Here is a 57,671-nt window from a genome sequence, read left to right on the forward strand (position 1 = left end):
GAACGGCCACACCTGTCCCTGAAATACAAAACGCCCGATGCGGTGCATCGGGCGGTTTGAGACTGAAACAGGTGTAAACCTATTTCAGGACTAGACACGCAGTTCAGACCTTGAAGTGGCGGATTTGCTCATGCACATGCAGCGCCAGCGCATTGCCGGTATCGCACATCAGGTACAGATGCTGCGCGGGTAGAGGTGGCAGTTCTGACATGTGGATCAGCCCTTCGCCCATACGGCTTTGCTCCATCAGGCCAACCGCCACGCCACTGCGTACACAGGCTTCGACCGCAGACGAGTTGGGGCTTTCCAGCAGTAGCCGGTGGTAGACCCCATGATCCTTCAACGACTGCAGCGCTGCGGCGCGATAGGGGCAGCCAGTGATGGGCACAGTGATGGGTAATGGCACGTTCGGCGGCGAGTTGAAGCCTTCGGTCGCCACCCACAGCGGCTGCACGGCCCCCAGGCGTTCACCTTGTGCGAGCGGGTGCGCGCTGACGGTGATCGCCAAGTCCAGTTGGTTGGCCGTGAATAAGTCCAGTAACTCACCGCTGGTGCGCGCTTCGATCTCCAGTTCCAGCAGGGGGTTGTCAGCGATCAGTCGCGGTAAAAATTCCTGGATGAAGGCGGGCGCGTAGGTATCCGGCACCCCCAGGCGTATCTTGCCCTGCATGCGCTGGGGCATCAGCGAAATCAGCAGGCGGTCATGGCTCTTGAGAAATTCGGTGGTTTCGCCGAGCAGTTTCTGGCCGTACAGCGTCAATTCCACGCCCTGGTTACTGCGGCTGAACAGACGCTGTCCGACCTGGTCCTCCAGCTTCTGGATTTGCGTGGTGACGGTGGACGCACTGCGGTGCACATGCTCGGCCGCGTCGTTAAAGCGCCGAAAGCGCGCTACGGCGTGAAAGGTGCGCAACAGCTCGATGTTCAGTTGTTTAGGCATAATTCGGATTTTTCGGATTTGTTGTTCGTGTAATTCAAATATACGCAAGCATGTGCAGCCTTTAGCCTTTGAGTCAAATCACAGCGATGGGAGGCGATATGAAGCGATCTACCTTAGGGTTGCTGCTGTTGCAGGCGGTTTTCGTTTTGTCGTGGAGTTCAGGCTTTATCGGCGCCAAGCTCGGCACCCAGGGTGGTGGGGCGTTCAATCTGCTGTTCTGGCGTTTCCTGCTGGTCTCGCTGTGCCTGGCGCTGTTCCTGAACAAGCGGTTGCTGGAGGTGACCTGGCAGCAGATCCGCCATCACGCGGTTGTCGGTTTCCTGTCGCAGTTCCTTTATTTGAGCTGCGTTTATGTCGCCATCCAGAATGGCCTGCCCCCCGGGATCGCGGCGATCATTGCGGCGCTGCAGCCGTTGATGACAGCGGCATTGTCGACGGGCATGGCGTCCGAGCGCAGTGGCGGCTGGCAATGGGTGGGGTTGGTGATCGGCTTTGTCGGTGTGTCGATTGTGATTGCCGGGCAGTACGGTGGCGGCGGGCAGGATATCGGGCTGGTCATGTACCTATTACCCCTGGTATCGGCACTGGGGCTGACACTGGCGACCTTGTACGAGCGTAGCTCGGTGCAGACCCAGGACAGCGGGTTGGTGTTGCCTCTGTTTATCCAGTCGCTGTTGACCTTGATAGGTTTTACCGCGGCCGTGATCTACACCGACACCCTGAGTATTCCCCATGACACCAACGTACTGATCTCGATTGTCTGGTTGACTCTGTTCTCCACCTTCATCGCCTATTTGAGCCTGTGGATGCTGCTGCGGGTGATGACGGCCACCCATGTGGCGGCGCTGGTGTACCTGGAGCCGCCGGTGACGTTGGTGTGGGCGGCGTTGATGTTTGGCGATGTGATCCACGCATCGACCTACGCGGGCATTGCCGTGGTCGTGGCGGGGTTGGTGCTGGTGCGCCTGAAGCGACCGACTGTCGCCTGTACTTACTGAGGCTGGCAGGTTCAGCAACCCGACAGACACCGCCTGTTAAAAAGTACCCAGGGCCAAGCAGGAGCGTGGCTGAAACAAGGGGGATTTTTACCAGTGCAGGTGTTGGGCGTTCGCGCCCGAGGGTTTTGTATGTTGCTACGTTATGCAGCATTGGCCGCCATGGTGGTCGCCGCTTCCGGGTGTGTGCAAGAGCGTGTTGTGCATGAGCGCAGGCCGGTACAACACGAGTACGTTGATGTGGTGGCGCCGCAACCGCCGCCGGTGCAGGTGATCGAAGTCGAGCCGGCGGTGCGCGAAGGTTATATCTGGTCACGCGGTTACTGGCGTTGGGAAGGCGGGCGTTATGTAGCAGTGCACGGCCATTGGGAACCGGTGCGTCAGGGTTATCGTTACGTACACCCGCACTGGGTGCAGCGCAATGATGGCTACCATTGGCAGATCGGTGGCTGGGTCCGCTGACCCAACGCCATCTTCCATTGTAGGAGCGAGCTCGCTCGCGAAAAAACCACAGGCACCGCGTGCTCCCTGAGTGCTCGCGTAATCGTTGGCGTTTTTCGCGAGCAAGCTCGCTCCTACAAAAAAGCCGGCCTAGCCGATCCGTTTCATCCCCGCTGCCTTGGCCGCGTTCAGATCAAACGTTGCGGTGTACTCGCAACCGGCCGCGTGGCCACAGCGTTCGATCAGGCAGTCGGCAAAGTCCGCTTTGCTTGCGGTGAACTTGCGCAGGGCCTGCCAGATGATATCGGCGTGTTCGACGGTCAGTTCCCGTGTGTACAGCAAGGTTTCCAGCACCGTCACCACGTCGCTTTTGGTCGATTGGTAGCAGGACTGCAACACCCACACCAGCTCCGTAAGCGTCACCAGGCTGACAAAACCGGGTGAGGCGGCGGTGAGCGATTCGATCAGTTGGGACGCCTTGGCCGATTGCGCAGGGTCATCCTGGGTCACATAACGCACCAGCACGTTGGTATCCAGGCCAATCATCCAGCGGTTGCTCCCTGGGCCGCGATGGCACGGTTCATGTCCTCGATAGACACGGTGTGAGCGGGTTTGCGGATCAACCCCTTGAGGTCCTTGACGGTTTTGCTGGCGGCGATCATGGAAAACTTGCCGTCTTCCATCTCGACGAATTCCACCCGGTCGCCTGTTTCCAGGCCCAAGGCTGTCCTGACCTGGACAGGGATGGTGATTTGCCCTTTTGAAGTGAGTGTGGCGGTAGCCATAGTGAAGATCTCCATCGTGATATTCCTTACCTTAGGGTAAGGAATGACAGAGGACAATATCCGTTGGTCCATAGGTCGCTCGCAGGTGTGAGTCAGTCGGTAGTAAAACCCTAGTCCGAATGCTCGATCCTCACACCGTTGGCTACGCCCCAAACAGATACAAACTATGACCGACCGCCGCTACCTCACTGCACCACGCGATAGCACGGCACATACGCCGCGCCGCCCGGCAGTTTCATGCGGTGCTGGGCCACGAATGCCTTCAATAGCTCATCCAGCGGTTTCATGATCGCCGGGTCGCCGTGGATCTCATACGGGCCGTTCTCTTCGATCAGGCGAATGCCCTTGTCCTTGACGTTACCCGCCACGATCCCCGAAAACGCCCGGCGCAGGTTGGCCGCCAGTTCGTGGGGGGGCAGGCTGTGGTTCAGTTGCAGGCTGGCCATGTTTTCGTGGGTGGGGTCGAACGGGCGCTGGAAGCCTTCGTCGATCTTCAGCAGCCAGTTGAAGTGAAACGCGTCGTTACGCTCGCGGCGGAATTGCTTCACGTCCTTGAGCCCGGTGGTCATCTGGCGAGCCACTTCGGCCGGGTCGTCGATGATGATCTGGTAGTGCTGCTGCGCCGCTTCGCCCAGGGTGGCGCCGACGAACGCATGCAATTGTTCCAGGTAGGGTGCGGCGTGTTTCGGCCCGGTGAGAACCACCGGAAACGGCAGGTCGCGATTGTCCGGGTGCATCAGGATGCCCAGCAGGTACAGGAACTCTTCGGCGGTGCCGGCGCCGCCCGGGAAGATGATGATGCCGTGGCCGACGCGTACGAAGGCTTCCAGGCGTTTCTCGATGTCCGGCAGGATCACCAGCTCATTGACGATGGGGTTCGGCGCTTCGGCGGCGATGATGCCCGGCTCGGTCAAGCCCAGGTAACGGCCATTGGTGATGCGTTGTTTGGCGTGGGAAATGGTCGCGCCCTTCATCGGGCCTTTCATTACGCCGGGGCCGCAGCCGGTGCATACGTCAAGGCTGCGCAGGCCCAGTTCGTGCCCGACTTTCTTGGTGTATTTGTATTCTTCGGTGTTGATCGAGTGCCCGCCCCAGCACACCACGATCTTAGGCTCCACACCCGGGCGCAGCGTGCGGGCGTTGCGCAGCAGGTGGAACACGTAGTCGGTGATGCCCTGGGAGTTGCTCAGGTCGATGCGCTGGCTGTCCAGCTCATTCTCGGTGTAGACGATGTCGCGCAGGGCGCTGAACAACATCTCGCGGGTGCTGGCGATCATTTCGCCATCGACGAAGGCATCGGCCGGCGCGTTGAGCAGTTCCAGGCGCACGCCGCGGTCCTGCTGGTGAATGCGCACTTCGAAGTCTTTGTAGGCGTCGAGGATGGTCTTGGCGTTATCGATGTGGGCGCCGGTGTTGAGAATGGCCAGGGCGCACTGGCGGAACAGGGTGTAGATGCTGCCGCTGCCGGCTTCACTCAGTTGCTGGACTTCACGTTGTGACAGGGTTTCGAGGCTGCCCTTGGGGCTGACGGAGGCGTTGATGACTTGACGTTGGGGCATTCTGATTCCTTGAAAGCATAGCCACCGCGCTCACTGAGTTGCGATGGCCTGAGAATGGTGGGCGCCGTTTACGGTCGCACGAGACGGTTATTTACCTCAGGCCAGAGGTCAAGCGCAAACACCGTCCAGCACCATCATGCCGCAGAACTTACTCAATCAGCTTCCAGTTTTTGTAGAAAACCCGACGCAGGGTAAAGACCAGGCCGGCAAAGCCCGCGATCACGGCGTTGAGCACCGAGGGCAGCGGGGTCGGCCGCACGATGTCGATGAACAGGCAGTAGCGTTTGGCGTCGTTCTTGTTGAAGGATGCGTGCATCAAGGTGTCATCGAAGATAAACAAAGGGTCGTCGTGCCAGTAGTGCTTGTGCTCGCCCACCTGGATATACACCCCCTCGTGATGCGGCGCCGGCGCCATGTTGTAGAGCACGCGGAACATCATGCGCAGGGGGCCGAAGTGGAAGGAGGTGGACCGGTTTTCGTTGAACACCGAGACACCGATGGTCTTCACGAAGGGCAATTTCTTGCGCAGCTGCGGAATATCCAGGGTGGTCTCGATCGGGCGGCCGTACCACTGGAAAAACAACATGCCGCGTTTTTTCTCGGCCATGCGCTCGTCCAGGTAGCCGATGATTTCATCCTTGTGAGCCATGGCGTCGTCGATCACGTGTTGCAGGTCTTCGCGCCAGGCGGGTGGCAGGTCATGCATCGTGTAGACATGGCGGTTGCGGCTGCTCAGCAGGTCGAGCAGGGTGTTGAAGGGGGCGAGCACCCAGGTATTGCGGCCGTTGCCGATGAAGTATTTCTTGAGGGTGGCGCGGTCATAGAGGCCGTTGCGCAGGAAATCATAAATACCGCACAGCACCACCAGCAGCAGGAATACCAGGCAGGTACGCGGGAAACAGTCGATCAACAGCAGAACGCCGAGTACCCAGGCCAGGGACACCAGCTTTTTGCCGACAGCACTTTTGCTCATGGAACACGGCTCCAGCTTTGAAACATAATGAAACAATATCGTCATCATAAGGGTTTATAGAGCCGCGAGGGGTTATTAAATAGGGCGAAATTGTGAAGCCCTTGCACAATTTGTAACCGTTGCCGCGCACCCTCCTAAGGTTTGTGGATTGAATTTTGAGAACAGAAGATTTGCGACTATCGTGACGCTTCGGTTTTTTGGACGTCATAGACCGGTACGATTGAAGTTGAATGGCCACCATTGGCCTTCGGCACCTTGGAAGAGGCAGAAATTTTTATGATCATCAAACCGCGGGTTCGTGGCTTTATCTGTGTGACCGCCCACCCTGTTGGCTGTGAAGCGAACGTCAAAGAGCAGATCGACTACGTAACCAAGAATGGCGTAATCGAAGGCGGCCCCAAGAAAGTGCTGGTGCTCGGTGCCTCCACCGGTTACGGCCTGGCCGCGCGCATCAGTGCCGCGTTTGGCTGCGGCGCCGATACCCTGGGCGTGTTTTTTGAGAAAGAAGGCGAAGAAGGCAAGCTGAGCTCCGCCGGCTGGTACAACAGCGCGGCGTTCGAGAAGTTTGCCGTGGAAAAAGGCCTGTACGCCAAGAGCATCAACGGCGACGCGTTCTCCGACGAGATCAAGCGCCTGACCATCGACACCATCAAGAAAGACCTGGGCAAGATCGACCTGGTGGTCTACAGCCTGGCCGCGCCACGCCGTACCGACCCGCAAGGCGTGGTGCACAACTCCACCCTCAAGCCAATCGGCAAGGCCGTGACCCTGCGCGGTATCAACACCGACAAGGGCGTGGTGGTAGACACCACTCTTGAGCCTGCAACCCAGGAAGAAATCGACGGCACCGTGAAGGTCATGGGCGGCGAAGACTGGCAGCTGTGGATCGACGCCCTGCGTGACGCTGATGTGTTGGCCGAAGGCGCCAAGACCACCGCGTTCACCTACCTCGGCGAGAAGCTGACCCAGGATATCTACTGGAACGGTTCCATCGGCGAAGCCAAGAAAGACCTGGATAAAAAAGTCCTGACCCTGCGCGAAAACCTCGCGGCGCTCAAGGGCGATGCCCGTGTGTCGGTGCTCAAGGCCGTGGTCACCCAGGCCAGCTCGGCGATCCCGATCATGCCGCTGTACCTGTCGTTGCTGTTCAAGGTGATGAAAGAGCAGGGCACCCACGAAGGCTGCATCGAGCAGGTCTACGGCCTGTTCAAGGACAGCCTGTACGGTAAAGAGCCTAAGCTCGACGCCGATGGCCGCCTGCGCGCCGACCTCGCTGAGCTGGAACCGAAGGTGCAGGACGCCGTGGCTGCGCTGTGGAACCAGGTTACCGACGACAACGTCAACGAGATCAGCGATTTTGCCGGTTACAAGGCTGAGTTCCTGCGCTTGTTCGGCTTTGAAGTCGATGGCGTGGATTACGACGCGGACGTGAACCCGACCGTCAAGATCAACGGCCTGGTCCAAGCTTAAGGTCTGATCCAGACCAAAATGTGGGAGGGGGCTTGCTCCCGATGGCGGTGTATCAGTCACTATCTTCAGTGGCTGACACTCTGCTATCGGGAGCAAGCCCCCTCCCACATTTGATCCGAGTCTTTTCAGACACTTCTTACGCCCCGGCGCGCGCCTCTCTCTTCCAGATCTGCCAGACTCCAGCTGCTATCAAGCCACACTAACGGAGGATCTGATGACGATTCGTGCAGTAGTTTTTGATTTCGGCGGTGTCCTGTTCGACTGGAGCCCGCAGCACCTGTACCGCAAGCTGATTGCCGACGATGCCGAACGGCAGTGGTTCCTCGACAACATCTGCACCCAGGCCTGGAACACCGAGCAAGATGCCGGTCGTACCCTGGCTGAAGCCACCCGTACCCTGATTGACCAACACCCCGATCACCACACCTTGATCCAGGCTTATTACGAGCGCTGGCACGAGATGCTGCGCGGTGAGTTGCCCGAAGGCGTGGCGATTCTCAAGGCGCTGCACCAGGCCAATGTACCGTTGTTCGGGCTCACCAACTGGTCGGCTGAAACGTTCCCTTATGCCCGGGCCAATTACCCGTTCCTGCAGCGTTTTCGCAATATCGTCGTGTCCGGCGAATTGAAGTTGATCAAGCCTGACCCGGCGATCTACCACGCCAGTCTTGAGCAGGTTCGTGCCCATCTGCCGGATATCCAGCCGAGTGAAGTGGTGTTTATCGATGATGTCGAAGGCAATATCGACGCGGCTGTCGCCTTGGGCTGGCAGGGTATCCACCATGTGTCGGCCGATCGTACCGCTGCGCGTTTGCGCGAGTTGGGCGTGGCCTTCTAGGGCGCCCATTTCTCCATGGCGAAGTCGACGAACGCCCGCAGCTTGGGCAGGCGATAGCGGTCCTGGCGATACAGCAGGTGCATGGGGCGGCTGGGTAGCTTATAGGTGGTTAGCAAGGCCACCAGCTTGCCGTTCTCCAGGTCCGGTTGCACCAGGGCATCGGCCAGCATGATGATGCCCATGCCGTTGATGGCCGCCTGGCGCAAGCCTTGCGAGCTGTTGATGGTCAATGAGCCGCCAACCGGGACTTCCACTTGGCCTTCGTCCCCGGTCATGCGCCAGAGTTTATCGGTATCGCGCCAGTTATCGTTCGCGGGGTAGGCGAACGCCAGGCAATCGTGCTGCTGCAGGTCATCTGGTGTCTGCGGCGTACCCCGGCGCGCCAGGTACGCAGGTGACGCGCACAGCGTCAGGGTGTAGGGCTGCATGGGCCTGGCGATCACGCTGGATGTTGCCAGTTCACCCAGGCGGATTGCCACGTCGAAGCCGCTGTCTACGAGGTCCATTCGCTCATTGCTCAGCACCACGTACAGGTCGATAAGCGGGTAGCGCTGGGAAAACTCGCTTAGGGCCGGCACCAGGCGTTCAGTGCCGAACACGGGCGGCGCAGTGATACGCAGGCTGCCTTTGGGAGTGTCGCTGTGGATCTGCTCGGCCAGTAGCTCGGAGTCGGCCACCAGCCCCAATACTTCCAGGCAACGCTGATAGTACTGCGCGCCAAATTCCGTAAGGTTCTGTTTACGCGTAGTGCGTTTGAGCAAGCTGACGCCCAGCCGTTGCTCCAGGGCACGCAAATGGTTGCCCACCATGGTGGTCGACATCCCGCATTCGTGGGCGGCGGCGGTCATGCTGCCGGTCTCGACGACTTTCACGTACACCGACATTGCCTGGAACAGGTCCATTATCAACCCCTGGTTTAAAGTCATTGCAGGAATTCAGAGTTTATCCAGCAAGGGTGGTTAACGATACTGAAACCATCCCACCCATGCACTGGAGCCACCCCCCATGACCGCCGCCTGCCTGATGAGCACCTATCAACCTTTGGCCCTGAGCTTCAGTCGTGGCCTGGGCACGCGCCTGTGGGACCAGCAGGGCCGCGAATACCTGGATGCGGTCGCCGGCGTAGCAGTGACCAATGTCGGTCATTCCCACCCCAGGCTGGTAGCGGCCATCAGTGAACAGGCCGGCCTGCTGCTGCACACGTCCAACCTTTACAGCATCGACTGGCAACAGCGGCTTGCCCTGCGCCTGGCCCAACTGTCCGGGCTGGACCGTGCGTTTTTCAACAACTCCGGCGCCGAGGCCAATGAGACGGCGCTGAAACTGGCGCGCTTGCATGGCTGGAAAAAAGGCATTGAACAGCCGCTGGTGGTGGTGATGGAGAACGCCTTTCACGGCCGCACGCTTGGCACCATGGCCGCCAGCGACGGGCCGTCGGTGCGCCTGGGGTTCCAGCGCCTGCCCGGGGACTTCATCAAGGTTGGCTTCGGCGATATGGCCGCCTTGGAGACGATCACCAGGCAATACGGCACACGCATCGCCGCGGTGCTGCTGGAACCGATCCAGGGCGAAAGTGGTGTGCTGGTGGCCCCTCCCGGTTACCTCAAAGCCCTGCGCGACCACTGCACGCGCCACGGCTGGCTGATGATGCTTGACGAGATCCAGACCGGCATCGGGCGTACCGGCACCTGGTTTGCCTTCCAGCACGAAGGCATCGTGCCGGATGTGATGACCCTGGCCAAAGGCCTCGGCAATGGTGTGCCCATCGGCGCCTGCCTGGCCCGGGCCGCCGTGGCCGAGCTGTTCACGCCTGGTAGTCATGGCAGCACCTTCGGCGGTAACCCGCTGGCCTGTCGCGTGGGCTGTACCGTGCTGGAGATTATTAAACAGCAAGGTTTGCTACAGAACGCGGCACACCAGGGTGAATACCTGCTGGCGCGGTTGCACATGGAATTGGACGAGCACCCGCAGGTACGGGCGATTCGCGGCAAGGGCTTGATGATCGGGATCGAACTGGCCGGCCCTTACCGCGACCTGGCGCAACGTGCCGCCCAGGAGCATGGGCTGTTGATCAACGTCACGCGGGGCAAGATCATTCGCCTGTTGCCGCCGCTGACTTTGCAGCGCCAGGAAGTAGAAATGATTGTGCGTGCCATCACCCGCTTATTGGGTTGAAATACGATCAAAGTGTGGGAGGGGGCTTGCTCCCGATAGCAGTGGTTCAGCCACTGAAGATATCGACTGATACACCGCTATCGGGAGCAAGCCCCCTCCCACAGTGGTTCTGTGTAGGGTTCAGAGGGTGGGGCCATTCAACCATTCCTGATTCATGGTTTCTGTATCCCCCAAGTACTCCAGCAACCACGCCATGGCCGGCGAAAGCTTGCTCTGCGCCCAGGCGACACATGATGGGCTGGCCGGGAACGGTCGGCTTAATTGCAGCGCCACCAACTCGCCCTTTTCGACCCACGGCAACACCTGATGGGCCGGGGCCATGCCCACACACAGTCCATCGCGCAGGCAATCGAGCGCCGAAGCCCAATTGGGCACCACCAGGCGGCGCTGGTTATCCAGGGTCCAGGTGTCGCGCTTGGGCAGGTTGCGCGAGGTGTCGGTCATGCACAGTGAAGCGAAGGGGCGCAGTTGGTCATCACTGAGCAAACCTTCCACCGCCGCCAACGGGTGCCGGGTACTGACCACGCACAACCAGTTCAACAGGCCCATATCGCGGAAGCTAAAGTGGCTGGCCACCGGCACCGCGCTGGTGGCGCCGATCACGATGTCGGTGCGCTCATCGGCCAGTGCATCCCACACGCCGTTGTACACTTCGTATTCGAGCAGCAGTTCCACTTCGGGAAACTGCCGATAGAAGTCCAGCACCAGTTGGCGGCAACGTTGGGGTTTGACGATGGAGTCCACGGCCACCTTCAACTGGCCACTCCAGCCATTGGCCACCTGTTGGCACAAGCGCCGGGTGCCAAGCATTTTTTTCATCACGCCGCGGGCTTCGTCGATAAACAGGCGGCCGGCGGGCGTCAGCTCTACGTCGCGATGCCTGCGCACAAACAAAGGCACGGCCAGCCATTCCTCAAGCTGACGTACCGTGTAGCTGATGGCCGACGGCACGCGGTGCAGTTCCTGGGCGGCGGCGCTGAAGCTGCCGTGACGGGCCACGGCATCGACTACATCCAGGGAGTATTCAGACCACATGAGGGCTGCCTTCAAATTTATTGATAAGAGCGTCCAATTATTATCGCTTCACACACATATTGTCAGCTTCATAATGGGCGCCAGTCAGCAAATAGTTTGATGGCAGTATCTACAAGGCTTCGATGAAAAATTCTTTTGGTTTTACCTGGTATCTGGCGGGGCTGAGCATGCTCGGTTATCTCGCCATGGACATGTACTTGCCGGCGTTTGGCGCCATGGGCGAGCAGTTGCAGATTGGCGCCGGCGCGGTGGGCGCCAGCTTGAGTATTTTCCTTGCCGGCTTTGCGGTGGGGCAGTTGGTGTGGGGGCCGTTGTCGGACCGCCTTGGGCGCAAGCCGATCCTGCTCACGGGCCTGAGCCTGTTTGTGCTCGGGTGCCTGGGTATGTTCTGGGTCGAGACCGCGCCGCAACTGCTGGCCCTGCGCTTTATCCAGGCGATTGGCGTATGTGCTGCCGCCGTAAGCTGGCAAGCCTTGGTGATCGATCGCTACCCGGCCGACAAGGCCCACCGCGTATTCGCCAGCATCATGCCGTTGATGTCGCTGTCACCGGCCCTGGCGCCCCTGTTAGGCGCCTTGGTGTTGAATCACTTTGGCTGGCAGGCGATCTTCGGTGTGTTGCTGGTGGTGTCGCTGTTGCTGCTGTTGCCGACGTTGTTCCTGCGCAGCCTGCCCAAGCGTCTTGAGCATGAGGGCGCCCCCACGCGCCTCGGTTATGGGCAGTTGCTCACCTCTAAAGTGTTCACCGGCAATGTGATGATCTTCGCAGCCTGCTCAGCCAGCTTTTTCGCCTGGCTTACGGCCTCGCCGTTCATCCTGGGCGGCATGGGCTACAGCCCGAATGACATCGGCCTCAGCTATGTGTTGCCGACCCTGGCGTTTCTTGTCGGTGGCTATAGTTGCCGCAGTGCCCTGCAGCGTTTGCCGGGCAAAACCCTGTTGCCGTGGTTGCTGGCTGCGTATTGCTTGAGCATGGTGGCGTTGTACCTGGTCGCCACCCTGAGCGTGCCGACCCTGACCACCTTGCTGATCCCGTTCTGCCTGATGGCGCTGTGCAACGGCGCCAGCTACCCGATTGTGGTAGCGAATGCGCTGATGCCGTTTGCAGAAAACTCCGGCAAGGCGGCGGCACTGCAAAACACCCTGCAACTGGGGCTGTGCTTCCTGGCCAGTTTGTTGGTGTCGTCGATGATCGAGCAACCGCTGATGATTACGGTGATTGTGATGTTGGCGACGGCGCCGTTGGCGGTGTTGGGGTATTGGCTGGCGCGGCCGAAGGCAGATCGCTCGGAACTGGCAACTGATCTGAAGTGACAACGCGGTCAAGAATGTGGGAGGGGGCTTGCTCCCGATAGCGGTATGTCAGTGGCAGATGTGCTGGCTGATACACCGCTATCGGGAGCAAGCCCCCTCCCACATTGGTCCTGAATTTATTCAGTTAGAACGTCACTTCCATGTTCAGGGTGGGTGTTGAGGTGCGGGTTCCCCGCCCCCCGTCCACACCGAATTTGTTATGCCAGTATTCATAGCCCACCCCCAGGTACAGGTTCGGCTTGACGCTTTTCCCCGGCCGTACCGCCACCATCAGAGCCGTACGCATCAGCGCTTCTGGCGCGGTATCGCGGCCATGGTAGTCCTCGCCTTTCTCCCCGACATAATTGATAAACCCCTGGAACTTCGCCGCATGGTTGCCGACCTCGAAAGGGCGCATCCAGGTCAGGTTGAGCATGTAGCTGTCGTCGAACGTATGGTTTGACTCTTGCGCGCCGGGGATGCCGGTGTGGTTCCTTTCCTTGTAGTACATCAGGCTCAGGTCCAGTACGCCGACGGTGTTGAACTTCAAGGTCGGGCCGATCACCAGGGCGCGCTTTTTGGCTGAGGCGAAGTTGTTGTTGCGGTTGGCGTCAAAACCCAGAGTCAGCGCGTAATCCTTGACCAGGCCATTGCCCAGCGGCAGATCGAACACCCGCGAGGCATACAGCTGGTGCCGGTACACGGCGTACACCTCGCTGCCGCCGTGGTCGGTGCCCTTGCGTGGGTCGCGGCTGTCGGACAGGAACACATCCAGGTTGAGGAAGTTACTGCCATAGCGGTAGCCGCTGGCGTGGGTAAAGCTGTAGATGCGCTTGCTGAAATCGTCGGGATTATTCGGGTTGGTGAAGTGCTGGCCGTAGCGAAAACCTACGCTGTTGTTCATCCATTCCACCGCGACAGCCTCGCCACCGCCGAGGAGGGTCAATGCAACGGTGGCGCCCTGTAGTGCCTTTTTCATTATTGTTGGTCCTTTGGCGTTCTGGCTCATGACGGCCGGATTATTTTTGTAACGCCGCGGGAGGGTATCTTGTTCGATTGATTGTATACAACTCTATGGACATACAGTCTTAATATTGCATACAGTGAGCGCACAACAAAAACAGAGAACCTCTCACCATGACTATCCCGAAGGCGTCACCGCAGCGGCCCGAAGACGAGAATCTGGGCGTCGCCGCCAACATGGCTTACGGCCTGCAGCATGTGCTCACCATGTACGGCGGCATCGTCGCCGTACCGTTGATCGTCGGCCAGGCAGCCGGGCTGTCGCCTGCGGATATCGGCCTGTTGATCGCGGCATCGCTGTTTGCCGGTGGCCTGGCCACCTTGTTGCAAACCCTTGGCCTGCCGTTCTTCGGCTGTCAGTTGCCGCTGGTGCAGGGCGTGTCGTTCGCGGGCGTGGCCACCATGGTGGCGATTGTCGGCAGTGACGGTGCGGGAGGGATCCCGGCGATTCTCGGCGCAGTCATGGCCGCTTCGCTGATCGGCCTGTTGATCACCCCGGTGTTCTCGCGAATTACCAAGTTTTTCCCGCCGCTGGTGACCGGCATTGTGATCACCACCATCGGCCTGACCCTGATGCCCGTGGCGGCGCGTTGGGCCATGGGTGGCAATAGCCGTGCGGCGGATTTCGGCAGCATGTCGAATATCGGCCTGGCCGCATTGACCCTGGTGTTGGTGCTGTTGTTGAGCAAAATCGGCAGCGCAACCATCTCGCGCTTGTCGATCCTGCTGGCGATGGTGATTGGCACGGTGATCGCGGTGCTGCTCGGTATGGCTGACTTCTCCGGCGTGACCCAGGGGCCGATGTTCGGCTTCCCCACACCTTTCCATTTCGGCATGCCGACCTTTCATGTGGCAGCGATCATTTCCATGTGCATCGTGGTGATGGTGACTCTGGTGGAAACCTCGGCGGATATCCTGGCGGTGGGTGAGATCATCGACACCAAGGTGGATTCCAAGCGCCTGGGCAATGGCCTGCGTGCGGATATGTTGTCGAGTATGTTTGCACCGATCTTCGGTTCCTTCACCCAAAGCGCGTTCGCCCAGAACGTTGGCCTGGTGGCGGTGACTGGAGTGAAGAGCCGTTTTGTTGTGGCTACCGGCGGGGTATTCCTGGTGGTGCTCGGCCTGTTGCCGTTCATGGGCCGGGTGATCGCCGCAGTGCCGACCTCGGTGCTGGGCGGTGCAGGCATTGTGTTGTTTGGCACGGTGGCGGCCAGTGGTATTCGCACGCTGTCCAAGGTGGATTACCGCAACAACATGAACCTGATTATCGTGGCCACGTCCATTGGCTTCGGCATGATCCCAATTGCCGCGCCGAGCTTCTATGATCACTTTCCAAGCTGGTTCGCGACCATCTTCCATTCGGGCATCAGTTCGTCGGCGATCATGGCGATCCTGCTGAACCTGGCCTTTAACCACTTCACCGCCGGTAACTCGGACCAGCAGTCAGTGTTTGTGGCGGGGACTGAGCGCAGTTTGTGCTTCCGCGATGTGGCCGCGTTGCGTGACGGGGATTACTACAGGGGCGGGAAGTTGTTTGATGCAGAGGGCAAGGAGATTCCCCTGGTAGCGGATACCTCAAAGAAAACCGCAAAACCCGAAACCACAGAGGTCTAAAAATGTGGGAGGGGGCTTGCTCCCGACAGCAGTGTGTCAGCCACTGAAGATATTGACTGATACACGGTCATCGGGAGCAAGCCCCCTCCCACATTGGAATCTAGCCAGCCTTGCGGGCTTTGTGTGGCATTGAACACACCTCATCCAAGAACTTCACCACCGTCCCCATGCACGCCTGGCGTTCTTCCACATGGGGCATGTGGCTGGAGTCTTCAAACAATGCCCAGCGCACGTCTGCGATTTCATCCAAGAACGGCTTGACCACCAACGGCGTGGCCTCGTCATGTCGGCCGGAAATCACCAGGGTCGGCACCTTGATTGCCGCGAGGCGACCGTTCACGTTCCAGTCCTTCAAGCTACCGATCACGTGGAATTCGGTCGGACCGCTCATGGCGTGGTACACCGTCGGGTCTGCATCGACCTGGGCGAAGGTGCGCGCCACTTCTTCCGGCCAAGGTTTGACGCGGCACACGTGCTGATCATAGAAAACCCGCGAGGCGGCCAGGTATTCAGGGTCTTGATAGGTGCCGGCCTGCTCGTGCTTGAGCAGGGTTTCGTGCACGCCCTCAGGCAACAACTTGCGCAGGCGGTTGGCTTCGCTGACCCAGGTGCGCATGCAGGTCGGTGAGTTGGCGGGAATAAACGCGCGCAGGCCCTTGGGCTGCAGGATCGCGTGTTCGCTGCCCAGCATGCCGCCCCAGGATTGGCCGAGGATCGCGTAATTATTGCTGATCTGCAGGTGGTCCAGCAGGTTGTTCAACTCGTCGAGGAACAGGCTGATGGTCCAGAACGATGGGTCTTTATCCGGCAAGTGCGTGGAGCGGCCATTGCCCAACTGATCGTAGTGAATCACCGCATGGCCGCTGGCGGCGACGTCCTTGAAGGCATCGACATAATCGTGGGTGCAGCCTGGGCCGCCATGGATGATCACCAATGGCGTACGGCCTGTGGTCAGGTCGCCCGTGACGCGATACCAGGTCTGATACGCGCCAAAGGGCGCATAGCCTTCGCGAACTTTTTCGATGAATTCCATTTCGTGCCCCGCTCTGAAAAAAGGATCAGGGCTACGATAGTCTGAACAAAAAGTTTAGGTAACTAGCAAAACAGCTAGGTTTTTCCGGTGGGTCAACCTTCCAGCAGACGGTAATGGGTGGCCCGCACCACCGCCTGTACGCGGTTCTTGGCCCCCAGTTTGTGCATGGCCGAGGCCAGGTGCAGGGTGACCACCGCCAGGGAACGACTCAATTGCGTGGCAATTTCGGCAGCGGTCAGGCCGTCGGCGGCCCATTTGAGGCATTCGCGTTCGCGCTTGGTCAGGTGGATATGCGGGTAGGCCCTTAGCTCCTTGCTGAACAGCGGGTAGGCCGCTTCCTGCAGGGCATGGGTAATCAGGCTGAAATCGGCCAACGTATGTTGTGCGTCCTTCAATACCGTGCGCGCCTTGCCGGTGCGCAACCCGGTCAGCGACGCGAAGCCGCCCCGGGGCAGGTGAATAGGGACGCTGACGCCACAGGTCAGCTCACGCTCGTGCAAGTAAGAGGATACGGGCGCGTGACACGGGTCGATGATCTTCTGCAGAGCCGTCTCTGTCTTCGCCTCATAGGACCAGACAAACGGCGATACCGTACTCAACGCCAGGTGCTGCACCGGGTCGATCTGGTAGAACCCTTCGCTGCACCATAAGGCATGCCAGTCCGGCGGGGTGTTGCGCAGCTCCAGCACCGAAGGGGTGATCAGCGTGCCATTGAGGTCGATAGGTACCGGCGTGTAGTCATACACCAATGCATCGAAGCCCAGTTGTTGGGCCAGGATAAACGTATTGTCCATCTGTTCATCCAGGCTCCTGCCTGGCATGAGGCGATTATTGAAGGCGGTCAGCTTGGCCAGCATCCGTTCTGCTCCCGAATTCATTTGAATCTCGACTTGCGGCAAGTAGAATGCCACGCCCCGGCGAAGGACTGCCAGGCCAAACCTATAAGAAATACTAGGTTATGGACGCACGGCATCCTCGGTAGTGTTTACCTGATAAACGGCCGCTACCCGCCAGGCCGATACAACACAAGGAATGTATGCATGTGGCGTGAAATTGCCCCCGACCAGCAGTACAACGTGCAAGTCGACGGCCACAACCTCGTGGTCTACAGCTTCGGCGAAGGCGATGAGGTGCTGCTGTGTCTCAACGGCGGGCCGGGCCTGCCGTGTGACTATCTGCGCGACGCCCATGGCTGGCTCAAAGCGCATAACCTGCGAGTGGTTGCATTCGACCAGCTTGGCACGGGCGCATCAGCCAGACCGACCGATGCCGCCCTGTGGGAAATTCGCCGTTATGTCGAAGAAGTCGAGACCGTGCGCCAAGCCCTGGATCTGGGCCGCGTGCATCTGCTCGGGCACTCCTGGGGCGGCTGGCTGGGTATCGAATATGCCATCCATTACCCCGATGCCCTGAAAAGCCTGATACTGGAAAACACCGTCGGCGACATCCCGCATTTGTCCCAGGAACTCGAACGCCTGCGTGGGGCGCTGGGCAGCGAAACCGTGGCCATGATGCAACGCCATGAAGCCATGGGCACCCTCGACCACCCGCAATACCAGGCTGCCATCACCTTGCTCAACTATCGTCACGTGTGCCGCCTCGACCAATGGCCGGAGCCGCTCAAGCGTTCCCTGGACGACTGGAACATGGGCCCCTACGAAACCATGCAAGGCCCCAACGAGTTCCTCTATATCGGCAACCTCAAGGACTGGAACCGCCTCGAGGAAATGGCCGGATTCAAGATGCCGATCCTGATTACCACCGGCCAGCACGACGAACTCACCCCCGCCTGCGCCATGCGCATGAAGCTGGCGGCCCGGCATGCCCAATTGCATGTATTCCCCAATAGCAGCCATATGCCATTTTACGAGGAGCCCCAGGCGTACTTCCCGGTGCTGCTGGACTTTCTCGCTCGCCACCGAGGCTGAAGAATGAACCTGGCGCGTTACCGTTTTGTCCTGTCCCGGCCGCTGCAACTGCTGCCGGTGCTGTTTGGCATCAGCCTGATTACCTTTGTGCTGGTGCGCTCGATTCCTGGCGACCCGGCGCGGGCGCTGCTGGGCTCACGCAGCACGCCGGATGCCCTGCTGAAAATCCGCGCCCAATTCGGCCTCGATCAGCCCTTGTGGCTGCAATATTTCTACTTCCTGAAAAACCTGCTCAAGGGCGATCTCGGTCAATCGCTGCTGTACAAGGTTGATGCGCTGAAACTGATCGTGACCCGTATCGAGCCGACGCTGGTGCTGGTGCTGGGCAGCGTGGTCCTGGCATTGCTGATCGCGGTGCCGTTGGCGACAGTGGCGGCACGCAACAAAGGCGGTTGGGCGGATAACCTGATCCGCGTTTTTACCACGGTCGGCCTGGGCATGCCGGCGTTCTGGCTGGGGTTGATGCTGATCCTGCTGCTCAGCGTGCAATGGGGTTTGTTTCCGGTGTCCGGCTACGGTCGCACCTGGCTGGACAAGGCGCACCATATGGTTTTGCCCTGCCTGACCATCGCCCTGGCGCTGGCGGCGGTGCTGGTGCGCAACCTGCGCGCAAGCATGCTGATGGAGTTGCAGGCCGATCCTGTTACCGCCGCCCGAGCGCGGGGCCTGTCGGAAGCCGCGGTGTTTCGTCGGCATGTACTGCCCAATTCCCTGGTCCCGGCGGTCAACCTGCTGGCGGTCAACATTGGCTGGCTGATCAGCGGCACGGTGGTCATCGAAAGTCTGTTCGCTATCCCGGGCATCGGCCAGTTGCTGGTGCGTGGCATCTTCACCCGTGACTACATGGTGGTGCAGGGCGTGGCGATGGTGCTGGCGTGTGCCACGGTGCTGGTCAATTTCATTGCCGACGTGGTGACGGTGGCCCTCGACCCACGGGTGAAGATGCAATGAGCAGCCGCCCACTGATTGCCCCATGGCGCTTGCGCCTGCGCTTTGGCTTTCGCAACGGGCGAATGACCGCCGCGTGGGGCCTGTTGATACTGTTCGCGTGGTTGGGCCTGGCGTTGTTTGCGCCGTGGATCGCACCTTTTGATCCTATCGCGCAGAATACCGACATGAGTTTGCTGGCCCCCAGCCTTGCACATCCGTTTGGCACGGATAACTACGGCAGGGATATCCTTTCGAGGGTGATCTGGGGCGCACGCATCGATCTGCAACTGGCGGTTGTCGGGGTGATCTTCCCGTTCATCATCGGCACCTTCATCGGTGCGGTGTCCGGTTATGTCGGCGGGCGTTTCGACAGCTTCTGCATGCGTGTGATCGATGTGGTGCTGGCGTTTCCGTTCCTGGTGCTGATGCTGGCGATCATGGCCATCCTCGGGCCGGGCTTGAAGAGTTTCTATATCGCCATGGCGTTGGTGGGCTGGGTGTCGTATGCGCGGCTGATTCGCTCGCAGATCCTGGTGCTCAAGGAAAGCGAGTTTGCCCTGGCCGCCAAGAGCCTGGGCTTTGGTCATGGGCGCATTCTGTTCCGGCATTTGCTGCCCAACGCGCTGTTTGGCTCCATCGTATTTTCCATGTCCGACGCGGTGCTGGTGCTGCTCAACGGTGCCGCCGTGAGTTACCTGGGCCTGGGCGTGCAACCGCCTACCGCCGAGTGGGGGACGATGGTGGCCGAAGGGCAAGCCTTTATCACCACCGCCTGGTGGATCTGTACGTTCCCGGGCCTGGCTATCGTGACCCTGGCCATGGGTTTCAGCCTGTTGGCTGATGGCGTCGCCCAAGTGTTGGGGGATCGCTCATGAGCCTGCTGCAAGTACGCGACCTCAGCGTGATCGCCCATAACGCCGGGCGCGATGTCACCCTGGTGGATCGTGTGTCCTTCGACCTGGCCGAAGGTGAAATCCTCGGCTTGGTGGGCGAGAGCGGGTCCGGCAAGACCATGGCCTGTCGTGGCCTGATACGCCTGCTGCCCTCTGCGAATCTACGCGTGCAAGGTAGCGCTGTACACCTGGCCGGCCAGGATCTGTTGCAGCTCGACGATGCCGGCATGCGCGCCGTGCGAGGCGGGCAACTGGGCATGATCTTCCAGAACCCCGGCAGCCACCTGGACCCGCTGATGCGTATTGGCGAGCAGATCGCCGAGGGCATCCGTCTGCATCAAGGGGCATCGAAAAAAGACGCACGCTTGCAGGCCATTGAGGTGCTGCGCCAGGTCGGGATCCCTGACCCGCAGGCGCGGATCGACAACTACCCCCATGAGTTTTCCGGTGGCATGCGCCAGCGCGCGATGATTGCCGTGGCCCTGGGCTGCAACCCGAAAGTGCTGATCGCCGATGAGCCGACCACGGCCCTGGATGTGACGGTGCAGGCGCAAATCCTGCGCCTGTTGCTCGACCTGCGTGACCAGCGTGGCCTATCGATCATCATGATCACCCATGACCTTGGTGTAGTGGCGCAGACTTGCGACTCCATCGCGGTGATGTACGCCGGGCGCCTGTGCGAGCATGGCAGCAAATACGAGCTGCTGGCGCACCCGCAACATCCGTATACCGCTGGCCTGATCGATTGCCAGCCGGCCCATAGCAGCGGCCATGCCTTGTTGCGCACTATCCCCGGCCAGCCGCCGTTGCTGGATGCATTGCCCGATGGTTGCCGCTTCCACCCGCGCTGCCCCCAGGCCGGTACCTTATGTGCCGAGGTGTTGCCCCAGGGCGCACGCGTGGCCTGTCACTATCCGTTGGGAGGGCGACCATGAGCCTGTTGCAGATCAAGGACCTGGAGGTGCGCTTTGCCGCGTCCGGCACTGGCCTGTTCGGCCTCAGCAAGCAGTGGGTGAGGGCGGTGAACGGGGTGTCGCTGAATTTGGCCGCCGGTGAAACCCTGGGTTTGGTGGGCGAATCCGGCAGCGGCAAGAGCACCCTCGGCCGGGCGATTCTGCACCTCAACCCGATCAGCGCCGGGCAGGTGCTGTTTGACGGTGTCGACATGGCCCATGGCAGCGCCATTGACATCGCCCGCCTGCGCCATGAAACCGCGATGATTTTCCAAGACCCCTACGCTGCGCTGAACCCACGCCAGAGCATCGGCGAGATCATTGCCGAGGTGTTGCGCGTGCAGCGCAAGGTGGCTGTGGCGCAGATCCCGGCGCGGGTCAATGAGCTACTGGCGCTGGTTGGCCTGCGCCCCGAGTTGGCCACGCGCAAACCAGGCTCACTCAGTGGCGGCCAGTGCCAGCGCGTCGGTATTGCCCGGGCGCTGGCGGTGGAGCCACGCCTGATCATTGCCGACGAATGTGTGGCGGCGCTGGATGTATCGATCCAGGGCCAGATCATCAACCTGCTGCTGGAGCTGCAACAGCGCATGAACCTGGCGATCCTGTTTATCGCCCATGACTTGGCCATCGTGCGGCGCCTGTGCGACCGCGTGGCGGTAATGTACCTGGGCAAGATCGTCGAGGAAGGGCCGGTGGAAGCGGTGTTTACCGCGCCGCGTCATCCGTACACGGCGGCGTTGATCGAGGCGATTCCCGAGATCGATCCGCATCGGCCGTTGCCCGCGCAGCCGTTGCCCGGCGAGCCGCCGAGCCCGCTGGATTTGCCTTCAGGCTGCGCCTTTCACCCACGTTGCCGGCATGCCCGAGCGATGTGTTCGGTGGTGTTGCCGCCGACCCATTTCCTGCACGAGCATCGGTACAGTTGCGTGCTTGAAGAACCTTTGCTTTGACCCTCTGCCATTCATTAACAAGGAGTTGTGATATGCAATCGCGCCACTTGAAATTGCTCGCCGCCGCAACGCTCACCGCTTGGTCGCTGACCGCTGGCCTGGCCCAGGCCGCCGGCGTACTCACCATCGGCTGCCGTGAAGACAGCACCACCTTTGACCCGATCAAAAGCGCGCAAAACCGCGACACCTGGGTATTTGCCAACGTCTACGACACCCTGGTACGCGTGGATAACCTGGGCACCAAGATGGAACCGGGCCTGGCCGAAAGCTGGGAGATTTCCAAGGACGGCCTGACCTACACCTTCAAACTGCGCGAGGCGAAGTTCTCCGACGGATCAAAGATCACCGCCGATGATGCCGCGTTCAGCCTGCTGCGCATCCGCGACAACAAGGCGTCGTTGTGGAGCGACCCGTTCAGCCTGATCAATACCGCCAAGGCCAGCGATCCGAAGACCCTGGTGGTGACCCTGAAAACCCCGGCGGTAGCCTTCCTCTCGCAACTGGCGTCGCCCACGGTATCGATCCTGTCGGAAAAAGCCATGACCACCCTGGGCGAAGACGCCTACTCGGAAAACCCGGTGACTTCCGGTGCGTTTACCGTGGAAGAATGGCGCAAGGGCGACCGGGTGATCCTGAAGAAGAACCCGAACTTCTGGCAGGCCAGCAACGTCAGCCTCGACGGTGTGGAGTGGGTGTCGGTAACCGATGACAACACGCGCATGCGCATGGTGCAGAACAACGAACTCGACACGGCGATCTTCGTGCCGTTTTCGCGGGTTGAAGAGCTGAAAAAAGACAAAAATGTGGTGATCCACTCCGACCCGTCCACCCGTGAAGATCACCTGTTGATCAACCACGAGCACGGCCTGCTGGCCAAGCCGCAAGTGCGCGAGGCCCTTGACATGGCCATCGACAAGCAATCGCTGGTGAAGACCGCCACATACGGTCAAGGCACTGTGGCCTATTCCTACATTCCAAAGGGCTCGCTGTATCACTACGCCAACAACCTGCAACGCCCGTATGACCCTGCGGCGGCCAAAAAGCTGCTGGAAGAGGCCGGCGCCCAGGACTTGAAGCTCAACTACGTGGTCAACGCCGGCAACGAGGCTGACGAGCAGATTGCGGTAATCATCAAGGACCAGTTGGCCAAGGTCGGCGTGACCGCCAACCTGCAAAAGGTCGACCCGACCCAAAGTTGGCAGATGCTGGTGGACGGTGAGTACGACATTTCGGTGATGTACTGGACCAACGACATCCTCGACCCGGACCAGAAGACCACCTTCGTTCTGGGCCACGACACCAACCAGAACTACATGACCCGCTACAAGAACGACAAGGTCAAAGCGTTGGTCGCGGCTGCACGGGTGGAGGCTGACCCGGCCAAGCGTGAGCAGATGTATGTGGAGTTGCAGAAGCTGGCGAAACAGGATGTGAACTGGATTGACCTGTACTACAGCCCGTATATCAACATCTCACGCAAGAATGTGAGCAACTTCCTGCAGAACCCGTTGGGCCGCTTCACCCTTGAGGAAGTAGTCAAAAACTAAAGAATGCTGGGTATCAATGTGGGAGGGGGGCAAGCCCCCTCCCACATTTTGATCTGGGTTGTGTCAGCTATTATTGAGCATCAAACGCCTGCCCATTGATGCCGGCACTGTCCGGCCCCATCAGGTACAGGTACACCGGCATGATTTCTTCCGGCGCCGGCCGCTCCATCGGGTTCTCCCCCGGATACGCCTGGGCCCGCATGCTGGTGCGGGTGCCGCCGGGGTTGATGCTGTTCGAGCGTACTGCCGCCACATCCTCAAGCTCATCGGCCAGTGTCTGCATCAGCCCTTCGGTGGCGAATTTCGACACCCCATACGCACCCCAATAGGCACGGCCCTTACGCCCGACGCTGCTGGAAGTGAACACCACCGATGCATCCTGGGACAGCTTGAGCAACGGCAGCAAGGTGGCGGTCAGCATGAACATCGCGTTGACGTTCACATGCATCACCCGCATGAAATTCTCGCCGGATAACTGCTCGATGGGCGTGCGCGGGCCAATGATCGACGCGTTGTGCAGCAGGCCGTCGAGGTGGCCGAACTCCTTCTCGATCATTGCCGCCAACTCATCGTACTGATGGGGCAGGGCGGTCTCCAGGTTGAACGGGATCACCACCGGTTGAGGGTGACCGGCGGCTTCGATCTCGTCATAGACTTGGGCCAGGTTGGCTTCGGTCTTGCCCAGCAACAGCACGGTAGCGCCATGGGCGGCATAGGTCTTGGCCGCTGCTGCGCCAATTCCCCGACCGGCACCGGTGACCAGGATGACTCGGCCGTTGAGCAGTTCTGGAGGTGCGGAGTAATCAAACATAAATAGCCTCGACAGAGTTTAGCGGGTGATCAACACTTGGCTGGAAAACACTGAAAATCCCCTGTGGGAGGGGGCTTGCTCCCGATTGCGGTGGTTCAGCAATAAATGTGTTGAATGACACACTGCAATCGGGAGCAAGCCCCCTCCCACATTGGATCTACATGGATCAGTAAGATCGGTAAGCCATCAGCAACTGCACAGCGCGTTATCCAGCACTTTACGCAGCTCCAATGGGTGGTCCACCACCACATCCGCACCCCAGTGACGTGGGTTGTCATCCGGGTGGATATAGCCGTAGGTCACCGCCGCCGTGCGGGTGCCGGCGCCGCGACCGGACTCGATATCGCGCAGGTCATCACCGACGAACAACACACTGGCCGGGTCCAGGCCGAGCATTTCGCACGCCAGGATCATCGGCTCGGGGTCCGGCTTGCTGTTCTTCACATGGTCCGGGCAGATCAGCACGGCCGAGCGCTCGGCCAGGCCCAGTCGCTGCATGATCGGTTCGGCAAAGCGCACGGGCTTGTTGGTGACTACGCCCCAGATCAGCTTGGCTTTCTCGATGTCTTCCAGCAGCTCAGCCATGCCGTCGAACAGTTTGCTGTGAACTGCACAGTCCTTGAGGTAGCGCTCGAGGAACTCCAGGCGCAGTGCTTCAAAGCCGGGTGATTCAGGGTCCATTGAGAAGGTCACGGCAACCATCGCCCGCGCACCGCCGGAGATCTCATCGCGGATGTGCTGCGGGTTGATCGGCTCCAGGCCCCGGTCGGCGCGCATGGCCTGGCAGATGGCGATAAAGTCCGGCGCGGTATCCAGCAGGGTACCGTCCATGTCGAAGAGAACCGCTCGCAACTTCACAGGCTTACTCCTCGCGCAGGGTCTGGATCATGTAGTTGACGTCAACGTCGCTGGCCAGCTTGTAGTGCTTGGTCAGCGGGTTGTAGGTCAGGCCGATGATGTCCTTGACCGTCAGCCCGGCCTGTCGGCTCCACGCGCCCAGCTCGGAGGGGCGGATGAATTTCTTGAAGTCATGGGTGCCGCGGGGCAGCAGCTTCATGATGTATTCGGCGCCGATGATCGCGAACAGGTAAGCCTTGGGGTTGCGGTTGATGGTGGAGAAGAAAACCTGGCCGCCGGGCTTGACCATGCGGAAACACGCACGGATCACCGAGGATGGGTCGGGTACGTGCTCCAGCATCTCCAGGCAGGTGACCACGTCGAAGTGCTCGGGCATTTCCTCGGCCAGGGCTTCGGCGGTGATCTGGCGGTATTCCACGCTCACGCCGGATTCCAGCTGGTGCAACTGGGCCACGGCCAGGGGCGCTTCGCCCATGTCGATGCCCATCACCGTGGCGCCGCGCTGGGCCATGGCTTCGCTGAGGATGCCGCCGCCGCAACCGACGTCCAGCACCTTCTTGCCGGCCAGGTTGACGCGTTCGTCAATCCAGTTGACCCGCAGCGGGTTGATGTCGTGCAGGGGTTTGAACTCGCTCTCGCGGTCCCACCAGCGGTGGGCCAGGGCTTCGAATTTGGCGATTTCGGCGTGGTCGACGTTGCTCATGGTCAATCCTCTAAATCTGATAAATCGGTGGGTCGGTGCTGAGCGCATGGGCTCAGTACCTTCGTTATTCGCTGTGCCCGCTGATGCGTTGGCCCCAGGCAATGGCCGTGGCGGTCAACTGTTGTTCATCCATGCGGGTCAATTGCCGATCGTCGAGCAATGGCTTGCCGGCGACCCAAAGGTGTTTCACGCAATCACGTCCGGTGGCATATATAAGCTGTGAGACCGGATCGTAGATCGGTTGTTGCGCCAGCCCCGACAAATCAAAGGCGACCATGTCTGCGGCCTTGCCCACTTCCAGCGAGCCGATCTGGCTTTCCAGGCCCATGGCCCGCGCACCGTTGAGGGTCGCCATACGCAGGGCGCGGTGCGCATCCAGGGCGGTGGCCGAACCGGCGACGGCCTTGGCCAACATCGCGGCGGTGCGGGTTTCGCCCAGCAGGTCCAGGTCATTGTTGCTGGCGGCGCCGTCGGTGCCGATGGCCACATTGACCCCTGCCTGCCACAAGCGCTCCACCGGGCAAAAGCCGCTGGCCAGTTTCAGGTTCGATTCCGGGCAATGGATAACACTGGTGTTGCTTTCTACCAGCAAAGCCAGGTCATCCTCGCTGATTTGGGTCATATGAACGGCTTGGAAGCGCGGCCCCAGCAAGCCGAGGCGACCCAGGCGCGCCAATGGCCGCTCGCCGGTCTGCTCCACGGCTTGCTGCACTTCGAAGGCGGTTTCATGCACATGCATATGGATCGTGGCGTCCAGCTCCTCGGCAACCACGCGGATTTTCTCCAAATTGGCATCGCTCACGGTGTATGGCGCGTGAGGGCCAAAGGCGATCTTGATGCGCGGGTGATGCTTGAGGTCGCCGAACAGCTCGATAGCCTGGCGAAGCGCCTCGTCGGCGCTACTGGCGCCGGGAATCGGGAAATCGAGGATCGGCATCGCGATCTGTGCACGCATGCCGCTGTTGTGCACGCAGTCGCTGGCGACCTTGGGGTAGAAGTACATGTCGCAAAAGCAGGTGATGCCGCCCTTGAGCTGTTCGGCGATGGCCAGGTTGGTGCCGTCGCGCACGAAGGCTTCATCGACCCACTTGGCTTCAGCGGGCCAGATGTGTTTTTCCAGCCAGGTCATCAGCGGCAGGTCGTCGGCCAGGCCACGGAACAGGCTCATTGCTGCATGGCCGTGGGCGTTGACGAGGCCGGGGCTGAGCAGCATGCCGGGCAGCTCGCGCACTTCCTTGGCCGCAAGCTTCAACGCCGCCGCCCGCGGGCCGATAAAGGCAATGCATCCGTCGCGGATGCCCAGGCCATGCTCCTTGAGCACTACGCCGGCAGGTTCGACGGGTACCAGCCAGGTCGGCAGCAGCAGCAAGTCGAGCGGGGCGGCAGAGGTGGTCATCGCAGGCTTCTTCCCAGGCAGCTATAAAAGAAGGTCGAAGTATACCCGAGCGTCCTGGCTGGCGGATCGCTATAATCCGCGGCTTTTGTTCATGAGTGCGGGGTAAGGGATGCGCGACCGACTGTTGGCTGCAGAGAACGTGAAGGCCATCGATTGGCGTGATGGCGCGCTGTATCTGCTCGATCAACGTGTTTTGCCGTCCCAGGAAAGCTGGGTAGCCTGCCGTACCGTAGAGGCAGTGGCTGATGCCATCCGCTCCATGCTGGTACGGGGCGCGCCGGCCATTGGCATCTGCGCCGCGTATGGCCTGGTGCTGGCTGCCCGTGAGCGCATCGCTCAAGGCGGTGACTGGCAGGCCGCCTGGGAAGAAGACTACGCACTGTTAGCCCATACCCGACCTACTGCGTCGAACCTGTTCTGGGCCTTGCAGCGCATGCGCGACCGCCTGGACCGCCTCAAGAAGCACGCCGATCCGCTGGCGGTGCTGGAAGCCGAAGCCATTGCGATCCATGAAAGCGACCGGGAGGCCAATTTCGTTATGGCCCAGCTAGGCGTGGAGCGGATTCGCAAGCACCAGGGCAACGCCCAGGCGTTCCTGACTCATGGCAATACCGGCGCTTTGGCCACGGGCGGCGTCGGCACGGCCCTCGGCGTCATCCGCGCAGCGTTCCTTGAAGGGTTGGTGGAGCAGGTCTATGTCAACGAGACCCGGCCCTGGCTGCAAGGCTCGCGGCTGACTGCCTGGGAGCTGGCGGGCGACGGCATCCCGGTGACGGTGAATGCCGACTCGGCGGGGGCGCATATCCTCAAGACCAAGGGCGTGACCTGGGTGATTGTCGGCGCCGACTGCATTGCCGCCAATGGCGATGTGGTCAGCAAGATCGGCACTTATCAGCTGGCCGTCTGCGCCATGCACCACGGCGTGCGCTTCATGGTGGTGGCGCCGAGCTCGACCCTCGACCTGATGATGGCTACTGGCGATGACGTCGCGCTGGAGGCGCGTGATCCCGGCGAGTTGCTGGAGGTGATGGGGCAACGCTTGAAGGTAGATGCCATTAATCCGGTGTTTGATGTCACCCCGGCTGACCTGATTGACGTGATCGTGACTGAGAAGGGCGTGGTCGAGCGGCCGGATACGGCCAAATTGGCCAGGTTGATGTGCCGTAAGCGGCTGCATTGAGGGCTGTGGTGTCTGTGAAATGGCTATCGGGGGCAAGCCCCTCCCACACTTCGATTGTGAGCACAGTCAAAAGGTGGGAGGGGGCTTGCCCCCGATTGGCCCTTAAAGTCAACAAAGCCTCCAGATCCAGCCTCAAAAAAAAGCACCACCCCACCTCTGAGCCCCTCTCGTCGCCCTCAAGCCTGTCATCCGTCAAATTACTAGTCTCCATGCGCATCAGGGGGATAGGTGCGTGGCGGCGATTGTGATAACATCCGGCGGTTTCCAGGGCCACCTCGAGGGGTTGCCCATAACGTGCAGATCCGTGTCATAACTCGTTGATTTGTCGTAAGTCGTTGTCAGGCACTGTGCCGGCAGCGGCGAGCTTCGTTCGTCCCATATGGATGCGACGAAGTTTCACCCGAAAAAGGAATCAGGCTTCTCATGGGCGAACTGGCCAAAGAAATCCTCCCGGTCAATATCGAAGACGAGCTGAAACAGTCCTACCTCGACTACGCGATGAGCGTAATTGTCGGTCGGGCACTGCCTGATGCGCGCGATGGCTTGAAGCCCGTGCACCGGCGTGTGCTGTTCGCGATGAGCGAGCTGGGTAACGACTGGAACAAGCCGTACAAGAAATCTGCCCGTGTTGTCGGTGACGTGATCGGTAAGTATCACCCTCACGGCGACACTGCGGTGTACGACACCATCGTTCGGATGGCCCAGCCGTTTTCCCTGCGCTACCTGCTGGTAGACGGCCAGGGCAACTTCGGTTCGGTGGACGGCGACAACGCCGCGGCCATGCGATACACCGAAGTGCGCATGACCAAGCTGGCGCACGAGCTGCTGGCCGACCTGCATAAAGAAACCGTGGACTGGGTGCCGAACTACGACGGCACCGAAATGATCCCGGCTGTCATGCCCACCCGCATCCCCAACCTGCTGGTCAACGGTTCCAGCGGTATCGCCGTGGGCATGGCCACCAACATCCCGCCGCACAACCTCGGTGAAGTCATCGACGGTTGCCTGGCCCTTATCGACAACCCGGAGCTGACCGTCGATGAGCTGATGCAATACATCCCGGGCCCGGACTTCCCGACCGCCGCGATCATCAACGGTCGCGCCGGCATCATCGAAGCCTACCGCACCGGTCGCGGGCGCATTTACATGCGCGCCCGCTCGATGATCGAAGACATCGACAAGGTCGGTGGCCGCCAACAGATCGTCATCACCGAACTCCCGTACCAGCTGAACAAGGCGCGCCTGATCGAGAAGATCGCCGAGCTGGTTAAAGAGAAGAAGCTCGAAGGCATCACCGAGCTGCGCGACGAGTCCGACAAGGACGGCATGCGCGTAGTGATCGAGCTGCGTCGTGGCGAAGTGCCTGAGGTGATCCTCAACAACCTCTACGCCCAGACCCAGCTGCAAAGCGTGTTTGGTATCAACGTGGTTGCACTGATCGACGGCCGCCCACGCATCCTGAACCTCAAGGACCTGCTGGAAGCCTTCGTACGTCACCGCCGCGAAGTGGTAACGCGCCGTACCGTGTTCGAACTGCGCAAGGCTCGCGAGCGCGGGCACATCCTGGAAGGCCAGGCCGTTGCGCTGTCGAACATCGATCCGGTCATCGCCTTGATCAAGGCTTCGCCAACCCCGTCGGAAGCCAAGGAAGCGCTGATCAGCACGCCTTGGGAATCCAGCGCTGTGGTGGCCATGGTTGAACGTGCCGGCGCCGACTCGTGCCGTCCAGAGACCCTGGACCCACAGTACGGCCTGCGCGAAGGCAAGTACTTCCTGTCGCCGGAACAGGCTCAGGCCATCCTGGAACTGCGTCTGCACCGCCTCACGGGCCTTGAGCACGAGAAGCTGCTGGCCGAGTACCAGGAGATCCTCAACCAGATCGGCGAGCTGATCCGCATCCTCAGCAGCGCCGTGCGCCTGATGGAAGTGATCCGCGAAGAGCTCGAAGTGATCCGCGCCGAATACGGCGACGTGCGCCGCACCGAAATCCTCGATGCACGCCTCGACCTGACCCTGGGTGACATGATCCCGGAAGAAGAGCGTGTGGTGACCATCTCCCACGGCGGCTATGCCAAGACCCAGCCGCTGGCTGCGTACCAGGCCCAGCGCCGTGGCGGTAAAGGCAAATCGGCTACCGGCGTCAAGGATGAGGACTACATCGCTCACCTGCTGGTCGCCAACAGCCACACCACGCTGCTGCTGTTCTCCAGCAAGGGCAAGGTGTACTGGCTGAAAACCTACGAAATCCCGGAAGCTTCCCGCGCCGCCCGTGGTCGCCCGCTGGTCAACCTGCTGCCGTTGGACAGTGATGAATACATCACTACCATGCTGCCGGTCGAGGAATACACCGAAGGTCACTTCATCTTCATGGCCACCGCCAAGGGCACCGTGAAGAAGACCCCGCTGGAATCCTTCAGCCGTCAACGCAGCGTGGGCCTGATCGCCCTGGAGCTGGACGAAGGCGACGTACTGATTTCCGCTGCCATTACCGATGGCGAGCGTGAAGTCATGCTGTTCTCCGACGGCGGCAAGGTCACCCGCTTCAAGGAATCCGACGTGCGTGCCATGGGCCGTACCGCCCGCGGTGTGCGTGGCATGCGCCTGCCAGAAGGGCAGAAGCTGATTTCGATGCTGATCCCGGAAGAAGGCAGCCAGATCCTTACCGCTTCCGAGCGTGGTTATGGCAAGCGCACCGCTATCAGCGAGTTTCCGGAGTACAAGCGTGGCGGCCAAGGTGTGATCGCCATGGTCAGCAACGACCGCAACGGCCGTCTGGTCGGCGCGGTGCAGGTGCTCGATGGCGAAGAGATCATGCTGATTTCCGACCAGGGCACCCTGGTGCGTACTCGTGTGGCTGAAGTCTCGAGCCTGGGCCGTAACACCCAGGGCGTGACGCTGATCAAGCTGGCCAAGGATGAAAAACTGGTCGGTCTTGAGCGTGTTCAGGAGCCTTCGGAAGTTGAAGATGAAGAGCTGGAAGGCGAGGAATTCGACGGCGAGGTAATCGCAGCCGGCGATGACAACGTCGATGAGCCAACCCTCGATGCTGCCGCAGACGAAGAAGAACCGCAGGAATAAGCGGACACACAGGGGGCGGATGAAGATTCGCCCCCTTGTTGTTTGTCCGGATGGAAATATCGACAGCGATGAAAATCCAACTGTGGGAGGGGGCTTGCTCCCGATTGCGGAGTGTCAGTGGCACATAAGCTGACTGACCCACCGCTTTCGCGAGCAAGCCCGCTCCCACATTGGATCGGGTGTCGCCTGATATGTTTGCGTGACTACCACCAGATCAGAGTGAGATTGGATGTGAGCAAGAGAGCCTATAACTTCTGTGCCGGTCCCGCGGCGCTTCCTGAAGCAGTCCTGCAGCGTGCGCAGGGTGAACTCCTCGACTGGCATGGAAAAGGCCTCTCCGTGATGGAAATGAGCCATCGCAGCGATGAGTTCGTATCCATCGCCACCAAGGCCGAGCAGGACCTGCGCGACTTGCTGGACATCCCATCCGACTACAAAGTGCTGTTCCTGCAAGGCGGTGCGAGCCAGCAGTTCGCTCAGTTGCCGCTGAACCTGTTGCCGGAAGATGGCACTGCCGACTATATCGACACCGGTATCTGGGGGCAGAAAGCCATTGAAGAGGCTTCGCGCTACGGTCACGTCAATGTGGCAGGCACCGCCAAGCCCTACGACTACTTCGCCATTCCAGGCCAGAACGAGTGGAAGCTGTCCAAGGATGCGGCCTACGTCCACTACGTAGCGAACGAAACCATTGGCGGCCTGGAATTCGACTGGGTGCCGGAAGTGGGTGACGTGCCGCTGGTGTGCGACATGTCTTCGGACATCCTTTCGCGCCCGATCGACGTATCCAAATACGGCATGATCTATGCCGGCGCACAGAAGAACATCGGCCCGAGTGGCATTCTGGTCAATATCATCCGCGAAGACCTGCTCGGTCGCGCGCGCTCGCTGTGCCCGACCATGCTCAACTACAAGGTCGCGGCCGATAACGGCTCGATGTACAACACACCGCCGGCTTTTGCCTGGTACCTGTCGGGCCTGGTGTTCGAGTGGCTGAAAGAGCAGGGCGGTGTGGCTGCCATGGGCAAGCGCAATGAAGAGAAGAAACGTACCCTGTACGACTTCATCGACGCCAGCGGCCTGTACAGCAACCCGATCAACCTGACTGACCGCTCGTGGATGAACGTGCCGTTCCGCCTGGCCGATGATCGCCTGGACAAACCATTCCTGGCCGGCGCCGACGCGCGCGGCCTGCTGAACCTCAAGGGCCACCGTTCGGTCGGCGGCATGCGTGCCTCCATCTACAACGCTGTCGACATCCACGCGATCAACGCGTTGGTGGCCTACATGGCAGAGTTCGAAAAGGAACACGGCTAATGTCTGAGCAAGAACTCAAAGCCCTGCGCGTACGCATTGACAGCCTGGACGAGAAAGTCCTGGAGCTGATCAGTGAGCGTGCGCGCTGCGCCCAGGAAGTGGCACGGGTGAAAATGGCGTCGCTGGCGGAAGGCGAAGTGCCGGTGTTCTACCGACCTGAGCGCGAAGCCCAGGTGCTTAAGCGCGTGATGGAGCGCAACAGGGGGCCGTTGGGTAACGAAGAGATGGCGCGGTTGTTCCGCGAAATCATGTCCTCGTGCCTGGCGCTGGAGCAGCCGCTGAAAGTGGCCTACCTGGGCCCCGAAGGCACTTTCACCCAGGCGGCGGCCATGAAGCACTTCGGCCACGCGGTGATCAGCAAGCCGATGGCGGCCATCGACGAAGTGTTCCGCGAAGTGGCGGCCGGCGCGGTGAATTTTGGCGTGGTGCCGGTGGAAAACTCCACTGAAGGCGCGGTCAACCACACGCTGGACAGCTTCCTCGAGCACGACATGGTGATCTGTGGCGAAGTCGAGTTGCGTATTCACCACCACCTGCTGGTGGGCGAGAACACCAAGACCGACAGCATCAGCCGTATCTACTCTCACGCTCAGTCCCTGGCCCAGTGCCGCAAGTGGCTGGACGCCCATTACCCGAATGTCGAGCGCGTGGCGGTGTCCAGCAACGCCGAAGCGGCCAAGCGGGTCAAGGGTGAGTGGAATTCGGCGGCGATTGCCGGCGATATGGCTGCGGGCCTGTACGGCCTGACGCGCCTGGCCGAGAAGATCGAGGACCGCCCGGACAACTCCACGCGCTTCTTGATGATCGGTAGCCAGGAAGTGCCGCCGACCGGCGACGACAAGACCTCGATCATCGTCTCCATGAGCAACAAGCCCGGCGCGCTGCATGAGCTGCTGGTGCCATTCCACGATAACGGGATTGACCTGACGCGCATCGAAACGCGTCCTTCGCGCAGCGGTAAATGGACTTATGTGTTCTTTATCGACTTCATCGGCCACCACCGCGACCCACTGGTCAAGGGTGTGCTGGAGAAAATCAGTCAGGAAGCCGTAGCACTCAAGGTGCTGGGCTCGTACCCGAAAGCGGTTTTGTGAGGCTTTGACATGAGTGGCAACTTCCTCGCCCTGGCTCAGCCGGGCGTGCAACAACTCTCGCCTTATGTTCCAGGCAAGCCTGTGGACGAGTTGGCCCGTGAGTTGAATCTGGACCCGTCCAGGATCGTCAAGCTGGCGAGCAACGAAAACCCGCTGGGCCCGAGCCCTAAAGTGCTTGCGGCGATTCGGGAAGAGCTGGCCGAGCTGACCCGTTACCCTGATGGCAACGGCTTTGCGCTCAAATCCCTGCTGGCGGACAAGTGCCGGGTCGAGCTGAATCAGGTGACCTTGGGCAATGGCTCCAATGACATCCTTGAATTGGTCGGCCGTGCCTACCTGGCACCGGGTTTGAATGCGGTGTTCAGCGAGCATGCGTTTGCGGTCTACCCGATTGTGACCCAGGCCGTGGGGGCTGATGCCCGCGTTATTCCAGCCAAGGACTGGGGCCACGACCTGCCGGCGATGCTGGCGGCCATCGACGCGCAAACCCGCGTGGTATTTATCGCCAACCCGAACAACCCGACCGGCACCTGGTTCGACGAGCAGGCGCTGAACGAATTCCTGCAGGATGTACCGGAGCATGTGCTGGTGGTGCTGGACGAGGCCTACATCGAGTACGCCGAAGGCAGCGACCTGCCGGACGGCCTCGACTTCCTGGCGGCCTACCCGAACCTGCTGGTGTCGCGCACGTTCTCCAAGGCTTATGGCCTGGCTTCGCTGCGGGTCGGCTACGGCTTGTCCACGGCGGTGGTTGCCGACGTGCTGAACCGTGTGCGCCAGCCGTTCAACGTTAACAGCCTGGCCCTGGCGGCTGCGTGTGCGGCGGTAAAGGATGCCGAGTACCTGGAAGAAGGACGTCGCATCAACGAAAGCGGCATGCTGCAGTTACAGGAAGGCTTCCGCCAATTGGGCCTGGGTTGGATACCGTCCAAGGGCAACTTCATCTGCGTCGATCTCGGCCGGGTGGCTGCCCCGGTGTTCCAGGGCCTGTTGCGCGAAGGCGTGATCGTGCGTCCGGTGGCCAACTACGGCATGCCGAACCACCTGCGTATCACCATCGGTTTGCCGGCTGAGAACAGCCGCTTCCTTGAGGCGCTGGCCAAGGTTCTGGCCCGTGGTTGATGTCACTGCATTGCAACCTGCTATGCCTATGATCGGTCGCCTGGTGGTGGTCGGCCTGGGGTTGATCGGTGGCTCCTTCGCCAAGGGCCTGCGCGAAAGCGGATTATGCGGCGAAGTGGTGGGCGTGGATCTGGACCCGCAGTCGCGCAAGCTGGCGGTGGAATTGGGCGTAGTGGACCGCTGTGAGGCGGACCTGGCAATTGCCTGCCAGGGCGCGGATGTGATCCAGCTCGCCGTGCCGATCCTGGCCATGGAGAAGCTGCTGGCGGTGTTGGCTGGCATGGATCTGGGGCAGGCAATCCTCACGGACGTCGGCAGCGCCAAAGGTAATGTGGTGCGTGCTGCGCAGCTGGCATTTGGCGAAATGCCGCCGCGCTTTGTGCCGGGCCATCCGATTGCCGGCTCCGAGCAGAGCGGGGTGGAAGCCTCCAATGCACAGTTGTTCCGTCGGCACAAGGTGATCCTCACGCCGCTTGCGCAAACCGATCCGGCGGCGCTGGCCGTCGTGGATCGTCTCTGGCGCGAGCTGGGGGCGGATGTGGAGCACATGCAGGTCGAGCGCCACGATGAAGTGCTGGCTGCGACCAGCCATTTGCCCCATTTGCTGGCATTTGGCTTGGTGGATTCCCTGGCCAAGCGCAATGAGAACCTGGAGATTTTTCGGTATGCCGCCGGTGGCTTCCGCGATTTTACGCGGATTGCCGGCAGCGATCCGGTGATGTGGCACGACATCTTCCTTGCCAATCGCGAAGCGGTGTTGCGTACCCTGGACACCTTCCGCAGCGACCTCGACGCCCTGCGTGACGCGGTTGACGCGGGTGACGGTCATCAACTGTTGGGCGTGTTCACCCGTGCGCGGGTGGCGCGTGAACATTTCAGCAAGATCCTGGCACGCCGGGCTTATATGGAAACCGCAGTGAGCGCCGATAAGCTGACTTTCATCGCCAGCCCGGGAGGCCGCTTGAGCGGGCGTATTCGGGTGCCGGGTGATAAGTCGATCTCTCATCGGTCGATCATGCTCGGTTCGTTGGCCGAGGGCGTGACAGAAGTCGAAGGTTTCCTTGAGGGCGAAGACGCCCTGGCGACTTTGCAGGCATTTCGCGACATGGGTGTGGTGATTGAAGGGCCGCACCATGGGCGCGTGACTATCCATGGCGTTGGCCTGCATGGGTTGAAGGCTGCGCCGGGGCCGATCTACCTGGGTAATTCCGGTACGTCCATGCGTCTGCTGGCCGGTTTACTGGCGGCCCAGAGCTTCGATAGCGTGTTGACCGGCGATGCGTCGTTGTCCAAACGCCCGATGGATCGCGTGGCCAAGCCGCTGCGGGAAATGGGTGCAGTGATCGAGACCGGGCCGGAAGGCCGCCCGCCACTGACCATACGTGGCGGTCAAGTGCTCAAAGGTCTGACTTACGCATTGCCGATGGCCAGTGCGCAGGTTAAGTCCTGCCTGTTGCTGGCTGGCCTGTATGCACAGGGTAAAACCGCGGTCACCGAGCCTGCACCAACCCGCGACCATACCGAGCGCATGTTGCGTGGTTTTGGGTGCCCAGTGGCGGTGGAAGGCGCGACGGCGTCGGTGAAGCCGGGCCATAAATTGGCCGCGACCCACATTGAAGTGCCTGGGGATATTTCGTCTGCGGCGTTCTTCCTGGTGGCGGCATCGATTGCCGAGGGCTCCGAGTTGCTGTTGGAGCATGTCGGTGTCAACCCGACCCGCACCGGGGTGATCGATATCCTGCGGCTGATGGGCGCAGATATCACCTTGGAAAATCCGCGTGAAGTGGGTGGCGAGCCGGTTGCTGACTTGCGTGTACGTGCTGCCAAGCTCAAAGGTATCGAGATTCCAGCGGCGCTGGTGCCGTTGGCAATCGATGAGTTTCCCGTGCTGTTTGTCGCCGCTGCCTGCGCCGAAGGTCGAACCGTACTACGCGGTGCCGAGGAGCTGCGCCTCAAGGAGTCCGACCGTATCCAGGTCATGGCCGATGGTCTGTTGGTCCTGGGTGTGAAGTGTGAAGCCACGGCCGATGGGATTATCATTGACGGTGGCCCGATGGGTGGGGGTGAAGCGCAGGCCCATGGTGATCACCGGGTGGCCATGGCGTTCAGCGTGGCTTCCCTGCGGGCCGAGGCGCCGATTCGTATCCGTGACTGCGCCAACGTTGCTACATCTTTTCCGAACTTTCTTACACTGTGTGCCCAAGTCGGCATCCGTGTTGCCCAAGAGGCTCAATTGTGAATATCAAAGCACCGGTGATTACCATCGACGGGCCTAGCGGCTCGGGCAAAGGCACCATCGCCGGCATCCTGGCCAAGCGCCTGGGCTGGTGCTTGCTGGATTCCGGCGCGCTTTACCGCCTGCTGGCGTTCGCGGCGCGCAACCATGGCGTCGACCTGACCAACGAAGAATCCCTCAAGCTGCTGGCGGCGCATCTGGATGTGCAGTTCGTCGGCGCGACGGAAGGTCATCCCCAGCGCATCATCCTTGAAGGCGATGATGTGACCGACGACCTGCGTAACGAGCAAGTCGGTTCCTGGGCTTCCCAGGTCGCCGCGCTGCCGGCCGTGCGCGATGCCTTGTTGCAGCGCCAGCGGGCGTTCCAAGAGCCGCCGGGCCTGGTGGCCGATGGTCGCGACATGGGGACAGTAGTGTTTCCGGACGCGCCGCTGAAGATTTTCCTGACCGCCAGCGCCGAGGAGCGGGCGCGCCGCCGCTACTTGCAGTTGAAGGGCAAAGTCGATGGTGTTAGTCTGTCGAGTCTGCTAGATGAGATCCGTGCACGCGATGAGCGTGATACCCAGCGCGCAGTAGCCCCGCTCAAGCCGGCGGCTGATGCCATACAGCTGGATTCCACGGAGTTGTCCATCGAGCAGGTGCTGGAACGCATCATGAGCGAGATCGCCATTCGCGATATCGCCGGGTGACCAAGAAGGCTGCAGGGGACCAGTCATAGTCCTGTGGTGCTTCTTCTAATTGAAACTGACCCATACCGTCTGGGGTGTGGAGATGGGCGTATTCTTCGCCCTTATCAACAGGAATTAAAATGAGCGAAAGCTTTGCGGAACTCTTTGAAGAAAGCCTAAAAACCCTGAACCTTCAGGCAGGCTCCATCATCACCGGTGTTATCGTTGATATCGATTACCAAGCTCGCTGGGTAACCGTTCACGCTGGTCTGAAGTCTGAAGCTCTGATCCCGCTGGAACAGTTCTACAACGATGCTGGTGATCTGACAATCAATGTCGGTGACGAAGTTCACGTTGCTCTGGACTCGGTTGAAGACGGTTTCGGTGAAACCAAGCTGTCCCGTGAAAAAGCCAAGCGCGCTGAATGCTGGATTGTTCTCGAAGCAGCCTTCGCAGCTGAAGAAGTGGTCAAGGGCGTTATCAACGGTAAGGTTAAGGGCGGCTTCACTGTCGACGTTAACGGCATCCGTGCGTTCCTGCCAGGTTCTTTGGTCGACGTTCGTCCAGTGCGCGACACCACGCACCTGGAAGGCAAGGAACTCGAATTCAAGGTCATCAAGCTCGACCAGAAGCGCAACAACGTTGTCGTTTCCCGTCGCAGCGTCCTGGAAGCAGAAAACTCCGCCGAGCGTGAAGCTCTGCTGGAATCCCTGCAGGAAGGCCAGCAAGTCAAAGGTATCGTCAAGAACCTCACCGATTACGGCGCATTCGTCGATCTGGGTGGCGTCGATGGCCTGCTGCACATTACCGACATGGCTTGGAAGCGTATCAAGCATCCTTCCGAAATCGTCAACGTTGGCGACGAGATCGATGTCAAGGTTCTGAAGTACGATCGTGAGCGTAACCGCGTTTCCCTGGGCTTGAAGCAGCTGGGCGAAGATCCATGGGTTGCTATCAAGGCTCGTTACCCAGAAAGCACTCGCGTAACTGCGCGTGTTACCAACCTGACCGACTACGGCTGCTTCGCAGAGCTGGAAGAAGGCGTGGAAGGCCTGGTACACGTTTCCGAAATGGACTGGACCAACAAGAACATCCACCCTTCGAAAGTCGTACAAGTCGGCGACGAAGTGGAAGTTATGGTTCTGGACATCGACGAAGAGCGTCGTCGTATCTCCCTGGGCATCAAGCAGTGCAAATCTAACCCATGGGAAGATTTCTCTGGCCAGTTCAACAAGGGTGATAAAATCTCCGGCACCATCAAGTCGATCACCGATTTCGGTATCTTCATTGGTCTGGACGGCGGCATCGACGGCCTGGTTCACCTGTCCGACATCTCCTGGAACGAAGTTGGCGAAGAAGCTGTTCGTCGTTTCAAGAAGGGCGACGAGCTGGACACCGTTATCCTGTCGGTTGACCCAGAGCGTGAGCGTATCTCCCTGGGTATCAAGCAACTGGAAAGCGATCCGTTCTCCGAGTACGTTCAAGAGAACGACAAAGGCGCAATCGTTAAGGGCACTGTGAAAGAAGTTGACGCTAAAGGCGCCATCATCACTCTGGCCGACGATATCGAAGCGACTCTGAAAGCCTCCGAAATCAGCCGTGACCGCGTTGAAGACGCGCGCAACGTTCTGAAAGAAGGCCAGGAAGTAGAAGCCAAGATCATCAGCGTTGATCGCAAGAGCCGCGTAATCCAACTCTCCATCAAGTCGAAAGACGAAGTTGAAGAGAAAGAAGCCATCCAGAGCCTGAAAGCCGCTCCGGAAGCTGAAAAAGGCGAGACCACCATGGCCTCCCTGCTGCGCGAAGCAATGGCTAAGCAGAACTAAGTTCTGTAAAGCTATAGAAAAAGGGCGACTTCGGTCGCCCTTTTTTGTGCCTGAAATTTGATGAATCAACAACATAGAACCAAGGCGTTCAGCTCAATGTCAGAACTGACTATAGTCTTCACGAAGGCTATTCGTATTGCTGACCTATAAGGGCTTGAATGAACAGGATTATTGTAATACTCGCGTTGATGGTGCTTGCAGGTTGTTCCTCCACCAGTGCCAAGACCTACGCCAAGCGCGGCGCCAGCGGTATCGAAATCGACTGCTCGGGCCTGGGGAATAAGTGGGAGAAGTGCGAGAGGCGTGCTGCCCGTGAGTGCAAGATGCAGGGCTACAAGGTTGTAACACGCTCCAGTGATGCCAAGGACGAAGAGGGTGACTACTTGTTCGGTTGGAACCCAGCAGGTGCCGTAACTCGGAAGATGTTGGTGATCTGCAAATGAGGGTGCCCGCGCTTGTAGCAGGTGTTTATTTTGCCCGCAGATTAGTTGACGCATGGGCTGTTCAAATTCATCAAGTCATGCTAAAACCTTCGAAGCGCTTTTCCTAGCTGCTTGAAAAAGAAGGGAAAAATATGACGAAGTCGGAGTTGATCGAACGAATTGTCACCCATCAAGGGCTGCTCTCATCCAAGGATGTGGAGCTGGCTATCAAGACCATGCTTGAGCAAATGTCCCAGTGCCTGGCCACCGGAGATCGTATCGAGATCCGCGGCTTCGGCAGCTTCTCACTGCACTACCGTGCACCGCGCGTAGGCCGTAACCCAAAAACCGGCCAATCCGTCAGCCTCGACGGCAAATTCGTACCCCACTTCAAACCGGGCAAGGAATTGCGCGATCGGGTGAACGAAGAAGAGGAAGAAGGCGTCTGAGTGTTTTTGGGGTAGGAGAAGGTTATGCGTGGGGTTAAGCGCGTTGTTGCGGTATTGGTTGCAGTGCTTGCGGCGTTGGTGGTTTTGGCGTTTGTGCTGGAGAACCAACAGGGTGTTGCGTTGACGTTCCTGGGGTGGAGTACTGCGCAGATGCCGGTGGCGGTGTTTGTGGTGGTGGCTTTGATTGTGGGGATGTTGATTGGGCCGTTGTTGGGGGTGTTTGTTGGTAGGCGTCGGGGTAGGGCGATTGCTTAGGATTTGCTCTCTGGGTCAGGTGTGATAAGGAGGTGGCGGCGCTGGGGTGACCGTTTGTCAGAAACCTAGTCATGCAGGGCGCTTCAAGCTGCCTAGCTACCTATCCCCGTTGGTTCCGACAGTTTTCCTAGAAAAGTCAGAATCGTCCGACATACATGTCAAGACTTGTAATATGCCAAAGAGATGGCAGAATGGAATCTGTTCTCGATAACAGGCATTTTGTGCGCTCAAAATTTGGCAGAGACGCTGGGTTTTGGCGGTCAACCAATTAGAATAAAAAAACGCAATTTTGTCTGCATAACGAGCCCGCAGTTTCTCTTTGAAGGCAGGTTTTTGTTGTGAGTAGTAGCTTCCGCGCCCCCCCCGCCCCTCCCACTCCCCCGTCGAGGGAGATTGACGTTGTCGAGCTTTCCCAAGCGATTTGGAAAGAGAGAAAACTGATTTTATCTGTTGCTATATTTGCAAGCTTGTTGGCTGCCGCATACGCGTTTATTGCCACGCCTGAGTATCGGGTGACAACTGTTTTGCGTCCTTCTGCTATCAACGCGCTCGATGCCCTGAATCGCTCGGAAATTTATAGGCTCCCGCCAGACGAAGCTCTGACGAAGGTGGGTGCTTCTCTGGAGTCGTATGAGACTCGTCTTGGTTTCTTTCGAGAACATCAGAAGCTATTTAAGTCATTTGAACAGCCTGGCCGCACCCTGGAACAGTCTTTTGAAGCATTTAATCGTAATTCAGTCAGACTTTTATCCAGCGATGCAAAAAAAGCGGACTCATTGAATGCCTATATTCAAATGGAAATGAACTACCCGAAAGGGGTGGATGGTGTTGCTATCCTCAACGGCCTTGTAGATTACGCCATCACGAGAGAGCGAAATCAGATTGCTGCAGACCTTGATGTGATTGTAAAAAACCGACTGAATGAGATTAAAGGCAAGCTGGATGCTGCCCGCTCAGGTTACAACGCTGAAAAAGAAGCGAGGATCGCTCTTTTGACGGAGGCTGACGCGCTAAGGCGGGCGCAGCTGCAAGACGAGCTTAAGGCTCTGAGGATACAGTTGAAAACGCGCCGTACGGATCGAATGGCGCAGCTCAGCGAGGCAATAGGAATTGCAAAGTCTTTGGGTATTAGGAAACCATCTACCCCGTCATCGCTGGGAGAGGGTGAACGAGGTGAGGCAGTCAGCATGATGCGCACTGAGATTAACAATCAGCAAGTCCCATTGTATTTTATGGGTGTTGACGCGTTAGAGGCTGAAAGGGCGGCATTATTGCAGCGCAAGTCAGATGATTTTACAGAGCAGCGTATTGCGCAGATCGCCAACGAACTTCAATTGCTCCAATCTAATAGGCAGATCGAGGTATTAAATCAGAGGAAGAACGAGGATCTATTTCTTAAAGGTGTAGAGCCTATGCGTGCAGAAATTGCTCGATTACACAATTTGAATATGGATATGGGGAACTTACAACTGGTCGCTATCGATAAGCAGGCAGTTGAGCCCACGAGTCCAATTAAGCCCAATAAGCTTCTAATTGTCATCTTGGGAGCCTTCCTCGGGGTGTTGCTAGGAATCTTTAGTGCTGTATGCCGCTATTTTTTAAATTTGAGAAATTGTCAGGATAGGCGAGCAGCTGGATTCAGCCTTCCCGCTGTGGAAAGCACCTTGAGCCATGACAGTGCCCAGCCTGCGCTTTTCGACGCCACGCGTTAGTCGGCGAGTTAGTGAGGGCTGCGTTTGATTCGTATGGTAGTGTCAAGGGACTGCTTGAATGACTTTATATATCTTCGCTCTGGTTGCGACTTGATATCATTTTGATGTCAGTTTTGGTTCTGCTCATCAGGCTTGCTTTTTTAGATGATTTTTTAAACCAGTGAGCAATCCTTGGAACCAAATATGGCCTAAATGCCTCAAATCTGGGACCGGGCCAGAGCGGGCGTGATCTTGGTGAGCGACCGAATGCTTTGAGTTTGCTGGGGCGACATGGGAGCGACTGACGGCCGTGTGTAACCCCAACGTCGTTTCACTGGATTTTTTGCAAGAATATTTCATAGGACAGCCTGTCCCATCGCTTCTGGGGGGGGCTGATGCAGTCTCAAGCTGCATCAGCACCGGGAATATCTTGGGAGTGTCAAAGCATGCTCTGGTTGAATTGGGTGTTCAGGGTAGTATTATCTGCGTACGAACTTATGATCTTCCGCAGTAGGTCGAGTTGACGGGCGTGGGAGCACGTCCTATTTCAAAGAAATGGCCGGTATCAGATGTCAATATGGTCTGACAAATACACTTGGCGATGCAAATGTAATAGCATGCCATGGAAAACGACATTCGTGAAAACGCTATGGGTGTAGATAACCACTCAATCATTCTGCGGCCCAATACCCCGTTGCGTTACGATTGGTACCTGGTGCAATGCAAGCCTAAGCAAGACGGGCGTGCTCAGGAGAATCTCGAGCGGCAAGGCTATGTATGCTCTCGCCCAGTTCTCAGGCGCGAAAGGGTCAGTCGTGGTCGGCGACAGTTCATTACGGAGTCACTGTTTCCCGGGTATTTATTTGTACACCTCCCGGAAGGTGCCAATTGGGCCCCGCTACGGTCGACAAAGGGGGTCAGTCGTATGGTTGCTTTTGGCGGCTCCCCGCTGGGGGTAGCGTCTGGCCTTGTTCATGCGCTGCAGGAGCGGGGAAATTTGGGTGTTGTTCCTACGTATCATGCGGGTGATAAGGTAGTTATCCTCGATGGCGATTTCTCCGGCTTTGAGTCCATTTTCATGGCGATGGACGGTGAGGAGAGAGCCATTTTGTTGATCAACATGTTAAGCCGTCAGCGACAGATTGTTGTCCCTTTGAGCTGTCTAGGTGAGGTTGGCAGCGAGGCGTGACTGGCGTATAGCAGCAGGCGAGTCTTCAGGGGGATGACTAAAAACCTTGGGGCGGTAGCGTGGGATTATTTTATTTTCCTCGCTCTCTGGTGCACAAATAACCTGTGTCAGAATTCAGGTAAGGCTAAAACCTACGGCTACACCGCCCGGTGACATTTTTCGCGAGACACGTTCCCTAGCCAATACGAGTGTAATCGACTATTCGATTTAAATTTACCAGTGCGAAGCTGAAATAGAATCGCGCTTTTCTTATGGAACTAACACATGTTGTTATTAGAAAACATAAAACTTGCTATTGTTGGTTTGGGGTATGTTGGCCTGCCGTTGGCTGTTGAATTCGGAAAGCACCGCTCTGTCGTTGGGTTTGACATCAATAAATCTCGCATTGAGTCGCTTCGAGGGGGGCATGATTCGACGCTGGAAGTGAGTGATGATGAACTGCTTTCTGCAAAATCTCTCAGTTTTAGCTCAGATTTAAATGAACTTGAAAAATGTAACGTCTTTGTCGTGACTGTTCCCACGCCAATTGATGAATACAATCAGCCGGATTTGACTCCTTTAATCAAGGCTTCGGAAAGCATCGGGAAGGTATTGAAGAAAGGCAATATCGTTATTTACGAGTCGACGGTCTACCCAGGTGCTACTGAAGAAGACTGTGTTCCCGTTTTGGAGAAGTTTTCGGGACTTAAATTTAATGTTGATTTTTTTGCAGGTTATAGTCCAGAACGAATTAACCCAGGTGACAAGGAGCACCGCGTTACTACCATTAAAAAGGTGACCGCGGGTTCTACTCCAGAAGTGGCTGATCTTGTGGACTTGCTGTATCGCGAAATTATTGTTGCTGGCACGCATAAAGCAAGTAGCATTCGTGTCGCGGAAGCCGCTAAAGTTATCGAAAATACGCAGCGCGATTTAAATATTGCACTGATTAATGAACTGGCTATTATTTTTAATAAAATGGGTATTGATACGGAGGCTGTGCTCGAGGCTGCCGGTACCAAGTGGAACTTCTTGCCTTTCCGTCCTGGATTGGTAGGGGGGCACTGTATTGGCGTCGATCCATATTATTTGACTCATAAAGCTCAGTCCATCGGTTATCACCCAGAAATTATCCTAGCAGGGCGCCGTTTGAATGACAGCATGGGGGCATATGTCGTTTCGCAGTTGGTAAAAGCGATGCTCAAGCAGCGTATTCATGTCGACGGTGCCAAGGTGCTAATTATGGGCTTGGCATTCAAGGAAAACTGCCCCGATCTGCGTAACACGAGAATTGTCGATATCGTACGAGAGTTGGCTGAATACAATATTGCTGTGGACGTGTATGACCCTTGGGTAAGTGGCGCTGAGGCAGAACACGAATATGGCATAATGCCTATCGATAGCCCGGTTGAAAACACGTATGACGCCGTAGTAGTTGCGGTGGCTCATAATGAGTTTCGATCTATGGGGGCTGCTAAAATCCGCGCGCTCGGTAAAGACAAACACGTACTTTATGACCTGAAATACCTTTTGGAACGTGGTCAGTCTGATATTCGTTTGTGATTGTATTTTAGATGCCTACATAGTAGTGGGCAATTTTTAGACTCTCTTTCTCTACGAAGTGGACCCTATGACGCGTTACGAAATACTCTTGAAAAACCTTCCAAATGAGCCAAAAGTTTGGCTTGTTACCGGAGTCGCTGGTTTTATCGGTTCGAACTTGCTCGAGACGCTTTTGAAGTTGGATCAGTACGTGGTCGGCCTTGACAGTTTTATTACAGGACACCAGCGGAATCTCGATGAGGTAAAGCAGAGCGTCGATGAAAAACAGTGGCTCAGGTTCAAATTTTTTAACGGTGATATCCGAAATTTGGATGTCTGCCACGAGGTTTGTTCTGGCGTCGATTATGTGCTTCACCAAGCTGCTCTTGGTTCCGTGCCTCGCTCCCTAAATGATCCGATAACTACAAGCCAAACTAATATTGACGGCTTTCTGAATATGTTGGTGGCTGCACGGGATGCTAAGGTCAAAAGTTTTACCTACGCCGCTAGCAGTTCTACTTACGGTGATCACCCAGGGTTGCCGAAAGTTGAAGATGTGATCGGTAGTCCGTTGTCGCCTTATGCGGTGACAAAATATGTCAACGAATTATATGCTGACGTGTTCGCGCGCTGCTATGACTTTAATACCATTGGCCTGCGTTACTTTAATGTGTTCGGGAAACGGCAGGATCCAGACGGTGCCTATGCGGCTGTTATCCCGAAATGGGCGGCCTCCATGATTAAAGGCGAAACCATCTTTATAAATGGTGATGGTGAAACAAGTCGCGATTTTTGCTTTATAGAGAATACTGTTCAAGCCAATTTGTTGGCGGCTACTGCGGTCGACCAAGCTGTTCGCAACCAGATTTATAATGTTGCTGTCAGTGGTCGCACGACACTTAATACGCTGTTTTACGCTCTAAAAAAAGAGCTTGCGGCAAATGGTGTTGATTATCTGAAGGATCCGATATATAGAGATTTTCGTGCTGGTGACGTGAGGCACTCTCAAGCTGACATTGGAAAAATAAAAACCAGTCTTGGTTACTCACCGGCCTATTTGATTGAGCATGGTGTGGCAAAGGCGATGCCGTGGTATGTCACTTTTCTAAAGTGATGTCGAAGGATATATAGCCTGCTAATGGTTACGAGAGGGTATGATGAGTCTTATTAAATGGATAGATTTCCAGACGTTAGGTGATGAGCGAGGCAGTCTGGTTTCGATCGAGCAAGGTAAGGTCGTTCCGTTTGAGATAAAACGTGTTTACTATATATATCGAACGGCTGAAGGCGTAAGTCGCGGCTACCATGCCCATCGGAACTTGCAACAAGTCGCTATATGCCTTGTCGGCAAGTGCCGTATGGTATTGGATGATGGTGTGACGCGAGAGGATGTTTGGCTGGATTGCGCAACAAAAGGGATTTTGATTGAAGGTGGCATGTGGCGTGAAATGCATGACTTCAGTGAGCAGTGTGTACTACTTGTCTTGGCAAGCGCACCTTATGATGAAGCAGATTACATTCGAAACTACGAAGAGTTTTTAGCTATTACACGCCAGTCTAGAATAGCAACCTCTTTGCAGTGTTAAGTTACCTTGCCATCGTTTAAACTTGTGAACTCATGCGCGATATTGATATGGTGATGTGCAAATTGTTATAAGTTTATACAGTGTGTTGTATTACATCAGCGGTTGTATACTTGTCTTGTTCGCCGCCTTAGAAACTAATCAGGTTATATAAAGATGGTAAATTTTCTCGATTTGAAAAGCATTAACGCCGCGCTGCGTTCGGAGTTAATTGAGGCATGTACTCGGGTTATTGATTCTGGTTGGTATATATCGGGTCGAGAAGTAGCGGCGTTCGAGGCTGAGTTTGCAGCGTATTGTGGTGTAAAGCACTGCATTGGTGTGGCAAATGGGTTGGACGCTCTGACATTGACCATACGAGCTTGGAAAGTGCTTGGGCGATTTAAGCAGGGTGATGAAGTCATCGTTCCGGCTAATACCTACATTGCGAGTATTCTATCGATTACGGAGAACGGTTTGGTTCCGGTGTTAGTAGAACCTGACGACACTACCTTCAACTTGTGTCCTACGAAATTAGAAGGCGCTCTCACCGATCGCACGAGGTTGATATTGCCGGTACATCTTTATGGGCAAATTTGCGATATGCCAGCTATTAATGAATTCGCACAAAAATATGGTCTGTTGGTACTGGAGGACTCGGCGCAAGCACACGGTGCAAGCGTGAAAGGTAAAAAGACAGGTAGCTGGGGAAGCGCTTCAGCATTCAGCTTTTATCCGGGTAAAAATCTTGGTGCCTTAGGAGATGCTGGTGCTGTAACCACAGATGATGATGAGCTCGCTGAAACTATTCGAGCCTTAGGGAATTATGGGTCGAAATCAAAATATAATAATATCTACAAAGGCGTGAACAGTCGCTTGGATGAGTTGCAAGCCGCAATGTTACGTGTGAAGCTGGGCCACTTGGAAAAAGATACGAGTGTGCGTCGCAGTATTGCAGCTGCCTACATGGCTGGTATAGAAAACCAAGCGTTGAAGTTGCCGCTTGAAAAGTCTATTGATGCCACCTCCTTCTTGGAGCATGTTTGGCATCTGTTTGTTGTTCGTTGTCAAAACCGAACTGCTTTTCAAGATCATTTACGTGCTAAGGGCGTGGAGACGCTAATTCATTATCCTATTCCTCCGCACAAACAGAAGGCTTATGCCGAATGGGATGAATTGAATTTTGATATCACCGAGCGCATGCACGCCGAGGTCATTAGTCTCCCGATTGGACCGACGATGAGTATGGACGACGTTTCCGTCGTTATCGACGCATGTAATAGTTTTAACGGCGCCACGGTAGAATGACGTTTCTTAAAACCAGTCTATTGAATGGTATAGCAGTAGTTGTACGCATGGTCACACTATTATGTATAAATAAAATTCTTGCGGTATACGTCGGACCTGTAGGCTATGCTGCGCTTGGCCAGTTTCAAAATGCAGTGCAGATGATCACAACGTTTGCAAGTGGCGCAATTAACGCAGGAGTCACTAAATACACCGCTGAGTATCATGAAGATGAAGAGCGGCAGCGCACGGTGTGGCGCACGGCTGGCAGCATTTCCGTGATCGGAGCGCTGGTGACCGGCGTGCTCGTGACCGTTTTTAATGAAAATTTATCTTTGGCTTTTTTGAAAGATCGTGCGTTTGGCGGTGTATTTGTTTGGTTTTCAGCAACTTTAGTGTTGTTTGTTCTGAATACTTTATTGCTTGCAGTACTAAACGGTAAGAAAGAAATTCCTCGGTATGTTATATCAAATATTGCGGGGAGCCTTTTTGCTCTGGCCGTTACAGCGTATATGGCGATTATGTGGGGGCTGTATGGCGCGTTGGTAGCATTGGCGGTTTATCAGTCGTTGAGTTTCTTTGTTACAGTTTTTCTCTGCTATACAGCTCCTTGGTTCAAGATTCGATATTTTATCGGACGAATTGATTTCGGTGTGGCTCGAAATTTGGCTAAGTATACGGCGATGTCACTCACCTCTGTGGCGTGTGTGCCCATTAGTCAAATTCTGGTTCGAAATCACTTGGGCGAGAGCTTCGGGTGGGAGGCGGCCGGTTATTGGGAGGCGTTGACGCGGTTAAGTGGCGCTTATCTTATGCTGATCACCACAACGCTAAGTGTTTATTATTTACCTAAGTTCTCCGAGTTGAAAAAGTCGGAAGATATAAGGGCCGAAATTGTGAGTGGGTATAAAATAATATTGCCTCTCACTGCGGCGGGTGCTCTGATAATCTATCTTTTTCGCGAAATGATCGTGAAGCTGCTTTTTACTCCTGAATTCTTGCCGATGACTGATCTATTTGCCTGGCAGATGCTAGGCGATACATTGAAGATCGGAAGTTGGGTTATAGCCTACTTGATGCTTGGGAAAGCAATGTTCAAGCTTTTCATGATCACAGAAGTTATTTTTTCTACTTCTTTCGTATTGTTGTCTTGGCTGTTTACCAATGAACTAGGGTTGCAGGGTGTGACAGTAGCCTACGCAATCAATTACGCGGCGTACTGGGTTGTTATGGGTGTTTGCATGTCACGCAAATTGAAGGCAGTTCAATAAATATTTATAAATGAGCTAAGCATGATTACGCTTGTGATACCTTCGTATAATCATATTAATTATGTGTTTGGTTGCATTAAGGCCGCTCTGGCAGTCGATTTGCCAGGGCGGAAAGTTGTTGTAATTGACGATGGCTCTACAGATGGTTCTGGCGAAGCCATTGAATCCTTTATTTCAAGCTTATCCGATAGTACTATCGAGTTTATATCCAAGCCAAACGGGGGGCTTGTTTCATCACTGAACCTCGGATTAGCGAGGGCAGATATGGAGTTTATTTACCTAGTTGCATCTGATGACATCCCAGAGCCGGCCGGGATAAAAAAATGTGTCGATAAGTTAATCGCAAGTCCGAACGCGAAATTCTGTATCGGTGGCGGTTATGCTTTCTTTGATAAAACACCTGAAAATAGAGTGCCCATATACGGGGTTGCTCAGGATGATTTCTTTAGTCTGAGCCCTGATGCAATGAGTCGCAGTATTTTCTTGAATTACCCCTCTCCAATACTATTGCAATCTACCGTTTTTAAAACTGACTCTTTGAGAGCAATTGGTGGCTGGGATCCGAAGTTAATGTTAGACGATTATCCTACTTTTATAAAGTTGTTAACGCATTTCCCTATTCGCGATGTGGATTTTCTTTTTGCACCTGAGGTAAGTGTTGTTGGGTATCGGCAACACGAATCTAATAGTTATAAAAATGTAAAGAGGCAGTATTTTATGGTGCGTGAGTTGATGGAGGAACTTGCTCCGGATTATATACAGCGCAAAGCAATTGGCCGTATCTTGGCTTCTTATGTCATTTCGGCTTTGAAGAACGGTGACTTCGCCACAGCACTCGTAATGCTCCGATCGTCAAAATTTATGCACGTTGTTGCGGCCATACCGGCTGCGATAAGTTTGGTGGGAAAGAGAGTAGCAAGAAAGTCTAATTGATAGCTGAGCTCGGTACTGAGCTTGCCTACACCTTTGGTTTTACTAGTAGTTGTTAGGCGGTGGTTTAATTGAGATTATTTTTTAAGAATGCCTTAGTGTCACCTGTCTTCGTCTTACTGTTCATTACTCTGCTAATGTATTGCGCTAACTTGTTGGCTCTTGAGCAGCCTTGGGAGTGGGGGCACAGTGTTTATTTGTTGGGCGTTCTATCTTTTGTAATCGTTTACATGCTTGTATATGTATCGTTGTATTTAGGCGGTATCCCGCATCCCAAGTCTGAGCTGATCTCACCCTATAGAATAATTATCCAACTCTATTGGCTTTGTGCTTTTTTTGGTTTAGTACTGTCTCTTTACAAGATTTATGCGTTCGGCTATAACGGAAATTATGGTAGCGTTTTGTTAGCGTTGAGAATCGCGAATACTTGGGAGCACCAGCCCTCTTATGGGGCTCAGCACTTTGCTCTGTTCGCACTGTGTTTGTCGCTTTACTACGCACAGCAAAAACGAGCTTTACCTTGCCTAGTAGCAGCGCTTATTTATTTGACCTCGGCTTTCAGTATGGCGGAGAGAACAAGTATGATGTTTATATTTGTCGCTGTGGGTTATACCGCCATCAACGAGGGGTGGATAAGGCTGAAGGGGCTACTGCTGTCTTTAGCCGTTTTAATAGGTTTGTTCATCATCGTTGCCGTCGGAACCGGGAAAACTGGTGGAGATAAGGGGTATGACTTTATCCTGTTGTACCTGGGGTATGCTGTGACAGCCTTTTCACAATGGACAGAGGGTAAGGACTATTTAGGTTGTGCTGATCTGGTGTTTGGGAAATTTATTGATCTGATGTCGTTGGGATTATACTCTTGTCCGCCTCTTGATCTTGGTCTAACTGATAAAGACTTCAATGTTCTTACCTATGCAGCGTCTCCATACTTATTCGGTGGGCTACCGGCTGTCATAATATGTATGGCAATTGTCGGTGCTTTTTTTGCGATTCTTCGGGTTTTTGCAGTTAAGAGAAAAGGATATTACTTGGCAGTTCTTAGCTGTTTTATGTATGCGTTGATCATGATGTTTTATGCATGGCAATTTTCATTGACTACCTATTTATATTTAATGGCAATACTTTTTCCTCTCTTTGCGGGGAGGTTCCTTCACCCGAGTGGGCAGAAAATATCCCCGTGATCATTGCATCCCGTGAGTGAGCTCCAGGCGCGATTGGCTACGCAACGGATAACCGTAAAATTATTTGAGCTGTTGAGATCGAAATGAAAATTTTATTACTTCCAAAATATTCTCGTATGGGAGCCAGTACGCGTCTTCGAACGCTTCAGTTTTTGCCTTTTTTGGAGGCTGAAGGGTCGCAAGTTGATATTCAGACGTTGTTTGATGATAAGTATCTTGAAAACCTTTATCGGGGAAACGGCAGATCGTTTGTTTTAACGTTTAAGCAATATATTTTGCGTTTCGCTCTGCTGTTCAAGGCGGCGCGCTATGACGTTGTGTGGATCGAAAAGGAGATATTTCCATTTTGCCCTGCCTTCGCTGAAAGGTTGTTAAAGTTGTTCGGTATTCCGTATATCGTTGATTACGATGACGCGGTTTTTCACACTTATGATCTTTCTTCGAATGCTTTGGTCCGGGTTCTTTTAGGTTCCAAGATTGACACAGTGATGCGTCATGCAGGATGTGTAGTTGCAGGCAACGCCTATCTTGCGGAACGCGCGATAAAAGCGGGAGCGGCTAATGTTGAGGTGATACCGACTGTGGTCGATCATTCTCGCTACGCGAGCACACTTACACCCCCTAATAAGAAATTAGTAATAGGCTGGATTGGTTCCCCGTCAACTGAAAAATATGTCGTCCAAATTCGAGATGCTCTCAGGTTAGCATGTGAAACTTATGGTGCTCGCGTAGTTTTGATGGGGGCTAGTGAGGGCGTTATCAACGAACTTGAGGGTATTGACGTGGAGGTCCAAGCGTGGAGCGAATATGCGGAGACAGGGTTTGTTCAGGCACTCGATATCGGAATCATGCCACTGATTGATGGACTTTGGGAAAAGGGAAAGTGTGGGTATAAACTAATTCAATATATGGCTTGCGGAGTGCCGGTTATTGCGTCACCCGTGGGTGTGAATGTTGATATTGTTGAAAGCAACCAGTGTGGAATGTTAGCAACAGACATGTCGGATTGGCATCGCTGTCTTCATACACTCCTGGGCGATCGGGATTTACGTCTTTTTTATGGCAGCAAAGGGCGGCATGCAGTAGAAAATGTCTTTTCGGTGCAAGTTCAAGCTCCGCGAATCAGAGATATACTCGCCGTGGCGGCCAGTCGGGCAGGTTAGTGTAATAAGTTCTTGGGTACTGTTGCCGATGGTCTTGTTATCTCAATTTAATTATCAAGGCTTCTCTCGCGCTTACTTTCGCGGCCTTAATCGGGATTAATTAAAATGTGTGGATTAAGCGGTCTTTTCGATCCGTCCAAGCGCGCTGAGCTTCACGATGTTATCTCCAAAATGAACGATGCCATAGCGTATCGCGGGCCTGATGATTCGGGTATTTGGATTGATGACATTGGACTTGCGTTGGGACACAGACGACTGGCGATTGTTGACCTCACCAGCGCGGGCCACCAGCCGATGCATTCCCACGACCAGCGCTATGTCTTGGCTTTCAATGGAGAGATCTATAATCATCTCGCGTTGCGCAATCAACTTGAGTCAGAAGGTAGTAGTACTCCTTGGGCGGGCCATTCCGATACCGAAGTCTTGTTGGCATGTCTTGCTCGGTGGGGCATCGAGAACGCGCTGAAGTCGCTGGTCGGCATGTTCGCGTTTGCGCTTTGGGATAGGCAAGAGCAGGTATTGACTCTGGCTCGTGATCGAGTGGGCGAGAAGCCTCTTTATTGGGGGTGGCAGGATAATACTTTGCTATTTGGATCTGAGTTGAGTGCGGTGAAGGCGTATCCGGAGTTTAAAGCCGAGATCGACCGTAATTCGCTCTCTCTTATGTTACGCCATAATTGTATTCCCGCGCCTTACAGTATTTATAAGGGCATTTCAAAACTCCGTGCTGGGCACTACGTGTCTTTGAGCCTGAGTGATATTGCCGCTGCAAAGGGTTCCGTATCTCAAGCCTACTGGTCGGTCAACGATGCCGTTACTGCAGGGCTGGCTAATCCTTTTAAGGGTTCGCCGAAGGAAGCGACCGACGCACTGGAGAATCAGCTCCGACTAAGTATCGGGCAGCAGATGTTGGCTGATGTTCCACTCGGTGCGTTCTTGAGTGGTGGCGTCGACAGCAGCACAGTTGTTGCGTTGATGCAGGCCCAAAGCAAACAATCTGTTCGTACCTTTACCATTGGCTTTGACGAAAGTGGTTATGACGAGGCGGTCCATGCGAAGGCCGTGGCAAAGCACTTGGGAACACAGCATACGGAGCTCTACGTGCGCCCCAATGATGCCCTCGCGGTTATCCCAAAGCTTGCATCCATGTACTGCGAGCCGTTTAGTGATAGTTCGCAAATTCCGACATTCTTGGTCAGTCATATGGCCAGGAGAGAGGTTACCGTTGTACTTAGCGGTGATGGCGGTGATGAGCTGTTCGGTGGCTATAACCGGTATCTAACAGCGCGGCAGGTCTGGCAGAAAATGCATCGCTTGCCCGGTTTTGCGCGCAGTGCGACTGCTAAAATGCTGCGTGCTTTATCGCCGAGTGCATGGGATCAATTGTTTCAGTTGAGTAAGCCTATGCTGCCCAAACGCTTGCACCTAGCGACCCCCGGAGATAAAGCGCATAAACTGGCCTCGGTACTCGGTATTGCCAGTGGCGAAGACTTTTATCATCAACTGAACAGCCATTGGGACGACCCTGCTAGTGTTGTAATCGGAGCGCATGAACCGGAAACGCTATTCACCGACAAAGTCACATGGCCTGTAACCGATAGCTTTGAGCATTGGATGATGGCGATGGACATGCAGACTTATATGACCGACGATATTCTGGTCAAGGTAGACCGCGCATCGATGGCCGTCAGTCTGGAGTCGCGCGTACCAATGCTTGATCATCGAGTTATTGAGCTAGCTTGGCGCATGCCTCTGGACCTGAAAATCCGGGATAATCAGGGCAAATGGTTATTGCGGGAGGTTTTATATCGCTATGTGCCTAAAGAGCTTATTGAGCGCCCTAAGCAGGGCTTTGGTATCCCACTGGACAGTTGGCTCAGAGGGCCTTTGAGAGAATGGGCGGAGAATCTTCTCGATGAAGGACGCTTGCGTCGAGAGGGGTACTTTCATCCTGAGCCCGTCCGGAAAAAGTGGGCGGAACACTTGAGCGGACGTAGAAATTGGCAGCATCACTTGTGGGATATTCTTATGTTTCAAGCTTGGCTGGAAGAGCAATAAAACATGAATTTTCTATTAATCGCCAGCTATCCTGATTCTTTGATCAACTTTCGCGGGCCTTTATTGGACGCGTTGCTTGCTAGAGGCCTGACCGTGCATGTCGCGGCGCCGGATCTTTCTTCGGATAGCTCTGTGAGGATGCGTCTGGAAGAGAAAGGCATGATCGTGCACGAAATTCCGCTGCGCAGAGTCGGCATGAACCCTTTTGCCGACTTTTTCACCCTCATTTCGCTTTGTAAGTTGATAGCGCGTGTGAAACCAGATGCCGTCTTAGCTTATACGGTGAAGCCGGTTATCTATGGTTTGCTCGCGGCTCGATTGATGAAAGTTCGCCGGCGTTTTGCGCTGATTACCGGTCTAGGTTATGCATTTCAGGGATCGAGTAATGGGGAAGGGGAGCGCCGTGGTTTGCTTCGTGCCTTAGTGCAACGTTTGTATGCTGTATCCCTGCGATCTGCGACCCGAGTTTTCTTTCAGAACCCCGATGACCAGGCGTTATTCCAACAACTCAGACTGATCGGATCTGAAACGCCTTCTACTGTAGTGAACGGTTCGGGTGTTGATTTGGGCGACTTTAATGTCGTCCCCCTACCTGGAAAAATCAGCTTTCTCTTGATTGCCCGGCTCCTCGGCGACAAAGGCGTGCGTGAGTTTGTCGGTGCCGCGAGGGCCATAAAGGCTGAGTATGAACATGTCGTGTTCAAGGTCGTTGGATGGATCGATGAAAATCCTGATGCGATTCTGCAAGAAGAACTGGATGCGTGGGTCGGTGATGGTACATTGGAGTTCCTAGGTCGCTTGCAGGATGTCAGGCCGGCAATTGCAGACTCGTCTGTTTATGTATTGCCATCTTATAGAGAGGGAACGCCTCGCACCGTTCTTGAGGCCATGGCAATGGGCAGACCTGTTATCACCACGGACGCTCCTGGTTGTCGCGAAACAGTGGCTGATGGGGAAAATGGTTTTTTGATACCGGTTAAGGATGTCGAAAGGCTCACCTCTGCGATGTTGAAGTTTATTAACTCGTCAGAGCTTATTTCGAGTATGGGAAAAAAATCTCGGACGTTGGCGGAGCTTAAGTATGACGTTAAAAAAGTTAACGCTGTTATGTTGCAGGGAATGGGTATTTAACAGTATTGGAAATGCTAATTCGTTTATTGACTTTGCCTGAAGGCCTCAGTGAAAGGTGCTGCAATAGCGTTGAAGCCTGACTATAATCTTTGTTGAGATAAAAATGCTTAAACGTTCATTTGATATTTTTGCTTCCGTGTGTGGCCTGATTTTATTTGGCCCCGTCATGATCATAGTCGCATGGCTGGTCAAACGAAAGCTCGGTTCTCCAGTGTTGTTTAGTCAAATAAGACCCGGTTTAAATGCCAAACCTTTCAAAATGATGAAGTTCCGGACGATGCTTGACGCTGTCGACCAGCATGGCAATCCGTTGCCTGACGCGCAGCGTATGACACTCTTCGGAAGCTTCTTGCGCTCCAGTAGTTTGGACGAGTTGCCAGGTTTGCTGAATGTTCTGAAAGGAGACATGAGCTTGGTCGGACCCAGGCCTCTTCTTATGGAGTATTTGCCGCTGTACAGCGCCGAACAGTATCGCCGTCATTGCGTAAGGCCTGGGGTAACCGGCTGGGCTCAAGTCAACGGTAGAAACTCGGTAAGCTGGGAAGAGAAATTCAAGCTGGATGTTTGGTATGTGGATAATAATTCGCTATGGCTTGACCTGAAAATTATTATACTGACGATCAAAAAGGTTGTCGTCAGGGATGGAATCAACGCTGATGGCGAAGCTACCATGAGTAAGTTTACGGGATCCAAATAAATAAGCGGGGGAGCTTGGGTGGAAGGGATATTCTGACCAAGCGTTTGAGTTTCTTAACTTTGTCTTGATAAAATTTAAGGTGTTATTTATGTTGGGAACATCATTTTCCCCCTGGCCCTCGTTCACCGAAGAAGAGGCCAACGCCGTTCGTGATGTCATACTGTCCAACAAGGTCAACTATTGGACTGGGCAGGAAGCTCGCCAGTTTGAGCGCGAGTTTGCCTCTTGGTCAGGCACCGATTACGCGATTGCACTTGCCAACGGCACCGTTGCGCTGGACCTGGCCCTCATCGCGTTGGGCATAGGTGAAGGCGATGAAGTCATCGTAACGTCGCGAACGTTTCTGGCCTCGGTTTCTAGCATCGTTAATGCAGGGGCCACACCCATTTTTGCCGATGTGGATCGTGACTCGCAAAACTTTACAGCGCAATCCATTGAAGCGGTGTTAACGCCTCGCACTCGTGCAGTTATTTGTGTGCATCTCGCGGGCTGGCCGTGCGATATGGACCCAATCATGGACCTTGCCGCTCAGCATGATTTGATGGTCATTGAGGATTGCGCGCAGGCTCATGGTGCTTATTACAAAGGTCGTCCGGTCGGTTCTATCGGGCATGTCGGTGCTTGGTCATTCTGTCAGGATAAAATCATGACCACGGGTGGCGAGGGGGGGATGGTGACCACTAACGACCGTACGCTCTGGGTTGATATGTGGGCTTATAAAGATCATGGCAAGAGTTGGGAAGCTGTCTATGAGCGTCAACACGCCCCCGGTTTTCGCTGGCTGCACGAAAGTTTTGGTACCAACTGGCGGATGTTGGAGGTCCAAGCTGTCATTGGCAGAATTCAGTTGCGTAGAATGAAGGCGTGGCAAGCTCTGCGCGAGCAGAACGCCACCCGTATATGGGACGCTGCTCGTGAGCTACCAGCATTAAGGGTTCCACTGTTTTCTGAGGATAGTGTTCACGCAGCTTATAAATGCTACGTGTTTGTACGGCCAGAGCAGTTAAAGGACGGCTGGTCTCGGGATCGAATACTGAGCGAAATCGCGGCACGTGGTGTCCCCGCTTTTTCAGGCTCTTGTTCCGAGGTTTACCTGGAAAAAGCATTCGATAATACTGGGTTGCGACCTGCTCAGCGTCTGGCAAATGCAAAGGAATTGGGTGAGACGAGTATGATGTTCCTGGTGCACCCAACG

At 56.4% G+C, this 57,671-nt stretch carries 52 protein-coding genes (1 of these 52 running past the window's edge); 38 read left to right on the top strand and 14 right to left on the bottom strand.

The window, feature by feature from the left end; all coding sequences use genetic code 11:
• Positions 1-103: 103 nt before the first annotated feature.
• Positions 104-940 (bottom strand): LysR substrate-binding domain-containing protein, encoded by an 837-nt coding sequence (locus ASD70_RS10590; RefSeq protein WP_056846388.1) that lies wholly within the window; start codon positions 938-940, stop codon positions 104-106.
• A 98-nt stretch (positions 941-1,038) separates the two neighbouring features.
• On the opposite strand from ASD70_RS10590, the gene ASD70_RS10595 reads away from it, so the two are divergent.
• The gene (locus ASD70_RS10595; RefSeq protein ID WP_056846389.1) at positions 1,039-1,938 is read left to right on the top strand and encodes a DMT family transporter; all 900 of its coding nucleotides are present in this window, start codon (positions 1,039-1,041) and stop codon (positions 1,936-1,938) included.
• Positions 1,939-2,067: 129 nt separating this feature from the next.
• Positions 2,068-2,397: a YXWGXW repeat-containing protein gene (locus tag ASD70_RS10600; protein WP_005786252.1), complete on the top strand. Its 330-nt coding sequence runs from the start codon at positions 2,068-2,070 to the stop codon at positions 2,395-2,397.
• Between the two features lie 129 nt (positions 2,398-2,526).
• On the opposite strand, the gene ASD70_RS10605 is transcribed toward ASD70_RS10600, so the two are convergent.
• The 4 genes from ASD70_RS10605 to ASD70_RS10620 form a co-directional block, all read right to left on the bottom strand.
• Entirely contained in the window at positions 2,527-2,922 is a 396-nt protein-coding gene (locus tag ASD70_RS10605) for a PIN domain-containing protein (protein ID WP_043047469.1), read from the bottom strand.
• On the bottom strand, positions 2,919-3,176 hold the full coding sequence (locus tag ASD70_RS10610; protein ID WP_005786256.1) for an AbrB/MazE/SpoVT family DNA-binding domain-containing protein: 258 nt from the start codon (positions 3,174-3,176) through the stop codon (positions 2,919-2,921). Before ASD70_RS10610 ends, ASD70_RS10605 begins: the two co-directional genes overlap by 4 nt.
• A gap of 170 nt (positions 3,177-3,346) precedes the next feature.
• Positions 3,347-4,720: a nucleotide 5'-monophosphate nucleosidase PpnN gene (gene ppnN / locus ASD70_RS10615; RefSeq protein WP_056846390.1), complete on the bottom strand. Its 1,374-nt coding sequence runs from the start codon at positions 4,718-4,720 to the stop codon at positions 3,347-3,349.
• Positions 4,721-4,868: 148 nt separating this feature from the next.
• Entirely contained in the window at positions 4,869-5,693 is an 825-nt protein-coding gene (locus ASD70_RS10620) for an aspartyl/asparaginyl beta-hydroxylase domain-containing protein (RefSeq protein ID WP_056846391.1), read from the bottom strand.
• A 276-nt stretch (positions 5,694-5,969) separates the two neighbouring features.
• Here ASD70_RS10620 and fabV point away from each other — a divergent pair, with 276 nt between their 5' ends.
• The gene (gene fabV / locus ASD70_RS10625) at positions 5,970-7,163 is read left to right on the top strand and encodes an enoyl-ACP reductase FabV (RefSeq protein ID WP_046072680.1); all 1,194 of its coding nucleotides are present in this window, start codon (positions 5,970-5,972) and stop codon (positions 7,161-7,163) included.
• A 214-nt stretch (positions 7,164-7,377) separates the two neighbouring features.
• Positions 7,378-8,001, top strand: a complete 624-nt coding sequence (locus tag ASD70_RS10630) for an HAD family hydrolase (RefSeq protein WP_056846392.1) — start codon at positions 7,378-7,380, stop codon at positions 7,999-8,001.
• Here the strand turns inward: ASD70_RS10630 and ASD70_RS10635 are convergent.
• A complete protein-coding gene (locus tag ASD70_RS10635; RefSeq protein ID WP_056846393.1) occupies positions 7,998-8,903 on the bottom strand; it encodes a LysR family transcriptional regulator in 906 nt (301 codons plus the stop codon). The genes ASD70_RS10630 and ASD70_RS10635 overlap by 4 nt on opposite strands.
• A gap of 103 nt (positions 8,904-9,006) precedes the next feature.
• On the opposite strand from ASD70_RS10635, the gene ASD70_RS10640 reads away from it, so the two are divergent.
• Positions 9,007-10,176: an aspartate aminotransferase family protein gene (locus ASD70_RS10640; RefSeq protein WP_056846394.1), complete on the top strand. Its 1,170-nt coding sequence runs from the start codon at positions 9,007-9,009 to the stop codon at positions 10,174-10,176.
• 120 nt (positions 10,177-10,296) lie between these two features.
• Here the strand turns inward: ASD70_RS10640 and punR are convergent, their stop codons facing one another.
• Positions 10,297-11,211 carry a DNA-binding transcriptional activator PunR gene (gene punR, locus ASD70_RS10645; RefSeq protein WP_056846395.1) on the bottom strand — a complete coding sequence of 305 codons (915 nt, stop codon included), beginning with the start codon at positions 11,209-11,211 and terminating at the stop codon, positions 10,297-10,299.
• 122 nt (positions 11,212-11,333) lie between these two features.
• Between punR and punC the strand changes: the two genes are divergently transcribed.
• Entirely contained in the window at positions 11,334-12,524 is a 1,191-nt protein-coding gene (gene punC / locus ASD70_RS10650; protein ID WP_056846396.1) for a purine nucleoside transporter PunC, read from the top strand.
• Between the two features lie 124 nt (positions 12,525-12,648).
• Here the strand turns inward: punC and ASD70_RS10655 are convergent, their stop codons facing one another.
• Positions 12,649-13,482, bottom strand: coding sequence for a nucleoside-binding protein (locus tag ASD70_RS10655; RefSeq protein WP_056846397.1), 834 nt, complete (start codon positions 13,480-13,482; stop codon positions 12,649-12,651).
• 158 nt (positions 13,483-13,640) lie between these two features.
• Between ASD70_RS10655 and ASD70_RS10660 the strand changes: the two genes are divergently transcribed.
• A complete protein-coding gene (locus ASD70_RS10660; protein ID WP_046071529.1) occupies positions 13,641-15,143 on the top strand; it encodes a nucleobase:cation symporter-2 family protein in 1,503 nt (500 codons plus the stop codon).
• A 100-nt stretch (positions 15,144-15,243) separates the two neighbouring features.
• On the opposite strand, the gene ASD70_RS10665 is transcribed toward ASD70_RS10660, so the two are convergent.
• Both ASD70_RS10665 and ASD70_RS10670 read right to left on the bottom strand, forming a co-directional pair.
• Positions 15,244-16,176, bottom strand: a complete 933-nt coding sequence (locus tag ASD70_RS10665; protein ID WP_056846398.1) for a proline iminopeptidase-family hydrolase — start codon at positions 16,174-16,176, stop codon at positions 15,244-15,246.
• Positions 16,177-16,268: 92 nt separating this feature from the next.
• The gene (locus tag ASD70_RS10670) at positions 16,269-17,033 is read right to left on the bottom strand and encodes a LuxR family transcriptional regulator (protein WP_046071531.1); all 765 of its coding nucleotides are present in this window, start codon (positions 17,031-17,033) and stop codon (positions 16,269-16,271) included.
• Between the two features lie 183 nt (positions 17,034-17,216).
• Between ASD70_RS10670 and ASD70_RS10675 the strand changes: the two genes are divergently transcribed.
• From ASD70_RS10675 to ASD70_RS10700, 6 genes are read left to right on the top strand one after another with little or no spacing between them, the layout of a single operon-like run.
• On the top strand, positions 17,217-18,104 hold the full coding sequence (locus ASD70_RS10675; protein ID WP_046071532.1) for a proline iminopeptidase-family hydrolase: 888 nt from the start codon (positions 17,217-17,219) through the stop codon (positions 18,102-18,104).
• Positions 18,105-18,107: 3 nt separating this feature from the next.
• A complete protein-coding gene (locus tag ASD70_RS10680) occupies positions 18,108-19,055 on the top strand; it encodes an ABC transporter permease (protein ID WP_056846399.1) in 948 nt (315 codons plus the stop codon).
• Positions 19,052-19,909 (top strand): ABC transporter permease, encoded by an 858-nt coding sequence (locus tag ASD70_RS10685; protein WP_056846400.1) that lies wholly within the window; start codon positions 19,052-19,054, stop codon positions 19,907-19,909. The genes ASD70_RS10680 and ASD70_RS10685 overlap by 4 nt, the downstream gene beginning before the upstream one ends.
• The gene (locus tag ASD70_RS10690; RefSeq protein ID WP_046071535.1) at positions 19,906-20,862 is read left to right on the top strand and encodes an ABC transporter ATP-binding protein; all 957 of its coding nucleotides are present in this window, start codon (positions 19,906-19,908) and stop codon (positions 20,860-20,862) included. Before ASD70_RS10685 ends, ASD70_RS10690 begins: the two co-directional genes overlap by 4 nt.
• A complete protein-coding gene (locus ASD70_RS10695; protein WP_056846401.1) occupies positions 20,859-21,830 on the top strand; it encodes an ABC transporter ATP-binding protein in 972 nt (323 codons plus the stop codon). The genes ASD70_RS10690 and ASD70_RS10695 overlap by 4 nt, the downstream gene beginning before the upstream one ends.
• A gap of 32 nt (positions 21,831-21,862) precedes the next feature.
• Positions 21,863-23,377: an ABC transporter substrate-binding protein gene (locus tag ASD70_RS10700; RefSeq protein WP_056846402.1), complete on the top strand. Its 1,515-nt coding sequence runs from the start codon at positions 21,863-21,865 to the stop codon at positions 23,375-23,377.
• Between the two features lie 70 nt (positions 23,378-23,447).
• Here the strand turns inward: ASD70_RS10700 and ASD70_RS10705 are convergent, their stop codons facing one another.
• The 4 genes from ASD70_RS10705 to ASD70_RS10720 all read right to left on the bottom strand — a co-directional run bounded on the left by ASD70_RS10705 (position 23,448) and on the right by ASD70_RS10720 (position 27,145).
• Positions 23,448-24,188 (bottom strand): YciK family oxidoreductase, encoded by a 741-nt coding sequence (locus tag ASD70_RS10705; RefSeq protein WP_046071538.1) that lies wholly within the window; start codon positions 24,186-24,188, stop codon positions 23,448-23,450.
• Between the two features lie 186 nt (positions 24,189-24,374).
• A complete protein-coding gene (mupP, locus tag ASD70_RS10710) occupies positions 24,375-25,046 on the bottom strand; it encodes an N-acetylmuramic acid 6-phosphate phosphatase MupP (protein WP_046071539.1) in 672 nt (223 codons plus the stop codon).
• 4 nt (positions 25,047-25,050) lie between these two features.
• Positions 25,051-25,749 (bottom strand): bifunctional 2-polyprenyl-6-hydroxyphenol methylase/3-demethylubiquinol 3-O-methyltransferase UbiG, encoded by a 699-nt coding sequence (ubiG, locus tag ASD70_RS10715; protein ID WP_046071540.1) that lies wholly within the window; start codon positions 25,747-25,749, stop codon positions 25,051-25,053.
• A 64-nt stretch (positions 25,750-25,813) separates the two neighbouring features.
• The gene (locus ASD70_RS10720) at positions 25,814-27,145 is read right to left on the bottom strand and encodes a TRZ/ATZ family hydrolase (RefSeq protein WP_046071541.1); all 1,332 of its coding nucleotides are present in this window, start codon (positions 27,143-27,145) and stop codon (positions 25,814-25,816) included.
• Positions 27,146-27,254: 109 nt separating this feature from the next.
• On the opposite strand from ASD70_RS10720, the gene mtnA reads away from it, so the two are divergent.
• From mtnA to ASD70_RS10845, 25 genes are all read left to right on the top strand, one after another.
• Positions 27,255-28,325 (top strand): S-methyl-5-thioribose-1-phosphate isomerase, encoded by a 1,071-nt coding sequence (mtnA, locus tag ASD70_RS10725; RefSeq protein WP_046071542.1) that lies wholly within the window; start codon positions 27,255-27,257, stop codon positions 28,323-28,325.
• Positions 28,326-28,748: 423 nt separating this feature from the next.
• The gene (gene gyrA / locus ASD70_RS10730; RefSeq protein WP_046071543.1) at positions 28,749-31,403 is read left to right on the top strand and encodes a DNA gyrase subunit A; all 2,655 of its coding nucleotides are present in this window, start codon (positions 28,749-28,751) and stop codon (positions 31,401-31,403) included.
• A gap of 231 nt (positions 31,404-31,634) precedes the next feature.
• Complete coding sequence (gene serC, locus ASD70_RS10735; protein WP_043047446.1) at positions 31,635-32,720, top strand: 3-phosphoserine/phosphohydroxythreonine transaminase; 1,086 nt, start codon at positions 31,635-31,637, stop codon at positions 32,718-32,720.
• The gene (gene pheA / locus ASD70_RS10740) at positions 32,720-33,814 is read left to right on the top strand and encodes a prephenate dehydratase (protein ID WP_043047445.1); all 1,095 of its coding nucleotides are present in this window, start codon (positions 32,720-32,722) and stop codon (positions 33,812-33,814) included. Before serC ends, pheA begins: the two co-directional genes overlap by 1 nt.
• Before the next feature lie 9 nt (positions 33,815-33,823).
• Positions 33,824-34,936 carry a histidinol-phosphate transaminase gene (hisC, locus tag ASD70_RS10745; RefSeq protein WP_046071544.1) on the top strand — a complete coding sequence of 371 codons (1,113 nt, stop codon included), beginning with the start codon at positions 33,824-33,826 and terminating at the stop codon, positions 34,934-34,936.
• A 28-nt stretch (positions 34,937-34,964) separates the two neighbouring features.
• On the top strand, positions 34,965-37,175 hold the full coding sequence (locus tag ASD70_RS10750) for a bifunctional prephenate dehydrogenase/3-phosphoshikimate 1-carboxyvinyltransferase (RefSeq protein WP_056846426.1): 2,211 nt from the start codon (positions 34,965-34,967) through the stop codon (positions 37,173-37,175).
• Positions 37,172-37,861 (top strand): (d)CMP kinase, encoded by a 690-nt coding sequence (cmk, locus tag ASD70_RS10755; RefSeq protein WP_034102642.1) that lies wholly within the window; start codon positions 37,172-37,174, stop codon positions 37,859-37,861. The genes ASD70_RS10750 and cmk overlap by 4 nt, the downstream gene beginning before the upstream one ends.
• 119 nt (positions 37,862-37,980) lie before the next feature.
• Positions 37,981-39,666: a 30S ribosomal protein S1 gene (gene rpsA / locus ASD70_RS10760; protein ID WP_043047443.1), complete on the top strand. Its 1,686-nt coding sequence runs from the start codon at positions 37,981-37,983 to the stop codon at positions 39,664-39,666.
• A gap of 158 nt (positions 39,667-39,824) precedes the next feature.
• Positions 39,825-40,109: a lipoprotein gene (locus ASD70_RS10765; RefSeq protein ID WP_046071546.1), complete on the top strand. Its 285-nt coding sequence runs from the start codon at positions 39,825-39,827 to the stop codon at positions 40,107-40,109.
• A gap of 131 nt (positions 40,110-40,240) precedes the next feature.
• Positions 40,241-40,537, top strand: a complete 297-nt coding sequence (ihfB, locus tag ASD70_RS10770) for an integration host factor subunit beta (RefSeq protein WP_003189779.1) — start codon at positions 40,241-40,243, stop codon at positions 40,535-40,537.
• Between the two features lie 24 nt (positions 40,538-40,561).
• Entirely contained in the window at positions 40,562-40,792 is a 231-nt protein-coding gene (locus tag ASD70_RS10775) for a LapA family protein (RefSeq protein ID WP_056846403.1), read from the top strand.
• A 338-nt stretch (positions 40,793-41,130) separates the two neighbouring features.
• Positions 41,131-42,504, top strand: a complete 1,374-nt coding sequence (locus tag ASD70_RS10780; protein WP_056846404.1) for a Wzz/FepE/Etk N-terminal domain-containing protein — start codon at positions 41,131-41,133, stop codon at positions 42,502-42,504.
• Between the two features lie 628 nt (positions 42,505-43,132).
• On the top strand, positions 43,133-43,672 hold the full coding sequence (gene rfaH / locus ASD70_RS10785; RefSeq protein WP_056846427.1) for a transcription/translation regulatory transformer protein RfaH: 540 nt from the start codon (positions 43,133-43,135) through the stop codon (positions 43,670-43,672).
• Positions 43,673-43,936: 264 nt separating this feature from the next.
• Positions 43,937-45,214 (top strand): Vi polysaccharide biosynthesis UDP-N-acetylglucosamine C-6 dehydrogenase TviB, encoded by a 1,278-nt coding sequence (gene tviB, locus ASD70_RS10790; protein ID WP_056846405.1) that lies wholly within the window; start codon positions 43,937-43,939, stop codon positions 45,212-45,214.
• Between the two features lie 67 nt (positions 45,215-45,281).
• Positions 45,282-46,307: an NAD-dependent epimerase/dehydratase family protein gene (locus ASD70_RS10795; protein WP_056846406.1), complete on the top strand. Its 1,026-nt coding sequence runs from the start codon at positions 45,282-45,284 to the stop codon at positions 46,305-46,307.
• Between the two features lie 40 nt (positions 46,308-46,347).
• A complete protein-coding gene (locus ASD70_RS10800) occupies positions 46,348-46,779 on the top strand; it encodes a sugar 3,4-ketoisomerase (protein WP_330219684.1) in 432 nt (143 codons plus the stop codon).
• Positions 46,780-46,932: 153 nt separating this feature from the next.
• On the top strand, positions 46,933-48,063 hold the full coding sequence (locus tag ASD70_RS10805; protein WP_056846407.1) for a DegT/DnrJ/EryC1/StrS family aminotransferase: 1,131 nt from the start codon (positions 46,933-46,935) through the stop codon (positions 48,061-48,063).
• Positions 48,060-49,313, top strand: coding sequence for an O-antigen translocase (locus ASD70_RS10810; RefSeq protein WP_056846408.1), 1,254 nt, complete (start codon positions 48,060-48,062; stop codon positions 49,311-49,313). Before ASD70_RS10805 ends, ASD70_RS10810 begins: the two co-directional genes overlap by 4 nt.
• 21 nt (positions 49,314-49,334) lie before the next feature.
• Positions 49,335-50,246 carry a glycosyltransferase family A protein gene (locus tag ASD70_RS10815; RefSeq protein WP_056846409.1) on the top strand — a complete coding sequence of 304 codons (912 nt, stop codon included), beginning with the start codon at positions 49,335-49,337 and terminating at the stop codon, positions 50,244-50,246.
• A gap of 95 nt (positions 50,247-50,341) precedes the next feature.
• Positions 50,342-51,427 (top strand): O-antigen polymerase, encoded by a 1,086-nt coding sequence (locus ASD70_RS10820; protein WP_056846410.1) that lies wholly within the window; start codon positions 50,342-50,344, stop codon positions 51,425-51,427.
• Between the two features lie 83 nt (positions 51,428-51,510).
• Positions 51,511-52,590, top strand: coding sequence for a glycosyltransferase family 4 protein (locus tag ASD70_RS10825; RefSeq protein ID WP_056846411.1), 1,080 nt, complete (start codon positions 51,511-51,513; stop codon positions 52,588-52,590).
• Positions 52,591-52,695: 105 nt separating this feature from the next.
• Positions 52,696-54,648: an asparagine synthase (glutamine-hydrolyzing) gene (gene asnB, locus ASD70_RS10830; protein ID WP_056846412.1), complete on the top strand. Its 1,953-nt coding sequence runs from the start codon at positions 52,696-52,698 to the stop codon at positions 54,646-54,648.
• Between the two features lie 3 nt (positions 54,649-54,651).
• Positions 54,652-55,779 carry a glycosyltransferase family 4 protein gene (locus ASD70_RS10835; protein ID WP_056846413.1) on the top strand — a complete coding sequence of 376 codons (1,128 nt, stop codon included), beginning with the start codon at positions 54,652-54,654 and terminating at the stop codon, positions 55,777-55,779.
• A gap of 103 nt (positions 55,780-55,882) precedes the next feature.
• A complete protein-coding gene (locus ASD70_RS10840; protein ID WP_056846414.1) occupies positions 55,883-56,476 on the top strand; it encodes a sugar transferase in 594 nt (197 codons plus the stop codon).
• Between the two features lie 88 nt (positions 56,477-56,564).
• A protein-coding gene (locus tag ASD70_RS10845; protein WP_056846415.1) for a DegT/DnrJ/EryC1/StrS family aminotransferase crosses the window boundary here: on the top strand, positions 56,565-57,671 show its 5' portion. The gene runs 72 nt beyond the window's last position; 1,107 of the gene's 1,179 nt are visible here — the first part of the coding sequence; it begins with the start codon at positions 56,565-56,567; the stop codon falls past the right edge of the window.

This window comes from Pseudomonas sp. Root569, from assembly GCF_001427465.1.
In the GTDB taxonomy this organism is placed as follows: domain Bacteria; phylum Pseudomonadota; class Gammaproteobacteria; order Pseudomonadales; family Pseudomonadaceae; genus Aquipseudomonas; species Aquipseudomonas synxantha.

Coding starts and splice junctions, on each gene's coding strand:
- ASD70_RS10720 (WP_046071541.1), bottom strand. CDS start 27,145: ATGACCACCTCTGCCGCCCCGCTCGACTTGCTGCTGCTGCCGACCTGG.
- ASD70_RS10705 (WP_046071538.1), bottom strand. CDS start 24,188: ATGTTTGATTACTCCGCACCTCCAGAACTGCTCAACGGCCGAGTCATC.
- ASD70_RS10680 (WP_056846399.1), top strand. CDS start 18,108: ATGAACCTGGCGCGTTACCGTTTTGTCCTGTCCCGGCCGCTGCAACTG.
- hisC (WP_046071544.1), top strand. CDS start 33,824: ATGAGTGGCAACTTCCTCGCCCTGGCTCAGCCGGGCGTGCAACAACTC.
- ASD70_RS10600 (WP_005786252.1), top strand. CDS start 2,068: ATGTTGCTACGTTATGCAGCATTGGCCGCCATGGTGGTCGCCGCTTCC.
- ASD70_RS10835 (WP_056846413.1), top strand. CDS start 54,652: ATGAATTTTCTATTAATCGCCAGCTATCCTGATTCTTTGATCAACTTT.
- punR (WP_056846395.1), bottom strand. CDS start 11,211: ATGTGGTCTGAATACTCCCTGGATGTAGTCGATGCCGTGGCCCGTCAC.
- ASD70_RS10700 (WP_056846402.1), top strand. CDS start 21,863: ATGCAATCGCGCCACTTGAAATTGCTCGCCGCCGCAACGCTCACCGCT.
- ASD70_RS10810 (WP_056846408.1), top strand. CDS start 48,060: ATGACGTTTCTTAAAACCAGTCTATTGAATGGTATAGCAGTAGTTGTA.
- ppnN (WP_056846390.1), bottom strand. CDS start 4,720: ATGCCCCAACGTCAAGTCATCAACGCCTCCGTCAGCCCCAAGGGCAGC.
- ASD70_RS10670 (WP_046071531.1), bottom strand. CDS start 17,033: ATGCTGGCCAAGCTGACCGCCTTCAATAATCGCCTCATGCCAGGCAGG.
- ASD70_RS10695 (WP_056846401.1), top strand. CDS start 20,859: ATGAGCCTGTTGCAGATCAAGGACCTGGAGGTGCGCTTTGCCGCGTCC.
- fabV (WP_046072680.1), top strand. CDS start 5,970: ATGATCATCAAACCGCGGGTTCGTGGCTTTATCTGTGTGACCGCCCAC.
- ASD70_RS10635 (WP_056846393.1), bottom strand. CDS start 8,903: ATGGACCTGTTCCAGGCAATGTCGGTGTACGTGAAAGTCGTCGAGACC.
- ASD70_RS10800 (WP_330219684.1), top strand. CDS start 46,348: ATGATGAGTCTTATTAAATGGATAGATTTCCAGACGTTAGGTGATGAG.
- ASD70_RS10595 (WP_056846389.1), top strand. CDS start 1,039: ATGAAGCGATCTACCTTAGGGTTGCTGCTGTTGCAGGCGGTTTTCGTT.
- ASD70_RS10660 (WP_046071529.1), top strand. CDS start 13,641: ATGACTATCCCGAAGGCGTCACCGCAGCGGCCCGAAGACGAGAATCTG.
- ASD70_RS10620 (WP_056846391.1), bottom strand. CDS start 5,693: ATGAGCAAAAGTGCTGTCGGCAAAAAGCTGGTGTCCCTGGCCTGGGTA.
- pheA (WP_043047445.1), top strand. CDS start 32,720: ATGTCTGAGCAAGAACTCAAAGCCCTGCGCGTACGCATTGACAGCCTG.
- ASD70_RS10655 (WP_056846397.1), bottom strand. CDS start 13,482: ATGAAAAAGGCACTACAGGGCGCCACCGTTGCATTGACCCTCCTCGGC.
- ASD70_RS10825 (WP_056846411.1), top strand. CDS start 51,511: ATGAAAATTTTATTACTTCCAAAATATTCTCGTATGGGAGCCAGTACG.
- ASD70_RS10640 (WP_056846394.1), top strand. CDS start 9,007: ATGACCGCCGCCTGCCTGATGAGCACCTATCAACCTTTGGCCCTGAGC.
- ASD70_RS10665 (WP_056846398.1), bottom strand. CDS start 16,176: ATGGAATTCATCGAAAAAGTTCGCGAAGGCTATGCGCCCTTTGGCGCG.
- mtnA (WP_046071542.1), top strand. CDS start 27,255: ATGCGCGACCGACTGTTGGCTGCAGAGAACGTGAAGGCCATCGATTGG.
- gyrA (WP_046071543.1), top strand. CDS start 28,749: ATGGGCGAACTGGCCAAAGAAATCCTCCCGGTCAATATCGAAGACGAG.
- rfaH (WP_056846427.1), top strand. CDS start 43,133: ATGGGTGTAGATAACCACTCAATCATTCTGCGGCCCAATACCCCGTTG.
- ubiG (WP_046071540.1), bottom strand. CDS start 25,749: ATGAGCAACGTCGACCACGCCGAAATCGCCAAATTCGAAGCCCTGGCC.
- ASD70_RS10765 (WP_046071546.1), top strand. CDS start 39,825: ATGAACAGGATTATTGTAATACTCGCGTTGATGGTGCTTGCAGGTTGT.
- ASD70_RS10805 (WP_056846407.1), top strand. CDS start 46,933: ATGGTAAATTTTCTCGATTTGAAAAGCATTAACGCCGCGCTGCGTTCG.
- ASD70_RS10610 (WP_005786256.1), bottom strand. CDS start 3,176: ATGGAGATCTTCACTATGGCTACCGCCACACTCACTTCAAAAGGGCAA.
- punC (WP_056846396.1), top strand. CDS start 11,334: ATGAAAAATTCTTTTGGTTTTACCTGGTATCTGGCGGGGCTGAGCATG.
- ASD70_RS10605 (WP_043047469.1), bottom strand. CDS start 2,922: ATGATTGGCCTGGATACCAACGTGCTGGTGCGTTATGTGACCCAGGAT.
- ASD70_RS10840 (WP_056846414.1), top strand. CDS start 55,883: ATGCTTAAACGTTCATTTGATATTTTTGCTTCCGTGTGTGGCCTGATT.
- tviB (WP_056846405.1), top strand. CDS start 43,937: ATGTTGTTATTAGAAAACATAAAACTTGCTATTGTTGGTTTGGGGTAT.
- ASD70_RS10675 (WP_046071532.1), top strand. CDS start 17,217: ATGTGGCGTGAAATTGCCCCCGACCAGCAGTACAACGTGCAAGTCGAC.
- rpsA (WP_043047443.1), top strand. CDS start 37,981: ATGAGCGAAAGCTTTGCGGAACTCTTTGAAGAAAGCCTAAAAACCCTG.
- ihfB (WP_003189779.1), top strand. CDS start 40,241: ATGACGAAGTCGGAGTTGATCGAACGAATTGTCACCCATCAAGGGCTG.
- ASD70_RS10750 (WP_056846426.1), top strand. CDS start 34,965: ATGATCGGTCGCCTGGTGGTGGTCGGCCTGGGGTTGATCGGTGGCTCC.
- ASD70_RS10690 (WP_046071535.1), top strand. CDS start 19,906: ATGAGCCTGCTGCAAGTACGCGACCTCAGCGTGATCGCCCATAACGCC.
- ASD70_RS10795 (WP_056846406.1), top strand. CDS start 45,282: ATGACGCGTTACGAAATACTCTTGAAAAACCTTCCAAATGAGCCAAAA.
- ASD70_RS10775 (WP_056846403.1), top strand. CDS start 40,562: ATGCGTGGGGTTAAGCGCGTTGTTGCGGTATTGGTTGCAGTGCTTGCG.
- ASD70_RS10815 (WP_056846409.1), top strand. CDS start 49,335: ATGATTACGCTTGTGATACCTTCGTATAATCATATTAATTATGTGTTT.
- ASD70_RS10630 (WP_056846392.1), top strand. CDS start 7,378: ATGACGATTCGTGCAGTAGTTTTTGATTTCGGCGGTGTCCTGTTCGAC.
- ASD70_RS10590 (WP_056846388.1), bottom strand. CDS start 940: ATGCCTAAACAACTGAACATCGAGCTGTTGCGCACCTTTCACGCCGTA.
- asnB (WP_056846412.1), top strand. CDS start 52,696: ATGTGTGGATTAAGCGGTCTTTTCGATCCGTCCAAGCGCGCTGAGCTT.
- ASD70_RS10685 (WP_056846400.1), top strand. CDS start 19,052: ATGAGCAGCCGCCCACTGATTGCCCCATGGCGCTTGCGCCTGCGCTTT.